We start from the raw sequence: 55,032 nt of genomic DNA, 5'->3' as shown, positions 1-55,032 counted from the left end.
GTCTGCAGCTGGACCCCGCCCCCATCTGGTGGCCGGCCGAGAGCGGCAACCGCCTGCGCGGCCTGGCCGAGGTCGGCGGCCAGGGCCGGTTCCAGCCCTATACCCGCAAGACCTCAGACAACGACGGCGAACACCCCGCCCCCCTGCCCCTGGAAGACGCCGGGTCCTTCTTCGAGGGCACGGAGCAGGCCGACATGGTCGATGCGCTGGAGTTGGTCGAGGCGGGCTACAAGCCGTTCGACCGTCAGGCGTTTCTGGAAGGCCATATGACGCCCGTGCTGTGGGGCTCGGCCCTGCGCCACTTCGGCATCGAAGAACTGTTGAAGGCCATCGGCGAATGGGCCCCGCCGCCCAAGACCATGAAGGCCCGCAAGGAAGCCCCGCCCGAAACGCGCAACGCGCCGGCGCCCGAGGACATCGCCGTCGAGCCCAGCAAGGACGAAGTCACCGGCTTCGTCTTCAAGGTCCAGGCAAATATGGACCCCAACCACCGCGACCGCATCGCCATGTTCCGCATGGCCTCGGGCAGCTTCAAGCGCGGCATGAAGCTGAAGGTGCAGAACACCGGCAAGCAGTTGTCGGTGAACGCTCCCATCATGTTCTTCGCCTCGGACCGCGAACTGGCCGAGGACGCCTTCGCCGGCGACGTCATCGGCATTCCGAACCATGGCGTCCTGCGCGTCGGCGACAGCCTGTCGGAAAGCGGCCTGGTGCGTTTCGCCGGCCTGCCCAACTTCGCCCCGGAAATCCTGCAGCGCGTCCGCGTCAAGGACCCGCTGAAGGCCAAGCACCTGAAGAAGGCGCTGGAAGGTCTGGCCGAGGAAGGCGTAACCCAACTGTTCCGCCCCGAACTGGGCGCGGACTTCATCGTCGGCGCCGTCGGCCAGTTGCAGTTCGAGGTCATGGCCGACCGCCTGGGCGAGGAATACGGCCTGGACGTGATCTTCGAGCCGTCGCCCTACGCCGAGGCGCGCTGGGTCGCGGGCGAGAAGGCCGATCTGGAGGACTTCGCCGGCAAGTACCGGCCCCAGATGGCGGTCGACATCGACCAGAACCCGGTCTTCCTGGCCAAATCGAGCTGGGAGACAGGCTATGTCTCCGAACGCTTCCCCAAGATCGCCTTCACCAAGACCAAAGAACGGGGCTGACCCTCAAGTCTTGCTGATCGACACCCCGCCGTCGACCAGCATGGCCGTGCCGGTCATGAAGCTGGACGCGTCCGACGCCAGGAACAGGGCGGCGCGGGCGATCTCGTCCGGCGTCGCCATCCGCTTCAGGGCGTGCATCCCCTCGACGAAGGCGATGATTTCGGGCGTGTGGGCGAACTCGCGCCCGGCCTCGGTGTCCGTGCCTCCCGGCAGCAGGCAGTTGCTTCGCAGCCCCTGCGCCCCGAACTCGGCGGCGATGACCCGCGACAGGCCGACCAGACCCGCCTGGGCCGCGCCATAGGCCGCCATGCCCGGCATGCCGATGGCGTGACCGACAAAGGTCGAGGTGAAGATCAGCGAGCCGCCGCCGCGCGCCAGCATGGCCGGAATCTGATGCTTGGCGCCCAGGAACGCGGCCGTAAGGTTGACGTCTAGCGTATCGCGCCAGCGATCCAGCGCGATCTGATGCGTCGGCTCATTGGCGCCGATGGCCCCGGCATTGTTCAGGGCGATGTCCAATCCGCCGAACCGCTCGACCGCCGTGTTCACCAGCCGCTCGGCCAGAGCCCCGTCGCGGATGTCGCCCGGCACGGCGACAGCGCGACAGCCCTCGGCCTCGATCGCCGCGACCAGGGCCAGAAGCTCGGCCTCGCGCCGGGCGGTGACGACCACCGCCGCGCCTTCGCGGGCGAACAAGCGGGCGGCGGCGGCCCCGATGCCGGAGCTGGCTCCGGTGACGATGGCGACCTTGTCGGACAGTGCGGGCATGACGACCTCGTGCGTAAAAGAGGCTGTCTTCCTTTCATGCCTTCATGGCGTGGTCTGGCGAGGTTCGGACCCCGCGTTCAGGTCGAGGGCACCGCTCGCCGCTCGCCCCGCCCCAGCGCCTGGAACCACGGCAGGAAGAACTGGATCAGCGGCCCAATGCCCACGGCGAAGACCACCGTGCCCAGGCCGACCGAACCGCCCAGCAACCAGCCTCCGGCCAGGACGCTGACCTCGATCAGCATCCGCGACACGCGGATAGACCAGCCCAGCCGCTGGTTCAGGCCGATCATCAGGCCGTCACGCGGCCCCGTGCCCATCCCCGCGCCGATATAGGCCGCCCCGCCCATGGCGGTCAGCAGCACGCCCATCGTCATGAAGCCCAGCCGCAGGGGCAGGCCCGTGATCTCGGGCAGAACGGCCAGGGCCGCGTCCATCGACAAGCCGATGACGAAGATGTTGAACAGCGTGCCCAACCCCGGCTTCTGACGCAGCGGGATCCAGGTCAGCATCACCAGGACGCCCATCAGGATGGAGGCGGTCCCCAGGCTCATGCCCGTCTTCAGAGACAGGCCCTGGTGAAAGACGTTCCACGGGTCCAGCCCGAGGTTGGAGCGCACCATCAGGGCGGCGGCCACGCCATACAGGCACAGGCCCAGTTGAAGCTGGATGAAACGACGCATGAACATGTGAGCCATAAGCCATCAAATCGGCCTTGCTTTATAGGGCCAATTTCGAAACGGTGGCCTTATGCGCGACACTCTGGTCAACGCCGCCTCCCTGTCGCGTCAGTTGAACGGCTGGCGCGGGCCGGACGGCGAGCCCGCCTATCGCCGCCTGGCCGAGGCGTTGAAGCTGATCATCCTGGACGGGCGGCTGTCTCTGAACGCGCGCCTGCCCGGAGAGCGACGGCTGGCCGAGACCCTGGGCGTCAGCCGCATCACCGTCAGCGCCGCGCTGGACCGGCTGAGGGCCGACGGCTTCATCGTCAGCCGGACCGGGTCAGGCAGCTTCACCGCCCTGCCCGCCAGTCCGGCGTCGCCGCCCGTGACCTATCTGGACGGGCCGATGCAGAGGGTCGATGCGCCCGGCGTCATCGACATGGCCTCGGCCGCCATGGCCGCCGACGAACAGGTACACGCCGCCTACGCCCGCGCGCTGGAGGCCCTGCCCGCCCATCTGCCGGGACCGGGCTATGAGCCGGTCGGGATCGAAGCCTTGCGCCGCGTCGTCGCCGACCGCTACGCCGCCGAGGGCATGGCGACCACGGCGCAGCAGGTGGTGGTCACGGCGGGCGCTCTGGGCGGGCTGGCCTTGCTGCTGCGGGCGGCGACACGGCCCGGCGACAGGGTAGTGGTCGAACACCCCGGCTATCCCCACGCGCTGGACGCCCTGACCCAGGCCGGGCTGGCGCTCAGCCCCGTCGCCATGACGCCCCAGGGCTGGGACATGGACGGGATGCTGGCCGCCGTCGCCCGCGTACGGCCGCGACTGATCTATCTGATCGGCGCGCACCACAATCCGACGGGCCATGTCCTGTCGGCCGAAGACGAGGCGGCCGTCGCCGCCGCCGCCGCCCGCGTCGGAGCGATGCTGGTGCTGGACGACAGCCTGCGCGAGCTGTGGTTCGACCGCCCGGCGCCGGCGCCCGTCGATCACGGCCCCCATGTCGTGCGGCTGGGCTCGACCAGCAAACCCTATTGGGGCGGATTGCGCGTCGGCTGGCTGCGCGCCCATGTCGAGGTCGTCGACGCGGTGGTGCGTCACAGGCCGTCGCTGGATCTGGGCGTGCCCATAATGGAGCAGCTGGCGGCCGCCATGCTGCTGACCGGCGACCCGGCGCCGCTGCACGCGCGGCGTCGGCTTCTGGCGCGCCGCGAAGCCCATCTGCGGATGCGGCTGGCCGAGCATCTGCCGGAATGGCGGACGCGCCGGCCCGACGGCGGCCTGTCTTTGTGGGTCGAACTGCCCCGGCCGGACGGCGTGCGCCTGGCGATCGCCGCGCCCGATCAGGGTGTGCGGATCGCACCCGGCATGCGGTTCGGGATCAACGGCGCCTTCGACCGCTTCATCCGCCTGCCCTTCAGCCGCGATGAGGCGGAGCTGGACCTGGCGGTGGTCAGGCTAGCGTCGGCCTGGGGCGGGCTGGACCGCAACGCGCCGCGTCGTCCGACGCCCGACCCGCTGCTCCGCGCCGTGCTTTAGGGCGCGCGCGGACAAATACAACGGCAGAACGCCCGAAGCCACGGCCAGCCGGCCGTTGCCCGCGCCCTGCCCCGGCGCCGGCGAGATGTCGCAAGACCGTCGCCTGTTCCTGCGCTGGCTGACCGATCAGGGACGCGCCATGCCGGACGCCTCCGCGGATCGCTCGGATTCAACCTGAAGCTTAGCTGAACACGGCTTTCATCCATCGCGTGGACGTGGTTCTCTAAGAGGACGCAAATCGGCCGCGCCGCGCCGTCATGATCCGGGCCGCCGCAGTTCGCGGCCCCTGTGGAGTTCAGATGCTGCTCGTCGCCTTCACCGCCGTCCTGGCGCTGGTTCAGGGTCAGGCTCAAGCCCAAACCCCTGCTCCGGCCCCTCGGCTCGTCTCCTATGACGAGGCGGTGCGGTGCGCCGGTCTGACCCAGGCCGCGTCCGAACTGGAAGGCGGCGAAAGCCGTTACGGCCGCGAGCTTTACGACGCCGCCCTCTATTGGTCGCTGGCGGCCATGCAGGCGGCGACGACCGCCGGGCGCAATCCGACGGCGGCCGAGAACGACCAGACCCGCGCTCGGCTTCAGTCCGTGCGTCGTCTGTCGGCCGGCGACGCCGAGTCGCGCACCGCCCTGCAACGCTGCCGCAAGGCCGCGCCCCGCCTGGGCTAGCGGCGAAAAACAGCGAACCGCCGTTTTCTCATTATATGGTTAAGCCGAACCCTTCGAACGGCGCTGCGTTTGCTTGGACGACCCCCGGATCACCTTCGTGATCCCGAAGCGGGACGGCGGAGCGCGATGTTCGAATTCGGCAGAGATCTGAGACGGCTGTTCGAGAAGGCGCGCGATAGCGACGATCTCGGCTGGCTGGAGCTGATCGGCGCAGGTCTGGTCGAGATCGAAGCCCGCCAGCAGGCCACGGACGCCGGCCGCGTCTCCTGCGCCCGCCCCTTCGACGCCGCCCTGCGCGCCGCCGCCCTGTGGCGCGAGCACGCCCGTCGGTGCGGCGCCGCCGCCAGCATCGACCGCGCCGAAGCCGCCGGACACGACGCCGCCAAGGTCGCCGCCAATGACGACCAGGCCGTGCGCGCCGCCCTGGACCTGGCCCAAACCGGGATGCTGGCGTTCGACCTGCGCGGCGGCCCCGAACGACTGGCGGCGGCGCTGGACCTGCTGGCCGACCTGCCCGCCGCGCGGCGCGCCGACACCGCCGCCGCCATGGCCGCCCTGCACGCCCGCCTGCGCGCGCGCCAGGCCCTGCTGTCCAGCCGCCTGTCCGAACTGACCGAGGCCACGGCCCTTCTCGACGCCGCCCTGACACGACTGAAAACCGGGCGCGCGGCCGAGGACGAACTGCGCATGGACCGCGCCGTGGTGACGCTGGAGGCCGGGCTGATCGCCCGCGACCCGCGCCTGCTGGACCAGGCGGGCCGCGACCTGCGCACCCTGGTCGAGGCCGCCTCGCCGGAACAGCGTCCGCTGAGCCGCGCCCGCGCCCTGGCCCTGTGCGGCGCGGGCATGGCCGCCCTGGCCGCTGTGGCCGAGGACGCCGCCGCCCGCGATCAGGCCCACGCCCTGTTCGACGCCGCCGCCCAACTCTTCACCCCCGACCACAGCCCGCTGGACTGGGCCGCCATCCAGGTGATGCGCGCCGAGCGCGAGACCCTGCCGCCGCTGGTGCTGGTCCAGGCCGAGACCCTGACCGAGGGCGGGGGCCTGATCCTGGGCGCCCTGGCCCATGAACAGCGGGTGGCCCAGGAGGCCGCGCGCGCGGGCGCCGTCGGCGATCTGACGGCCCTGCTGGAGATCGAGGGCGCCCTGCGGCGGCGCCTGGTGCGGCCTTCGGTCTCGGCCACGCCGCTGGACTGGGCGGCCGAGCAGATCGGCCTGGCGCGCATCGCCCTGGCCCGCGCCCGCTGGACCGGCGAAACGCCCCGCGCCGTCGGCCTGATGCTGGCCGAGGCGGCCCAGACCGCGCGCGAGCACGGCGCCTCCAGCCTGGCCGAACGCGCCGAACGCCTGACGCCGCGCCCGCAAACCGTCTGAGCGCGCCGGGGCGAGCGCACGCGCGGCCTTGACCCGGCCCCATTGGGCGCCTAGCTCACGGGCTTCGCAGAAGGGTTCCGACACAGTGACCGAACAAACCGCCGCCGATCCCGTCCACGCCTTCATCGCCCAGACGGTGGCCGAGCATGACGTGGTGCTCTTCATGAAGGGCACGCCGGATTCGCCGCGCTGCGGCTTCTCCTCGGTCACGGTTCAGATTCTCGACCACGTGGGCGCGGCCTTTGTCGGCGTCGACGTGCTTCAGGACGAAGCCCTGCGCGAAGGCATCAAGGCCTTCACCGACTGGCCGACCATCCCCCAGCTCTATGTGAAGGGCGAGTTCGTCGGCGGCTCGGACATCGTGCGCGAGATGTTCCAGTCGGGCGAACTGGCCGCCCTGATGGCCGAAAAAGGCGTAGCCTTGGGCGAAGCCTAACCCGATGGCCCGGCCGCAGCTGCAACCGCGTGAGGACCGCGAGGTCTTCGTCGTCCCGCTGGACGTGCGGCCGGAACACATCGACGAGAACAACCACGTCAACAACGTCGTCTACGTCGGCTGGCTGCAGGACGTGGGCACGGTCCACTGGAACGCGCGCTTCGACGACGAGACGCGCGCCCGCTGGTCGTGGATCGCCCTGAGACACGAGATCGACTACCTGCGCGCCATCGAGCCGGGCGCGACCGGCGTCGTCGCCCGCACATGGGTCGGCGATCCGCAGGGGCCGCGCTTTAGCCGCTATGTCCGCATCGAGGACGCCGAAGGCCGCCTGTGCGCGCAAGGCCTGTCCGAATGGTGCCTGGTCGACGCCCAGACCCTGCGCCCCGTTCGTATTCCCGCCGAGATGCTGGGACCGTTCACGGCGTAATCCTCCCTTCTCCCCTTGTGGGAGAAGGTGGCCCGTCAGGGCCGGATGAGGGGTCTTGCGACGGTGAATGAGGTTGCGAGGCGAATGTCCCGCAACCCCTCATCCGTCAGGCTCCGCCTGCCACCTTCTCCCACAAGGGGAGAAGGACGATGGATCAACCCGCGATCTGGCCGAAGTCGGCGACGCGGTTCATGACGCCGCGCACCTGAACCAGCAGCTTCAGGCGGTTTTCACGTTCTGCGGCCACGTCGGAGTTGACCATGACGGCGGTGAAGAAGGCGTCCACCGGGCCACGCAGGGCGGCCAGGGCCGTCATGGCGGCGGCGAAGTCCTCGGCCTCCAGAGCGGCGTCCACGGCCGAGGCGGCGGCGGCGGCGGCGAAGGCCAGGGCAGTCTCTTCCTCCGGCTGGTTCGGCAGGCCGGTGGCGACGGCGCCCTCAGGCAGCGGCCCCTTCTTCTCCTCGGCCTTGAGCAGTTGCGCGGCGCGCTTGTAGCCCGCCAGCAGGTTCGCCCCGTCGTCTGTCGCCAGGAAGGCGGCCAGCGCCTCCACCCGACGCACGATCCGCACCAGATCGTCGTCGCCCAGCGCAAAGACGGCGGCCACAAGGTCGTGACGCTGGCCCTTGTCGCGCAGAAGGACGGTCAGGCGATCGGCGAAGAAGGCGAGAAGATCCCTGGCATTGATTTCAGCGGCAACATCCCAAGCTTTTGCTTGAGAAACCAAATCTGCTCGGTCGAGCGGTAGTTCGACTTCATCAAGCGGCACTGCTGCAAGTCCAAGGTTCCCTCGAATATCAACCAACTGGTGCGCAGCACGATTTACCGCACGCTCCAACGATTCCGAATGAACAAAAAATGCGTGGTGCTGAAAATCGGGTAGGAGGCTCAACCGTACCCCGTTCTCCAGCACCAGCCGGATCACGCCCAGCGCCGCACGACGAAGCGCATAGGGATCCTTCGACCCCGTGGGCTTCTCATCGATGGCGAAGAAGCCGACCAGGGTGTCCAGCTTTTCGGCCATGGCGACGGCGATCGTGACCGGGGCGGTCGGGACGGTGTCGCCCGGTCCCTGCGGCTTGTAGTGGTCGCGGATGGCGTCGGCCACGGCGTCAGGCTGACCGGCCAGACGGGCGTAGTAACCGCCCATGATCCCCTGCAGTTCCGGGAACTCGCCCACCATGCCCGAGGCCAGGTCGGCCTTGGACAGGCGCGCGGCCTGTTCGGCCTGAGCCGGATCGGCGCCGACCAGCGGGGCGATCTCGCGCGCCAACGCCGCGATGCGGTCCACCCGCTCGGACAGCGTGCCCAGCTTGGCGTGGAAGGTGACGTCCTTCAGCTTGGCGTTCCAGGCGTCGAAGCCGACCTTCTGGTCCTCGGTCCAGAAGAACTCCGCGTCGCTCAGGCGGGCCGACAGCACCTTGGCGTTGCCGGCGGCCAGGGCCGCGCCGCCGTCGGTCGCCTCGACGTTGGCGACGACGACGAAGTGGGGGGCCAAGCCTTCCTTGCCCGGCTCGCGCACGGCGAAATACTTCTGGTGCACCTTCATCGACAGCTGGACCACTTCCGGCGGCAGGGCCAGGAACTGCGGGTCCATGTCGCCCAGGATCGGCGTCGGCCATTCGGCCAGACCCGACACCTCGTCCAGCAGGCCGTCGTCATCGACCAGGGCCAGCCCCTTGGCCGCGCACACGGCCTTGGCGCCCTCGAGGATGCGCAGCTTGCGGTCGGCGGCGTCCAGCAAGACGAAGTTGCGCTCCAGCTTGGCGCGGTAGTGGGCGAAGTCCTTGACCGCGAACGGCTGGCCCGCGCCCATGAAACGGTGGCCCTCGGTCACGTCGCCCGAGGGTATGCCGTCGACTTCAAACGGGATCACCGCCCCATCGTACAGGGCCAGGATGCGCTTGATCGGTCGCACCCAACGCAGGGTTCCCGTGCCCCAGCGCATCGACTTGGGCCAGGGGAAGTGGCGGATGATGTCGTCGACGCTCTCGGCCACGACCTCGGTGGTCGCGCGGCCCTTGCTGCTGATCTCGGCGAACCAGACGCCGTCGCGCTCGACCAGTTGGTCCTGCGTCAGGCCGGTCTTGCGCAGGAAGCCTTCCAGCGCCTGCGCCGGAGCCGAAGTCTTCGGCCCCTTCAGCTCTTCATTGCGGTCGGGCGTAGCGGCGGGCAAGCCATCGATCACCAGCGTCAGGCGGCGCGGCCCGGCATAGGTCGTCAGCGCGTCCCAGGTCAGGCCTGCGGCCTTCAAGCGGTCGGACGCCATGCGCTCCAGATCGCGCGCGGCGCCGGGCTGCATACGGGCGGGGATTTCTTCAGAGAAGATTTCGAGGAGAAGCTGGGACATCAGGCGGTCGCCCGTTCGTGTTCGACTTGAGCCCATTCTGTCTGGGCGACGGCGCAGGCTTTGCACAGGTCGCGGATGCGGCCGATGTAGCTCTGGCGTTCGGCGACGGCGATGGCGCCGCGGGCGTCCATCAGGTTGAACAGGTGCGAGGCCTTCAGCACCTGATCATAGGCAGGCAAGACCAGCGGCTGGCCTTGCGGACCCTTCATGGTCAGGAAGTGGGCGGCCTCGCGCTCCATGTCCTCGAAGCGGCGCTTCAACGCGGCGACGTCATAGCCGTGGAAGTTGGCTTCCGACTGCTGGCGCTCGTTCTCGAGGAAGACCTCGCCGTAGGTGAGACCCTCCTTGTTGAACTTCAGATCATAGACGTTGTCGACGCCCTGAACATACATGGCCAGACGCTCCAGCCCGTAGGTTAGCTCGCCCGAGACGACGTCGACCTCGATGCCGCCGACGCCCTGGAAATAGGTGAACTGCGTCACCTCCATGCCGTCGCACCAGACTTCCCAGCCCAGACCCCAGGCGCCGACGGTGGGGTTCTCCCAGTCGTCCTCGACGAAGCGGATGTCGTGCAGGCTGGGGTCGATGCCGATGGCGGCCAGCGAGCCGAGATACAGCTCCTGCAGGTTGTCGGGGTTCGGCTTCAGGATGACCTGATACTGGTAATAGTGCTGCAACCGGTTGGGGTTCTCGCCGTAGCGACCGTCGCCGGGGCGGCGCGAGGGCTGGACGTAGGCGGCCTTCCACGGCTTGGGACCGAGGGCGCGCAAGACGGTCGCGGGGTGCAAGGTGCCGGCGCCGACCTCGATGTCATACGGCTGCAAAATGGCGCAGCCCTGATCGCTCCAATAGTGGTGCAGGGTCAGGATCAGGTCCTGAAACGAGAGAGGTTCAGCAGCGGCCACGGTCGACATTTCGGTCCGATTTCGGGAGGCGCGGACCATAGGGCCGCTACGCTTCGCCAGCAAGGCGAGGCGGCCGAAACCTTCACCCTTCTGCAAGCGCAGATGCGCTAGAAGGCGGCCATGATGCAGCAACGGATCGATCAAATGCGCCGCCGAGCGGCGCGCTACCTGGGCGTGCGGCCGGTGACGGTCGCGCCCGCCCGCGGGATTCTCAGCCTCAGCTTCGACGACTTCCCGGCCAGCGCCTGGACCGAGGCCGGGCCGATCCTGGCCGAGCATGGGATCAGGGCGACCTATTACGTCGCGGGCGGTCTGTGCGGCGGCGAGAACATCGGCAAGGCCCAGTTCGAGGTCGAGCATCTTCAGTCCGCGCATGAGGTCGGGCATGAAGTCGGCTGCCACACCTTCGACCACGTCAGCGCCCTGCGCCTGAGCCCCGCCGAGCTGACGGACCAACTGGCGCGCAACGCCGCTTGGGTGGGCGAGCGGCTGGACGGCCACGTCATGACCACCTTCGCCTGGCCTTTCGGCGACGTGGCTTTGGGCGCCAAGACGGTGATCGACGAGCGGTTCCTGCTGGGACGCGGCGTGCGCGACGGGGTCAACGCCGGACGCGCCGACCGGGCCAATCTGCAGGCCATCGGCCTGGAGTCCCGCCGCCTGCCCCACTACGACCTGGAGGCGCTGGTCGCCCGCGCGGCGGAGGCGCCCGGCTGGCTGATCGCCTATGGCCACGACGTCGAGAGCGACCCCACCCCCTACGGCTGCACGCCCGAAGACCTGGACCGCCTGATCCGCCTGGCCAAGGCGGCAGGGCTGGAGATCCTGCCGGTCGGCGAAGCATGGGAGCGGTTGGGCGGCGACCTCTAAATTCCACTCATCCCCGCGAAGGCCAGGATGAGCGGTTTTCGGATCAACAAAAACGCCGCCGCCCGCTGAGGGCGACGGCGTCTGTCCGTCAGGATCGCCGGGACCGAAGCCCCGGCGCCCGCCTTATCAGAACCGGAAGCTGACGCGGCCGGTCAGGCGGTGGTCCTTGTAGTCGTCGTTGAAGACGCCCGAGTAGCCGACCTCGATGTTGGTCGACTTGCTTGCTTCGATGTTGAAGCCCAGGCCCGCCTGAAGCGCGCCCGAGTTCAGGTCGGCGCCTTCGACGCGGAACACCGGACCGTCCGAGAAGGCCGCGTTGAACACGGGGCCGTCGCCGCTCAGGTCTTCGGTCCAGGCCAGGTGGCCGATCGCCGACAGCGCCGGGCGGCCGTTCCCGCCCGCCAGATGCGTCTCCGAACGCAGACCCGCCGTCAGCAGGTCCGAAGTCTGGGAGACGTCGCCCGACAGGGCCGCGTCGCCGCCGCGCTCGACCACGTCCGCATCATATTCGACGCGGGTGTAGTTCAGGTATGGCTCCAGCACGGTCGAGCCCATCACCGGCTTGCGCCACGACACTTCGCCGTAGGCCTGCCAGGCTTCGCCGTCGTAACGGCCGGTCAATTGCTCATTGAAGCGGTTCAGCGAGGCCGAACGGTCCGTGCGGGTGCGCGAGTCCATCCAGGCGCCGCCCAGACGGAAGTCGAAGCCGGCCAGCGTCGCGGCGCCGTAGACGCCGATGTGCTGGGTCTTGACCTCGCCCGTCGAGTGCAGACGGTTGGCGCGGATTTCCGACTGGCTTTCACCGACGGCGACGCCGATGTGGGCGCGGCCGTTGAGCGTCTTCTCGACGCCGGCCAGATAGCCGGTGGCCTCGCTGCGGAAGCCGGCCAGTTCGCCGTTGTCCTGACGCCCGCTGCCGAAGACGCCCGAGGCCCAGACGGCGACGCCACGACCGTCGGTCGCCTCGGTCGTGCCGTTGCGACCGCGCGTCAGCATGGCGTCACGGATGAAGCGCGAGTCGCCCGAAGCGACGCCCGCCAGGGTGGCGTGAACTTCGCCCGTCAGGCTGTTCAGAGCGCCACGGACGTTAGCGACGCTGCCGTCCAGGATGGCGTCTTCCAGAGCCGTGTTACGGCTTGCCGGCGGGTTGGTCATGGCCGAAGCGGTCATGACATCCAGCGCCGCGCCGACCGACGTCTGGTTCGGCGTGACGCCGACCGAGGCGATGGTCACGTCATTGCGCGCCAGCGTCAGCTGTACGGCCTTGTCGCTGTAAGTCAGGATCGGCTTCAGGAAGGCCAGATCGCTTTCGGCGCCTGCGAAGACGCCGGTGACGCCGCCCTCGGACTGCAGGATATTCATCTGCGTGCGCAGGTTCCACTCGCCCTGGTCGGCTTTCAGGATGACCTTGCCGCCCTCCAGCGTCGTCGCGCCTTCAACAGCCACGCGCGAGTGCTGGGCGCCGTTCACGCTGGAGCGGATCCACAGGTAGGAGCCGTCCTTGAACACCAGGTTGTCGGCGATGGTCAGCGTGCCGAACGGGTTGGCCTTGTCGCCCGGCGACAGGACGCCGCCCTTGTCGACCACCACGTCAGCCAGACGGCCCACGCCGCCCAACATGCCCAGATCGGCCACGGTCGAGGTCGAGTTGATCAGGCTGCCGTTGACGGTCAGCAGGCCGCCCTCGACGCGGGTCGCGCCGGTGTAGTCGTTGGCGCCGGTCAGGATCAGCTCGCCGCCGCCCTTCTTGACGATGCCGCCGATGTCGTCGGGGTATTCGGCCAGAACCTCGGCCGAGTAGCGGTCGCGTGCATCGCCGATGTCATTGCTCCACACGTCGACCGTGCCGACGCGAACGTTGACGTCGCGCACGTCACGCAGGGCCGTCGGGCCTTTCAGCGCAACCTCCATCTGCGGCGCGCCCCACCCGGACTTCAGGTCCACGCCCGGCGTGTCCAGATCCAGCGAGCTGGACACCAGGATGTCGCCGATCAGCGCCGTGTCGTACTCGGCGAAATGCTCCATCAGCAGGGCGGCGAAGCCCGAGATGTTCGGCGCCGCCATCGAGGTGCCCGTGTAAGCGGCGTAATCCGGTCCGGTGAAGGTGAGGATCGTCTCCAGCTTCTCCGCCAAGATGCCGTTGGCTAAGGTCAACACTTCGGACGAGAACTCCGGCGTCAGGACCGCCATATTGCCGGCCGAGGTCAACAGACCCGCCAGATCAGAAGTGAACCCGTCAGGATCGCCAAAGAGCGCGCCTGAGATCACCGTAAACGCCACCGCTTGTTCGGCGATGTAGCGGCGAGCCGCCGCCTCGTCGAAGGGCTGACCGGCAAGTTCAGCGGCTTCCTTGGCGCCCAGATAACCGTTAAGAACATCCAGGAAGCCGTAGATCGCCGCGTTTTGCAGCTGTCCGACCGTCGTCGCGGTATACAGAGGCAGATAGTCCTGCGGCGCATAGGCCGCCACCAGAGCGTCATAGTCGTACTCGAACCCCGGCACGGCTGAAACGATCTGGTGCCCCGGTCCGGCGACGCACCAGGTGGCGCTCTGGCCGCAGAAGCTGGTCGAAGCGCTGGGCGTCAGATCCCCCGTGTAGTTGGCGACCGACAGCCAGTTGGAGCGCAGGCGCGGGTCCGACATGGGCGCGAGCGCATCAATGCTGGCGTGGACGCCGTAGCCGTTGCCCGCTGAGAAGACGACCAAGACGTCGTTGTCCAGAACAGGCTTGTAGAAGTCGCCGAGATCCTCGCCGAGGAGGTTCTTCACGATGTCAGCCGGCGCGTCATAGGGAATATTGTTCCCCGAACCCCAGCTGTTGTTGATGATCCGGACTTCGCCCGTATTGGCTAGGTCGATGATGTTCTCCAACGGCGTGCTGACGGTGTCGCCGTTGATGTAGATATCGCGGAACCACAGGAAGTCGCCGGCGGCGAAGTTGGTCGTGGCCGAATAGATGTTGGCGCCGAAGGCGTTGCCGAACATGGCCTCGCCTTCGATGCGGGCGCCGCCGATGGTGCCGGCGACGTGGGTGCCGTGGCCTTCCCAGCCGCGACGCGGGTTGATGCGGCCGTCGTTGCCGTAGTCGCCCGAGACGACCGTGTTCAGACCCTTGATCTTGCCTTCCCCGCCGAACAGCGGGTGATCCATGTAGACGCCCGCGTCATTGACGCCGACCGTCAGGCCCTTGCCCGACAGGCCCAGGGCGTAGGCGTGCTCCAGACCCAGATGGGCCTTGGAATAGTCCACCGTGAACTGGGCGTCTTCACGCCAGGACGTCAGCGCCGCGTCGTAGTCCGCAGTGCGCGACCCGTCCGCCATGTAGAACCCGCCCGGCGGCGGCGTGACACTCGTCTGGGCGGAAACATCACTCGCCCAAACCAGGGCGGAACCAGCGGCTGCAACCAAGAGGCCAGCCTTGAACGCGTTAATCATAGATCCCCACAAAAGCGACATAGCTATTCGAAGAGGGGTCGCCTCCGTCTCGGCAGCCCTATGACCGCCGCTCCACGCACCCCTCTCTAAAGCATTTGAGACGGAAACCTCCGCCTACTGTCAATCATGGAACGAAGATCATTCGCTCACGCGCGCCTGGACCAAAACGGTCACGCTTGAGTGTCCCGAAATTGGAATTTCCCTCCAACCCCCGCGCGTCATGACTCACAAGGGCCCGACCGCCGCCTCAATCAGTCTTTTCTTCGCCCGAATTGAACCATAGCCGCGTCATTCTGTCGCGGTTCTCGCCTTAGGGTTGAAGCAGTCCTCGAGCCTGGGCCCAGCGAATCAACGGCTTGCGAGGCCAGCACAACAGCCAGGAGCAGGCGTTGTATTCACCCGTCTCGATCATGGCGCGGCGCGTGGGCGAGGAGGCGGAGGCGCGCTCATCGTGGATCTCGCCGCCGCCCTGATGGATCATGAAGGCGCCGTGGCTCGTCGGCGTGGTCCGCAGATAGGTCAGGCGCGGGCTGATGGTCTCCAGCGGCGGATCGAAGAACCAGCTGGAGCCGATGACGCCCGCCAGCTCTGGCCGCGTCTGCAGCAGGGCCGCCGCGGCGGCCCAGTTGCGTTCCCAACCCGCCTCGTTGAAGTCCGACAAATCGCGCGCCTCGGTGTGGGTCTCCAGCCAGGGTCGCCAGCCGCCCGCCTGAACCCAGGCGATCAGCGGACCGGGACCGCGCCCGCCCAGCATGTGCCGCACGACCAAGCCCGGCCCGACGGGCGAGGACAGGTCCAGCATCTGCGTCTTGCTGCCCGGCACGCTGAGCGCCAGGGCCACCCGCACGTCCTTGGCCCAGAAGTCGGGGTCATAGGGATCCGCCCCGCTATCCAGATAGACGGCCAGCCGGTCGATATAGGTCGGATAGCCCGCCAGCACGGCCTGCGGCAGGCGCTCGGCGGCGATACGGCCGGGCAGCTCCAGCGCCCAGGCGGCGATCAGGCCGCGCCTCTGGTCGTCGTTCGCCTCCGCGCCCAGCAAGCCGTCCACGGTGCGGGCGGCCAGCTCGAAATCCCAGTGGGGCGCGACCTCGGCGGCGGCGCGGGCGGCGGCGTCCTTGAGCTCGTCCACGCGGGCGCGGTCGGCGGGCGACAGACGCGACAGGGCGCGTTCAAAGGCGGCGGTCTGTTCGGGCGTGAGCTGGGTCATGACCGCCAGCTTGGCCGCAGGGGCTGTAAATCCGGTTAAATAACCGCACGCGGTTCGATATCGGGCGCACCCAGCACCACAGGCCGCGACCACCAGCCCGGCCGATCCAGGGCGAAGGCCCCCTCGATCGCCGCCGCCCGGTCATCGAACAGGCCGAAGACCGTCGCCCCCGATCCCGACATCCGCGTCAGCCGACAGCCCGGCGCGGCGCGCATGGCGGCCAGCGCCTCTTCGATGCCCGGCGTGACGGTCAGGGCGGGCGCCTCCAGGTCGTTCCGTTGAGCCGACAGCCAGTCGATGACGGAGGAGACGGACCAGTCGGCTGGCCCCGACGGCCGATCCGAAGCCCCGGCGGGCGCAGCGTCATAGGCGCGATAGACCGCCCCCGTCGGCGACGGCAGGCCGGGATTCAGCAGCACGCCGTGCAGCGTAGGCAGGCGCGGTTCGTCCTCCAGCACCTCGCCGACGCCCGACGCCCAGGCCGGGCGCGCGCGCAGGCACATGGGTCCGTCCGCCCCCGCGGCCAGGGCCAGGCGCTCCAGCTCGCCCTCCGTCAGATCAAGGCCGAGAAGACGCGCCGTCAGCCTCAGCGCCGTCCCCGCATCCGCCGAACCGCCGCCCAGACCGGCGGCGATGGGCAGGCGCTTGTCCAGGGTCACGGCCACGGGCGGATCGCCGATCCCGGCCGCCCCGCCCAGGGCGCGCAGGGCCTTGAGGATCAGATTGTCGCCCTCCCCGTCCAGACCGGCCGAGAACGGTCCCTCGACTGTCAGCGACAGGGCCTCGGCGCAGCGCACCGTCACCCGGTCGCCGACGTCGGCGAAGGCGGCCAGGCTGACCAAGGGGTGATAGCCGTCGACCTGCACCGGCTCGACATGCAGCAGCAGGTTGATCTTGGCCGGCGCCAGGCCGCTCAGAGCATCGGAAACAGACATGGCGGCGTCAGTCGGCCGCGCCGCCCGCAGACCCCAGTCCCTTGTCCCCGGTCGGATCCTGGCCCAGGCGATCGCGCAACTTGCCCTCGACCTCGCTGCGGCGCTTGTCGTCGACCTCCAGCGTCAGGACGCGGTTCCACTGGAAGCCCGCCTCGCGCTGGCGGCCCACGGCCCAATAGGCGTCGCCCAGGTGGTCGTTGATCTCGGCGTTGGCGGGCTCCTTGTCGACGGCGCCCTCCAGATTGACCACCGCCGCCTCATACTGCCCCTGACGGAACTGGGCCCAGCCGAGCGAGTCCTGGATGTTGCCGTCCTTGGGCTCGGCGGCGTGGGCGCGGGCGATCATGGCGGCGCCTTCCTGCACCCGCGTCCCGGTGTCGACCCACAGGTAGCCGAGATAGTTCAACAGGGTCGGATTGTCGGGCTGCATCTGCAGGGCGGCCCACAGCTCGGCCTCCGCCTCGGCGTCCCGGTCCAGGGATTCATAGGCGGCGCCGCGCAGGAAATGGACCTCGAAGCCCTGATCCGCCGTGTTCAGCAGCGGCCCGTTCAACAGCTCCAGCGCAGCTTCGTGCCGCTCCATCTGCATCAGCTGGCCGGCCAGCATATAGGCCACGCCCGCCTCGTCGGGACGCACGGCGGCGGCGCGGCGCAGTTCGACCAGGGCCTCTTCATCCCGCCCCGCCTTGCCCAGGCTGATGGCCGTCTGGATGCGGGCGGCGGCGTAAAGGGCGGGCGAAGCCTCGCTGACCTCCGCCAGGGCGGCGCGGCCTGCCGGCTCGATTCCGCCCTGGATCAGGGTCTGGCCGACCAGAAGCTGGGTGTTGTCGCTGGGCGACAGATTCTGAGCCAGGCGCAGGTAGACGACGCCGAACTCATGGGCGCGCTGGGCGATCATCTGGTCAGCGGCGGTGCGCAGCGCCTGAGCGGCGCCCTCGCGGAAGTTCGGCAAGGCGGGCGGACGTCCCTTGGCCAGCACCCGCTCACGCCCCTGGATCACGCGCCGGTCGGCCGTTCCGGCGGTGATGGCGGCGTCATACTGGACCAGGGCGTCCTCTCGGCGGCCGCGTCGCTCCAGGAACTCCCCATACGGTTGACGGAACAAGGCCCCGGCGATGGCGTGGCTGGTCAGGTCGCGCCATTCGGCGTCGGCCTCGTCATAGCGACGGCGCTGTTCCAGCAGGCGGGCGCGATTGGCGCGCGCCACCATGGCGCTGACAGGATCAAAATCGGCGGGCGGCATGGCCAGGGCGCGGTCCCAGTCCTTGGCGGCGGCGGCGATCCAGCCCTGAACGTAAAAGCCCGCCCGGTCATGCGGCTCGCCGACCGGGGCGTTGGTCAGCAAGGCGTCGGCGCGGCGGGCGTCGCCGCCGACGTAGATCTGAACCGCCTGCACCAGGCGTCCCGCCTGGACGATGACAGGCGAAACCTCGGGATCGGTCGGGGCGATGCGGCCCGCTTCATCCAGATCACCGGCCAGAAGCGCGGCGGTGAAGGCCTGTTCGCGCACGCGCGGCTGTTCCGGCGTCAGGGCGTAGACGCGGCTGAGATAGTCGGCCCCGATCGCGCTCTCGCCGCTGGTCAGGGCGTTGCGGCCCGCCAGATAGAGGCCGAAGGCGCTGTTCTTATGGGCGTCGAGCGGGATCGGCGCCCATTCGGCGGGAATGGGCGCGACCTTGGGTTCTTCAGGCGTTTCCGGCTCGTCCGCGATGATGATGTGCGGAACGGGGTCGCCGTTCGGCTCGGCGTCCTGCTCCGCCGGAGCTTCGGCCGGCGCTTCCGGGGCGGGCTCGGGAGCCTCCTGCGCCAGGGACGGCGCGGCCAGCGACAGCGCAAGGGCGGAAACCGCCAGGAACAGGACAGGGCGAGAAGAGACGAAACGCATGGCCGGACCCTTCACGCTTTCCCTTTCGCCCGCAAGATCATGTGGAGGAAAAGCAGCGCAACGCTTCTCCCTCCCCTTCATGGGGAGGGTGGTCGGAGCGAAGCGACGAGCGGTGGGGAGGGCCAGGTGATCCTGGGCGCCGCGCTTGATTTGCCTTGCCGCCCCCACCCGGCTTGGCTGCTCCGCGCCGCCCTTCGGGTCGGCCTGACGGCCTCAGCCACCCTCCCCATGAAGGGAAGGGTGAAGCCGCGCGCGTGTCTTACATGTTCGGATAGTTCGGACCGCCGCCGCCTTCCGGCGTGGTCCAGACGATGTTCTGCGACGGGTCCTTGATGTCGCAGGTTTTGCAGTGGACGCAGTTCTGGGCGTTGATGACGAAGCGCGGATCGGCGCGGTTCGCCTCGTCCGCATAGACGACTTCATACACGCCGGCCGGGCAGTACAGCCGCGCCGGCTCGCCGTACTTCGGCAGGTTGACGGTGATCGGCACGGACGGGTCCAGCAGCTTCAGGTGCGCGGGCTGGTCCTCGGCGTGGTTGGTGTTGGAGATGAAGACGCTCGACAGCTTGTCGAACGACAGCTTCCCGTCCGGCTTGGGATAGGCGATCGGCTTGTGCTGCGAGGCGGGCTCGGTCGAGGCCGCGTCGGTCTTGCCGTGGCGCATGGTGCCGAAGAAGGAGAAGCCGCCCGTCAGGTGGTTGACCCACAGGTCGAACATGCCGACCGCCCCGCCCATCATGGTGCCCAGCTTGGACAGCAGGGGCTTGGCGTTGCGGACGACCTTCAGCTCCTTATAGACCCACGAGCGCAGGTATGCCGCCTGATAGGCGCTCAGCACGTCGCCCTCGCGGCCTTCCATGACGGCGTCATAGGCGGCGTCGGCGGCCAGCATGCCGGTCTTCATGGCGTTGTGGCTGCCCTTGATACGCGGCACGTTCACGAAGCCCGCCGAACAGCCGATCAGGGCGCCGCCGGGGAAGGCCAGTTTCGGCACCGACTGGAAGCCGCCCTCGGTGATGGCGCGGGCGCCGTAGGAGACGCGCGTGCCGCCTTCCAGATGCTCGGCGATGGCCGGGTGGTGCTTGAACTGCTGGAACTCGTCGAACGGCGACAGGAAGGGGTTCTTGTAGTTCAGGTGGACGACGAAGCCGACGGACACATAGCGGTCGCCGAAGTGGTACAGGAACGAGCCGCCGCCCGTCTTGTCGTCCAGCGGCCAGCCGGTCGTGTGCTGGACCAGGCCGGACTGGTGCTTCTCGGCCGGGATCTGCCACAGCTCCTTCAGGCCGATGCCGAACTTCTGCGGATCGGCGGCGTCGCACAGGTTGTGGCGGGCCATGATGGTCTTGGCCAGCGAGCCGCGCACGCCCTCGGCGATGAAGACGTATTTGCCGTGCAGTTCGAGGCCCGGCTGGAACTCGCCGGTCGGCTTGCCCTCGCGGTCGATGCCGAAGACGCCCGCGACGACGCCCTTCACCCGGCCCGTCTCTTCCTCCCAGACCACATGGCTGGCGGCCATGCCGGGATAGACTTCGACGCCCAGCGCCTCGGCCTGTTCAGCCAGCCAGCGCGCGACATTGCCCAGCGAGGCGATGTAGCAGCCGTCGTTGTGCATGAAGGGCGGCAGGGCGAACATCGGCAGGGACGCCTGCCCCTGCGGGCCCAGGACCAGGAACTTGTCCTTGGTCACCGGCGTCTCCAGCGGGGCGCCGCGTTCCTTCCAGTCAGGGAACAGCTCGTTCAGCGCCTTGGGGTCGATGACGGCGCCCGACAGGACATGGCCACCGATCTCGGCCGACTTCTCCAGCACGGCGACGGAAATCTCTTTCCCGTCCTTCTCGGCCCGCTGTTTCAGGCGGATGGCGGCGGACAGACCGGCGGGGCCGCCGCCGACGATGACGACGTCATATTCCATGACCTCACGCTCGACGCCCGACAGGGCCTCCAGCGGCGGCAGGTTGTCGATGACGGCTTCCTGCCATGCGTTCTTGGCGCCGCCTTCGATCATTTCCTCGGCCATGTCCCCTGAATCCTCGTTGTCGTCGTGGTTATCCGCCTTATCGGGAGGTGACGCGGGGGCGGTCAAGGCCTATTGCCTATAGCTTCATGAACGCCCCTTCCCTCGACATGGCTGCCGCAGAGGCCCTGTTCACCTTCTGGCGCGACGCAGGCGTGGACGCCTGTTTCGAGGCGGAGCCGGTCGACCGCACCGTCTTCGTCGCCCCCGTCGCGGCCAAGGGGCCGGCCACGATCACGCCCCTGCGCGCCCCCGGCGCCGCGCCCGCGCCCGGCGAAGCGGCGGCCGAGGCCCGTCGCCTAGCGGCGGCGGCGACCACGCTGGACGAACTGGCCGAGGCCATCGCCGCCTTCGCAGGCTGCCCCCTGCGCGCCATGGGCGCCCGCCAGTCCGTCTTCGCGCGCGGCAATCCGCAAGGATCGCTGATGATCGTCGGCGAAGGCCCCGGCGCCGAAGAGGACGTGCGCGGCCAGCCCTTCGTCGGCCAGGCCGGGCAGTTGCTGGACCGCATCCTGACGGCTGCGGACCTGCTGGACGAAGCCTTCATCACCAACACCGTCTTCTGGAAGACGCCCGGCAACCGCACCCCGACGCCGCAGGAACAGGCGGTCTGCGCCCCCTTCGTCGAGCGCGCCCTGGCTCTGCTGAAGCCCAAGGCCGTGCTGCTGGTCGGCGCGGCCGCCGCCAAGGCCGTGCTGAAGACCGACGACGGCATCATGCGCACGCGCGGCCAGTGGCGCGAATGGCGATTGTCCGAAGGCGGAATCGCCGCGCCCGTCATGGCCACCCTCCACCCCGCCTTCCTGCTGCGTCAGCCGCAGGCCAAGGGCTTGGTTTGGAAGGACATTCTAGATTTGTCCGCTCGACTGCGCGGCGAAGTGGTTGAGCCGGGCGCCTGATTCAGGCATCCTGAACCCTTGGAGACCAGTCCGCAGAGCGTCGTAGAATCCCGAATCGAGACGGGGCCGACGCCGACGAAGGGGGCCGCCGCGTCATGTATTCTATCCGTCGGGCGCGTCATGCGTCCCTGTTCGCCTTCGCGCTTTGCGCCATGGCTGCGCCCCTCGCCCAGGCTGAAGATGTCGACACCTCCCGACCCTATGCCGACGCCGGCGCGGACTCCTCGCCTTCGCCTACGGCGCTGAGCAGCGAAGACCGGCTCAGCTACACCACGGCCTTCGACGCCCTGCGGCGCGGCGACCTGGAGCTGGCCCGCGCCTCGGCGCGCCAGGCCAAGGATCGCGTCCTGCTGGGTCAGGTCGAGTTCGAGCGCCTATTCCACCCCAGCCACGTCGCCAGCTATGACGAACTGGCGGCCTGGCTCGAGACCTACTCCGACCTGCCGATGGCCGAACGGGTCTACACCCTGGCGATGCGGCGCCTGCCCGACGGCGCGCCCGAGCCCAAGCGCCCCGGCGGTCTTCTGACCCGCACCTGGGCCAGCCTGACCGGCCCCGGCGACGGCGGCGTCAACGACCCGGCCAAGGCCGCGCGCGTGGCCCTGAACAACGACGACCTGGCCGGCGCCTACGCCACGGGCCAGCAGATCGGCGACTGGTGGACCGCAGGCCTGGCCGCCTGGCGCATGGAGCAGCACGCCGACGCCTTCCAGGCCTTCGAGCACGTCGCCCAGGACCCGACCGAGGATCCCTGGGTCCGCTCGGGCGGCGCCTTCTGGGCGGCGCGAGCCGCGGGCCAGTCAGGCCGCCAGGACCGCGCCGCCGAATATCTGCGCCAGGCCGCGCGCTGGCCGGCCACCTTCTACGGCCAGATCGCCCTGCGTCAGCTGGGCGAGGAGCCGGTGATCGAGAACCAGGGGCCGCGCCCCTATGAGGCGACGCTGCAACGCGCCTCATTCACGCCCGAGCCGATCGGCGTCGATGCGCGCGAACTCAACGCCTTCATCCGCTCAGACGAAGACGCCCGCCGCACCGTGGCCCTGTACGAGGTCGGCCGCCGCAACGACGCCGAACAGGCGGCCCGCAACGGCCTGCGCGCCGCCAGCGGCGACAGCGCCGCGCGCCAGATGTGGGTCGGCCTGTATCGCCTGGTCGCGCCCGGCCGCGCGGCCCAGTCCGAGGCCAGCCGCATCGACGCCGTCCGCTATCCGATGCCGGACCTGCAGCCGATGGGCGGCTTCACCATCGAGAGGGCGCTCGTCTACGCCATCGCGCGCAAGGAGACGGACTTCAACGCCAACGCCCGTTCCGGCGCCGGCGCCTATGGCTTGATGCAGGTGATGCCGACCACGGCCGCGCACATGACCGGCGACCAGGGCTATGTCCGCACGCCCCAGCGCCTGCTGGACCCGGCCGTGAACATGAAGCTGGGCCAGGACTATGTGAACCGCCTGTTCCAGATCGAGTCCTTCCAGGGCGACCTGCTCAAGGCTGTGGCCTCCTACAACGCCGGGCCGGGGCCGATGCTGGCGGCGATCCGCAAGCTGGGCGCCGACGCCGATCCGCTGCTGCTGATCGAGACCATCGACGTGCCCCAGGCCCGCGAATACGTCGAGAAGGTCGTCGCGGCCTACTGGATCTATCAGCGCATGATGGGCGGGCCGGTGAAAACGCTGGACGCCGTGGCCTCGGGCGCGCGCGCCGTGCCGATCCGCCTGGATTACGTCGCGCCGCCCCCCGCGCCCTTGCAGGTGGCCGAGGCCGTGCTGGGCGGCGGCTCGCGCTGAGGCGCGATTAAGACGCCTCAGACCATCAGGGTCAGAAGCGACGTCCACACCAGGGCCATGACCACCGCCGCCAGGGCGTAGGCTCTGGCCGTGCGGCCCCAGTCGGTGTTCCTGCTGATCGTACGCATGGCTCCGCCCCTCCGAGAACAAGCTGAACTATAGGGACGCACTCTTAAACCGGCGTTCTCAGGATCGGTTAATCAACGTTAGATGACAGCGCCGCCGCCTCCCACTCGCGGAAATGCGGCTGGTCCAGCAGGGCGGCGACATAGGCGGCGGCCGTCCCGTCGTCGCCGTGCGCCGACAGGTCGATCTGGAAATGGCGCACCCGCGCCGCCACGGGCGTGAAGAAGGCGTCGGCGACCGACCAGTCGCCGAACAGCCACGGCCCGCCCGCGCCGAAGCGTTCGCGCATCTGCGTCCACAGCACGACCAGACGCGCCAGGTCGCGGTCCAGCCCCGGATCGGACGGCGCCTCGGCTCGCGCCTCTCCGGCCATCGGATGATCCGGCCCCATGCCGCACAGGTCGCGCAGGGCGTGGAAGCCGGAGTGCATCTCCGCCGTCGCCGAACGCGCCAGGGCGCGCGCGGTCGGATCGACCGGCCACAGCTTCGCCTCGGGATAGCGTTCAGCCGCCCATTCGCTGATGGCCAGGGTGTCCCAGATCGTTTCGCCCTCGACCTTCAGCAGCGGCACGAAGCCCGAGGGCGACAGACGGCGCAGTTCAGCCTTTTCAGCCTCGGAGCGATACCAGACCTCGCGCGTCTCGAAGACGGCGCCTGCGCGCCTCAACACCAGCCACGGCCGCAAGGACCAGGTGGAGAAGAGGCGCGGTCCGACGATCAATTCCATGGCGAAGCTCCGAGGCTGTCGCCGCGATTAATGGCTGGAGGCGAGCTTCAGCACAACCAGGCCGCTGACGATCAGCACGGCGCCGAACACGCGCATCGGCGTGACCGGCTCGCCCAGCACGGCGATGCCGACCAGGAAGGCTCCGACGGCGCCGATGCCGGTCCAGATCACATAGGCGGTGCCCAGCGGCAACGTCTTCATCGAGATCGACAGCAGGCCGAAACTGATGATCATGAAGCCGATGGTGCCGATGGTCGGCCAGGGTTTGCTGAAGCCATCGGACGCCTTCATCAGGAAGGCCCAGACGATCTCGAACAGACCGGCGAGAAGAAGGAAAATCCAGGCCATGACTTGCTCCCTTGCATGGCAAGCCGGGTCGTCCCAGCGTCATGCCCAATGATGGGAGAGGTCGTCCTCTGAGCCCGCCTATCTGGGACAGGGGGTGCTGAAGTCAAGCCTTGCGCCCGCCTTCTTTTCTCGCAAGCGCAATATGCGGTCAAGTGGAAGCAAAATTGCCTCAGTGGGCGGGAGCAGGCGACGGTTCGCCCGCTCCCCTAGCCATTCCTTCCGGCCTTAGCGCATGACCCGCAGGGTCACGCCCACCGTGCGCGGCGCCCCCAGGAAGGCGCCCAGCGTGCCCGTCTGGAACGGGGCGCCGAAGGCCACCTGACGATAGTCCTGATCGAACAGGTTGCGGCCCCACAGCTCGACGCTCCAGGCGTCGTCCCGCGCCAGGGCGACGCGGCCGTCGACCAGCCAGAAGCCCGGCTGGCTCTTGGCCGGGTCCAGGTCCGAGCCGGTGTTGTATTCCGACGAATATTTGGCCGCCAGGGTGACGCGGCCCGTCAGCCCTGCCGCCACCGGCCGCTCATAGGTTCCGGCCAGGGATCCGCTCCACAGGGGGGCGAAGTTCATCCGCTTGCCCGCCAGCAACGGCAGGCCCGGCACGGCGTCGTGGCCGTATTCCGTCTGGGCGTAGGTCAGGCCGCCCTGCAGCGACAGGCCCTCGAACGGCAGGAACATGAAGTCCGCCTCGACGCCCTTGGCCCGCACCTCGGGGATGGAGCGGACCAAGAAGGTCGTGCCCAGGAAGGTGTTCAGCTGGAAGTCGTCATAGGTCTGGCGGAAGGCGGCGGCCGAGACCAGCAGGCGCCGATCCAGCATCACGCTCTTCACCCCCGCCTCGAAGGCGTCGGCGCTTTCCGCCGGGAAGGCGCGCGAGGCGTCGGGGACCAGATTGGTCTGCCCCCGGTCCAGGTTGAAGCCGCCGTTCTTGCGCCCCCGCGACCAGGAGGCGTAGAGGCGCACGCCCTCGACCCCCTTGAACTCGGCGCGGGCCATGCCGGTCCACGCCTCGTCCTTGACCGTCTCCGACTGGCTCAGGCCGTTGAAGGCCGGGTTCGACCACGGCAGGCACAGGATGGCGTTGCGGACGCCGTTGGCCAGAGCGGCGGCGCAGGCGCGGCCGCCGTCGGTGTTGTGATAGGCGGCCGTCATCTCCTTCTTCTCATGGGTGCGGCGCAGGCCCCCGGTTAGGGTCAGGCGGTCGGTCACGGCGTAGGAGAGCTGGCCGAACAGGGCGGCGCTGCGGGCCGTCTGCCAATAGCGGTCCAGCTGGCCCTCGCCCTCGACGAAGCTCGCGCCGACGGGCAGGCCGGTCAGTCCCGATACGAAGGTCGGATCACCCAGCGGGTTGGACGCCGAGCGCGACAGCAGGCGGCTAACGTAGCCTTCGTAGTCGGCGCCGTAGAACAGGCTGTCGCGGCGAGTCAGCTTCTCATCGGCGAAGAAGGCGCCGGCCGACCAATCCAGCTTTCCGCGCTGGCCCGACAGACGGAACTCCTGCGTCAGGGTGCGGAAGCGGTTCGACCAGCTGCCGTCGTCGGGACGATAGGCCAGATCCGCCGAGGTGAAGTCCCAGTCCTGACTGATGACGCCGCGCCAGTCGCGCACCGCCGAGGTGCTGTCCAGCCTTGCCCAGCCCAGGTCGGCGCTCAGGTGCAGGGCCAGGCCCTTGTCGCGGATGCGGGTGTTGGTGTCGCGGTTCGAGTAGGCCACGCGATCCCACGGCTTCGGCGTCGTCGCCACGCCGCCATCGGGCGCAAAGGTCGCCAGCAGAGGCCCGGTGGCGCCCGTGACCAGTTGCACGCCGACGCAGCAACGCTCGTCCCGCTCGGTCCAGTCGGCGGTCAAACGGGCGGTCAGGTTCGGCGTGGCGCGCCACAGCAACTGACCGCGCACGGTGTCATAGTTTTCGGTCTGATCATCGGTCGAGGTGCGCGGGCCGTCTCCCGTCTTGATGTCATAGAAGCCGTCGCGGCGGCGCGCGGCGACATACAGCCGCCCGGCCAGAACCTCATCCACGATCGGGCCGGTCAGCGACACCGAACCGCCATGCGTTCCATAGTCGCCGAAGGTCGCCTCGCCCGCCATGCGCGCGTCGAACGACGGTGCGGCGGTGACGACGTTGATGACGCCCGCGGAGGTGTTCTTGCCGAACAGGGTCGCCTGCGGCCCCTTCAGCACCTCGATGCGCTCGACCTCGCCCAGATCGCCCAGGGCGGCGCCGTTGCGGGGACGATAGACGCCGTCGATCATGACGCCGACCGAGCTTTCCACACCCGGATTGTCGCCCACCGTGCCGACGCCGCGGATGCGGGCGGTGGTGAAGGTCTGGTTCGAGGTCGAGGCCACGATCAAGCCCGGCGCCAGGATCTGCAGATCCTTGATGTCGCGCACGCCGACGCCGTCCAGCAGGGGCTGGCTCGCCACCGTCAGCGACAGCGGCGTCGCCGCCAGGGGCGCCTCGCGCCGCTCGGCCGTCACCACGATCTCGGACACCTGGGTCGGCCCGGCGTCGACGGGCGCCTCGGCCAAAACAGGCGCGGCGAAAGCGAGCACGGACAAGGAGGCGGACGCGAGAGACGCGACGCGAACAGCAGAAATCATGGGAGGAAAAACCGCTTGGCGGAGCGACGGCGCAAGGCTTCGTCGCGGACTGTCAGCGAATGTAACAGCCCCGTCGGCGAGGCGGAACCCCGACCGACGATCATCAAACGATGACTTTCAGGCCCGCCCGGCCAGCGGTCCCGAGGCGCGCGGAGCGAAGCTGTGCTCCACTCGACTGCGGTGCGGCGTCACGTCGTTGCGAACCGCGCCGCCGACGCGGCAAAGCTGCTCCAGACCCCGGCCGCCGCCCGCCTCGTGCGAAACGATAAGGTCCAGCAGCCGCTCGGCTTCAGCCAAGCTGTCGGGCCGCTGGTCCAGCAGCCAGGCCTCGACCGCATTCAGGTCGGCCGTCAGGCCGCCGGCGCGCACGGACGCCTCGACCGCGCGGTTATTCCACTGTCGCAGCAGCGCCTGCGCCGCCTCCATCGACCATTTTTGAGCCATGACGCCCCTCCAGGGCGTAGCGCCGGTCGGCCTCGACCTCCCAGACGCCAAAAAATGCCGTCAGGCTGATGAGCGCCCAAACCGCCCACATCAGCGTGAAGTAAGCCCAGGCCAGGCGCTCATGCGCGAGGAAGGGCGCGAAATGTCCCAGCAGCCCGATCAACTGAAAGCTGGCGACCGACACGATCCACCAGCGCCCGGCGCGCTCAGCCAGCATCCACAAGCTGACGAAGAAGAGGACATCCACCACGAAGATGCCCACATAAACGCCGTTCCAGTTCAGATCGAAAGCAAGCTGCGACAACAACGGAGCCACAATCATGGCCAATGTCGCCAGCCGATCCGCCGCACGCCCCCGCCACAGCAGAAGCGGAAAGGCGATGGCGTTGGCCGTCAGCAGTATGATCTGAACAGGATGCATCAGACGATCTCCAGCCGTTCGCTCTGCAGAGCGTTCGACCCGCTACTCACACGACGAAATTCTAAGCTTGATGGATCATGCACAGCTCCAGCGACGATAACGTCACGCCAGGCTGTGAATCATCTCCAGAACGGGATTGATCAGGCTGGCTCCAACCACGGCGATCATGAGCCAGGCCAAGGCCCAGAGCAGGATCAGCCACAATACGGAGCCGCCCATTTTACGCGGGCGACGCCACTCGTTCAGCGCAATGTAGCGCCGATAGAGCGCGCCCCCCGGCGCCTTCCCGTCCTCGAGAAGTCCGACAGGAGCCTCGCTGACGCCCCTATCTGCCTTGATCGGAAGAGGCGGCGACATTGCGATCGATTCCCCTGAGTAATGATCACTCAGGAGCCGCGCCGCCTGGATGCGGTTGGATACGCCCAGCTTTTCATAGGCTCGGTGCAGATGGTTCTGAACCGTACGGGGCGAGAGATTCAGCTCCTGCGCGATCTCCTTGTCGCCCAGACGGCTGGCGGCGAAGCGCAGAATTTCAAGCTCGCGCGGCGTCAGACTGTCGATGGGCGAAGGGCTGTTCACAATTGGTGACTATCTACCGGACCCGCCTGACGTCCAGTCCTCCCGCCCTTGGCGGCGCCGATCCGTCGCAAGTGTCGCAGCCAAACGACACAACTGACGCGCGATCGGCATTTTGATTGCGTCCGCCCAGGCTCACGACGCAATAGGGAGATCGTTTGAGACCGGGGGACTGAATAGATGATGCTGGCGCTTCTGATGGGCGGGCTGGGGCTGATCGTCGGCAGCTTCCTGGGCCTGGTCAGCCTGCGCCTGCCGCGCGGGGAGGACATCGTGGTCAGCCGGTCGCAGTGCGGCGGCTGCGGGCGGCCGCTCAAGCCCTGGCGGATGATCCCGCTAGTCAGTTGGGCGCTGTCGCGCGGCAAGTGCAGCGACTGCGGCGCCGTCATTCCCCTGCGCTATCCCTTGATCGAACTGGCGTCCGGCGCGGTCGGCGTCTGGGCGGCCTTGTGCTTTCCCGATCCGGCCTGGGCGCTGGCCGGGGCCGTGCTGGGCTGGCAGCTTCTGTTGATCGCCGTGATCGACGCCGAGCATTTCTGGCTGCCCGACGCCCTGACCCTGCCCCTGTTCCTCAGCGGCCTGTTCGCCGCCGTGGCCCTGGACCCGGCGAACGTCCAGAGCGGGCTGAAGTGGTCGCTGATCGGGCCTCTGAAGACGCCCCTGATCGGGGCGGCGGCGGGCTTCGGCGGGCTGTGGCTGCTGGCCTTCCTCTACAAGCGCCTGCGCGGACGCGACGGCCTGGGCGGGGGCGACCCCTTCCTGCTGGGCGCGATCGGCGCCTGGGTCGGATGGATGGGCCTGCCCAGCGTGCTGCTGTGGGCGTCCCTGACCGGCCTCAGCCTGGTGGCGGCCAAGCTCGTGCTGCGTCGCCCCGTGACCGCCACCGACCGCCTGCCGTTCGGCGTCTTCCTGGCCATCGGGGCCTGGCTGACCTGGCTCTATGGTCCGTTGGGGCTGGGCTTCGGCGCCTAGAGCGACAGCAGGTCCGACCAGCGCCAGCGCCCGCCGCCCAGCGCCACGCGCGGCGCGCCCGGCTGGTCGCTGAGCGTCAGCAGCACATAGCCGTTCACCGTCTCGGCCTTACAGGCGCGCGACGAGAAGCCGACCGTCACGGCGATGGCCTGGCGCACCCCGGCCAGCCCCTTGCCCTCTTCGCCGGGGCTTTGCAGCCAGTCGCCGTTCCACATCAGGATGGCGCGGCCCGAGGCGCCGGAAGTGCGATAGGCTTGGCCGATGGCGGCGTTGATGCGCGCGTCGTTGCGCAGGGCGTCCTGGATGCGCTTGACCATGTCGCAGCCCTGCCCCGAGCCGCCGCCCACGCCCGAACCGGACCCGCCGCCGCTGCCGCCGCCGACGCCCGCCCCTGCGCCCCCGCCGCCGCCCGCGCCTTGACCGGCCGTCAGGGCGCCGCTCAGAGCCCCCTCGCCTAGCAGGACGAAGGAGACGCTGGGCTCCGGCGCGGAGATGGGCAGAGGCTCGACCGGCGTCGGACGCGGCGTCGGGCGGCTGGGCCGCGGCGTCGGCGGCGTAGGCGCGGTGCGTCGCGCCTTTTCGGGCGTCTGAGCGGGGACCGGCGCGGGCGCGGCTGGCGCAGGTTCCGGCTTCGGCGCAGGCGCAGCCTCCGAACCGCCCGCAGGCGCGTCGCCCGGCGCAGGTTCTGAAGGCGGCGGCGGCGGCGGAGGCTCCGGCGGGTCGACCAGCATCACCTCGACTGCCGGCGGAACCGGAGCCTCCGGCGGCCGTTCAACCGGCGCAGCAATAATCAGCGCCAGGACCAAACCGTGCGCGATCAGGCTGGCGACGATCGGGCCGGCCTTGTCCCGATGGCGACGAGGCCCCGCCTTCACCCCAAGGCTCCCCAAGCCTTGCCGTCATGGGCCTTGCAGTTGTTGACGGCCCCAAACACCAAAGCTTTCAATAGATTCTCCTCACCCTTTGATATTCGATAATGGTCATCCCAGCACGTCAGGAAAATGGCGCCAACAAGCCAGACCATAAATCGGCTCAAAACAGCAAGAACGTCGATTATTGAAATTTTTTTACAGTCAAGCTGAACCTTTTCACTTCTTCGAGCGTCTTTGCTCCGCCGTTTTGCAACCGACACCGGTGCGGCGCGTAAACATCCCCCGGGGTTGGGCCGGGCATGAAGGAGACTGAATTTGATCAAATTGGCATCTAGGACCGCTGTCATCGGCGCCGTCGCCGTTCTTGGCGTCGCCGTCAGCGGCTGCGCCAGCCACCGGTTCGTCCGCGACAACGTCCAGGTCGTGAACGAGCGCGTCGACGGCGTCGACGCCCACGTCACCCAGGTGGAAGGCACGGCGGGCGAAGCCCTGGCCCGCGCCAACGCCGCGCACAAACTGGCCCAGGGCAAGTTCCTGTATGAGGTCGTGCTGTCGGACGACTCGGTGAAGTTCCCGGTCAACCACACCGAACTGTCGCCGGAAGCCGAGCAGCGTCTGGCCGAGCTGGTTCAGCGCCTGCGCGCCGAGAACGCCAACGTCTATCTGGAAATCCAGGGCCACACCGACTCGACCGGCAACGACCAGATCAACGAGCGTCTGGGCCAGGAGCGCGCCGAAGCGGTGCGTCGTTTCCTGAGCGATCAGGGCATCGCGCTGAACCGCATGGCGACCATTTCCTACGGCGCCGCCAAGCCGGTCGCGCCGAACAACACCCGTGAAGGCCGCGCCCAGAACCGCCGCGTCGCCATCATGGTTCTGGCCTAACGGCTGAAGGCTTTCGCTCCGGCCTCCTGCCCCGGCCGGAACGAGAAACGGCGGCGTCCCGCAAGGGGCGCCGCCGTCGTCGTCTTCAGTTCAAGACCGTCGTCAGGCAGGATCGGCGCCGACGAAGGTCATGAAGCGCGCCGGCGCGCCCGCGCCGAAGCTCATGACCTCATAGCGTTCGGGCGCATATCCGGGCGCCTCCATGCCAGGCGAGCCGGTCGGCATGCCGCCCACGCCGATGCCGCGCGCTTGGCCGGGGTTTTTCAGGAAGGCCTTCACGCCCGCCGCCGGAACGTGGCCCTCGATGACCTTGCCGTCGATCACCGCCGTATGGCAGCTCCACAGCGACTGCGGCACGTTCAGGCGCTGCTTCACCGGGACCAGTTCGTCGGTCGCGATCACATTCACCTCGAAGCCCGAGCGCCGGATATGATCGACCCAGCCGCCGCAGCAGCCGCAGGAGTCGCTCTTGTAGACGGTCATCTCGGCCGCTTCGGCGGGCCGGGCGAAGCCCTCGGCCAGGAACACGCCGCCGCCGACGGCCAACGCCCCGACCGCGATCGCCGCCAGCTTAACAGGCATCTTCATCTTCAGTTCTCCTGAACGGGATAGCCGGCCGCCGCCAGGGCGTCGGACAGGGATTGCGCGGTCGCCGTCGTCTCGACCTCGACCCGGCGCGCCGGGACGTCGGCCGTGATCCTGGCCGCCGGATCGACGGACAGGACGGCTTTTTCCACCGAGGCGACGCAGCCGCCGCAACGGATCTTCGGGATGTTGAGCGAGATCATGACGATGCTCCTTTTCTTGGTACGCGACAGTTCATTGGACCCCTTGCCATCATAGGAAGGTCAAGCGGCCGCACCGGCTGCATCCTGCGACGGATCGCCCGCCAGGTCGGACAGGATCGGGCAGTCCGGCCGCTCGTCCCCGGCGCAGCAACTGGCCAGATGGCGCAGGGTGTCCGCCATCTCGCGCATCTCGAGGATACGCGCGTCCAGGTCGATCAGGTGCTTCTCGGCCATGGCCTTGACCTCGCGACTGGGCCGGGCGTTGTCGCGCCACAGGGACAGCAGGCGGCTGATCTCCTCGATCGAAAAACCCAGCCCCCGCGCCCGGCGGATGAAGCGCAGATCGTTCAGATCGCGCTCGGAAAAGTCGCGATAGTTGCCGTCCGTCCGGTCCGCCGGACGGATCAACCCCTGCGCCTCATAATAACGGATCATCTTGGCCGTGACGCCGGTCGCCTGGGCGGCCTTACCGATGTTCATCACGCGGCTCCCTTCACGCTGTTCGAACCGATATGGGGCTTGAAGGCGCGCAGTCGCAGGGCGTTCAGCACCACGCTGACGCTGGACAGGGCCATGGCCCCCGCCGCCAGCATGGGCGACAGCATCAGGCCGAAGACCGGATAGAGAACCCCCGCCGCCACCGGGATCAGCAGGACGTTGTAACCAAACGCCCAAGCCAGGTTCTGGCGGATATTGTTCATCGTCGCCCGCGACAGACCGATGGCGCTGACCGCACCGCGCAGGTCGCCGCCCGTCAGGACCACGTCCGCGCTCTCGATCGCCACGTCCGAGCCGCCGCCGACCGCCAGACCCACGTCCGCCGCCGCCAGGGCCGGGGCGTCGTTCACCCCGTCGCCGACGAAGGCGACCTTGCGCCCGCCCGCTTTCAGTTCTTCGATCACGGCCACCTTGCCGTCCGGCATGACCTCGGCGTGGACTTCATCGATGCCCAGACGGCGCGCCACGGCGGCTGCGGTGCGACGGTTGTCGCCGCTGATGACCGCCACCTTCAGCCCCAGGTCGTGCAGGGCGGCGATGGCCTCGGCCGTCGTCGCCTTGACCGGATCGGCCACGGCGATGATGGCGGCCAGTCGACCGTCCACGGCGGCGTAGAGCGGCGTCTTGCCCTCATCGCCCAGACGGGCCGCCGCCTCGGCGAACACGGCCACGTCGCAGCCCAGCTCGGCCATGTAGCGGTCGGCGCCGACGGCGACGCGCGCCCCGTCGACCAGACCCGTCACCCCCTTGCCCGGAATGGAGGCGAAGTCCTGCGGCTCGACCACCGTCACGCCGCGCGCCTCGGCCGCCGCGACCAGGGCGCGGGCCACCGGATGCTCGGAGCGTATCTCCAGCGCCGCCACCTGGGCCAGCACGGTCGCCTCGTCAAAGCCCTCGGCTGTGACCAGATCGGTCAGCGTCGGCTTGCCTTCGGTCAGGGTGCCGGTCTTGTCGAAGGCGACGACCTCGACGCCCTGCAGGGCCTGAAGCGCCTCGCCCTTTCGGAACAGAACGCCCAGCTCCGCCGCCCGGCCCACGCCCACCATGATGGAGGTCGGCGTCGCCAGACCCATGGCGCACGGGCAGGCGATGATCAGCACGGCCACGGTCGCGACCAGGGCCATGCCCAGCGCCGGGTCGGGTCCGAACAGGAACCACACGGCGAAGGTCAGGGCGGCGATGGCCATGACCACCGGCACGAACCAGCCCGTCACCTTGTCCACCAGCGCCTGGATCGGCAGCTTGGCCCCTTGCGCCGCCTCGACCATCTTGACGATCTGGGCCAGCACGGTCTGCGAGCCGACCTGGCGCGCCTCGAAGCGGAAGGCGCCCGTGGTGTTCAGCGTGCCGCCCGTGACCTCAGCGCCGGCGGTCTTCTCGACCGGGATCGGCTCGCCCGTCAGCATGGATTCATCGACGAATGAGGCGCCGTCGGTGACCACGCCGTCGACCGGCACCCGCTCGCCGGGGCGCACCACGACCACGTCGCCGACCTTGACCGCGTCGACGGCCACGTCCTGCTCGACGCCGTCACGCACCACGCGGGCGGTCTTGGCCTGCAGCGACATCAGGCGACGGATCGCTTGCCCCGTGCGCCCCTTGGCGCGCGCCTCGATCCAGCGCCCGACCAGGATCAAGGTGACGATCACCGCCGCCGCCTCGAAATAAATGTTGGCCGTGCCCGCAGGCAGCCACTGCGGCGCAAACGTCGCCACGGTCGAGAAAGCCCACGCCGCCGTCGCGCCCAGCACGACGAGGGAGTTCATGTCCGGCGCCCAGCGCAGCAGGGCGGGCACGCCCTTGCGGTAGAAGATGATCCCCGGCACGAACAGGACGAAGGTCGCCAGCACGAAACTGATGACCTTCCAGTTGAAGGCGCCGATGGTCTCATTGACCCAGTGGTGCATCCCCGGCACGAAGTGCGAGCCCATCTCCAGCACGAACAGCGGCAGGGTAGCCGCGCCCGCGATCAGCACGGCGCGGGCCAGCTTCTTGATCTCGGCGTCGCGGGCGGCCTGTTCGCGGTCGCTGGCGTCTGGCCCGGCGTCCTCGGGCGCCTCCAGCACATAGCCGGCCTGTTCGACGGCGGCGGCCAGATCCTGGAACGTCGTCGCCCCCGACAGGAAGCGCACCGTCGCCCGTTCGGTCGCCAGATTGACGCTGGCCGACAGCACGCCCGGCACGGCGGCCAGCGCCTTTTCGACCCGGCCGACACAGGAGGCGCAGGTCATCTCCCGCACGGGATAGACGACCTCCTCCTCCATCGGTTCATAGCCCGCGCTCTTGATAGCGGCGGCGACGGCGGCGGCGGAACCGTCAGGCGACAGCGACACCTGCGCCCGCTCGGCGGCCAGATTGACCTGCGCTTCGGTCACGCCCGGCACGGCGCGGATGGCCTTTTCGACCCGGCCCACGCAGCTGGCGCAGGTCATGCCCAGGACGGGCAGATCCAGTATTTTCAAGCCTTCGGCGGCCATGACGTCGTCCTCGTAAACCTTTGACGACGACACCCCTAAACCTTCCCATCAAGGGAAGGTCAAGCGCGCTAAATCAGGCGTCCTGGGGTAGGCGCGCGATGAAATGCCCCTTCATCCCCTCGGGCCAGTCGCGATAGGGCACGGCGCCGTCGGGACTGGCGGCGTAACGGCGCGCGAAATCGACGATGGCCTCGGCGGCCTCGGCGGTCGGCGTGAAGGTTCCCGCCAGGTAGCCGGGCTTTCCGCCCTGCGCCAGATAGACGGTGCAGTGGCTGCGGCAGGCCCACAGGCAGGCCTGCTCCTCGATCCGCAGTTCGGGCGCGCGTTCCGCCGCCGCCGCCACGGCCTGAAGCAGCCGCACCCCGCCGGAGACGCCGTCCGCATCGACCGGCTCGTCCGGCGACAGGCGGCAGGTGGTGCAGACCACCAGTCGCGCCGCAGGCCGGCTCATCAGAACTCCACCCCGGCCTGAGCCTTCACCCCGCCGCGGAACGGGTGTTTGACCATCTGCATGTCCGTGACGAGATCGGCCGCCTCGATCAGGGCGTCCGGAGCGTTGCGGCCGGTGATGACGACGTGGGTGTCAGCCGGGCGGGCGGCCAGAACCTCCAGCACCTCTTCGACGGGCAGATAGTCGTAGCGCAGGGCGATGTTCAGTTCGTCGCAAACGACCATCTTCCATTCCGGGTCCATGATGCGGGCCTTTGCGGCCTCCCACGCGCGGCGGACGTTGGCGATGTCGGCGGCGCGGTCCTGGGTGTCCCAGGTGAAGCCCTCGCCCATCGGCCGCATCTCGACCAGATCGGGAAAGCTGTCGAACAGGGTCTGTTCGCCCGTCTCCATCGCCCCCTTGATGAACTGGATGATGGAGGTCTTCATGCCGTGGCCGATCATGCGACAGACCATGCCCATGGCCGCCGTCGACTTGCCCTTGCCCGTCCCGGTGTGGACGATGACCAGGCCGCGCTCGACCGTCTTGGACTGCATCATCCGGGCGCGGGCGGCCTGGACGCGCTTCATCTTCTCGGCGTGGCGGGCGTTCAGTTCGGCGTCGTGCGGATCGCTCATCGGCGGTCGTCTCCTTCAGCGGTCAGGTCCAGTTCAAAGGGGGCGCCCCAGTCGGTCTCGGCGCCCCGGCCGATGGCCTCGACAGCGCGGATCATGGCGCCGTCGCGGTCCAGCAGGCGGTCGGCGTGGGCGACAATCAGGGCGTTGGGCGTGGCGGTCGGCGCGGCGTCTCGCAGACGCGCGGCCCACGCCTCCTCGCGCCCCGGCGCGGTGTGGGCGCAGGCGATGACATAGGCCGCCGCCGTCGAGCGGCTGACCCCCGCCCAGCAATGGATCAGCAGGGGCCTCGCCCCGGTCCAGTCTTCCGCAAAGGTCAGCAGGGCCTCGACGTGTTCGCAGGACGGCGCGACCAGCCCTGCGCGCGGGACGGCGATGTCGTTGAAGCGCAGGTCCAACCGATGCTCGGCCTCAAAGGCCGCGTCAGCCCCCGGCGAGGCCAGCGTCACCAGATGCGACGGTCGATGCTCGACCAACAGCCGCTCGACCTGCGGCAGGGGCGAGACGATCAACCTCATGACGCCAGCAACGCCGCGACGCCTAGCAGGAAGCCGACCTCGAACATCTGCTCGACCGCGCCCAGCACGTCGCCGGTGCGCCCGCCGATCAGCCGCTGCGCCTGCCAGGCCGGAACCGCGCCGACCACCAGCCCCGCCGCCACGCCGACCGCGCCCGCCATGACCGGCAGCAGAGCCAGCGGCCACAGGGCGACCAGAACGGCGACCGCCAGCCCCGTCATCGAGGCGCGGTCCGGCTTGCCCTCCTTGGCCATGCCGGGGTCGCCGCCATAGGGCATCAGCGCCATCGCTCCGACCGCCGCCGCCCGCCCCAGGCCATGCGAGGCGACCAGCGCCATAGCCGCCAGCCACGGCGATAGGCCGACCAGCATCGCCAACGCCGCCACCCGCAACGCCAGCGTCAGCCCCAGCGTCAGCGCGCCATAGGAGCCAAGGCGGCTGTCCTTCATGATCTCCAGCCGCCGCGCCCGCGTCTGGCCGCCGCCCAGACCGTCGGCGGTGTCGGCCAGCCCGTCCTCGTGGAAGCCGCCGGTCATCGCCACGCCCGCCGCCACGGCCAGCAGGGCCGCGATCCACGGGCTCCAGACCTGGGCCGCGCCATACAGGATCGCCGCAGCGATCAGGCCCACCACCTGCCCGACCAGCGGGAACCAGCGCGCGCTCTGCTGGATCCATTCGGGCTGGAAGTCGCGCAGCGGCGGCGTCGGCAGGCGCGTCAGGAACTGCAGGGCGCAGACGAACAGCCGCGCCTCGCGCCCGATCATCGCGCGGCCTCCAATATGTCCTTCAGCTCGGCCACGTCGGACAGCAGGGCGCAGGCCGCCTTCAACAGAGGCACGGCCAGCAGCGCCCCCGTCCCCTCGCCCAGCCGCATGTCGAGGCCCAGCAACGATTGCGCCTCGACCGCCTCCAGCATCCGGCGATGCCCCGCCTCGGCCGAGGCGTGGGCGAAGATGCAGTAGTCGCGCGCGTTCGGCGCCAGCCGGATCGCCAGCAAGGCCGCCGCCGAGCCGATGAAGCCGTCGACGATGACCGGAGCACCGGCTTTCGCCGCGCCCAGCAGCGCCCCGGCCATCATGGCGATCTCGAATCCTCCGAACTGGATCAGCACCTCCAGCGGCGCCGTCGCGTCCGAGCGGGCGGCGGCCTGGGCCAACACGACCTGCTTGCGCGCCAGCCCCTCGGGCGAATGCCCCGCCCCCTGCCCCACGCAGTCGAGCAGAGGCGCGGGCGCCAGCCGATGCATCAGCAGGGCGGCCGAGGCGCTGTTGCCGATGCCCATTTCGCCGAGCGCGATCACATCGGCCCCGTCGTCGATGGCGGCCCGCGCCATGGCGGCGCCTTCCAGCAGGGCGGCCTCGGCCTGATCGGGCGTCATGGCCGGTTCGACCGAGGCGTCTTTCGTGCCCGGCGCGACCTTGGCGTGGATCAGGCCCGCGCGGTCCGACAGATCAGCGGCGACGCCCGCGTCGATCACCTGCACCTGCGCGCCGACGACCTTGGCGAAGGCGTTGGCGCTGGCCCGCCCCGTCAGCAGGGTGTCGACCATGGCCACGGTCACGCCCGCCGGATAGGCCGCCACGCCCGAGCGCGTCAGGCCATGATCCCCGGCGAAGACCAGCAGCACCGGCTGGCTCACGGCCGGGCGAAGCGCCCCCTGAATCAGACCCAGCGTCAGGGCCAGATCCTCGATCCGGCCCAGGGCGCCGACCGGCTTGGCCTTGCCGTCCAACGCCTGACGCAGCGGCGCGCGCAGCCCCTGATCCAGCAGCGGCACGGAAAGAAGGTCGGTCAGTTCGGTCATGTCAGTCCTGCGATCCGGGCCAGCGCCGGAATGTCGAAATGGGTTTCCAGAACGGCAGCGATGCGGTCCAGCGCCTGATCCACGCGCGCGCCCTGATCCACACCGTCGGATGCGGCGCCGACCTCCGCCAGCAGGGCCGCCCGCGCCTCGGACCGATCGAACAGGCCGTGGACATAGAGGCCCGCGATCCGCCCATCATCAGAGCGCGCGCCATGCGCCGCCCCGTCGATGATGGCGACCGGGCGGGCCGTGTCCGGGCCGTCGGTGCGGCCGATGTGGATCTCATAGCCCGCGACCGCCGCGCTCGAAGGCGTCAGCCGTCCCTCGACCCAGCGCAGGGTCTTAGCCCCCGCCAGCACCGTCTCGACGTCCAGCAGGCCCAGCCCCGGCGCCGATCCCGCCACGCCCTCGACACCGTCAGGATCGCTGATCGTGCGGCCCAGCATCTGATAGCCGCCGCACACGCCCAGCACCCGTCCGCCGCGCCGCACATGGGCGGCGATGTCCACATCCCAACCCTGCGCCCGCAGGAGGGCCAGATCGGCCAGCGTCGCCTTGGTCCCCGGCAGGATGATCAGGTCGGCATCGCCCGGCAGGGCCTGCCCCGGCGGCACGAAGCCGAAATCCACGCCCGGCTCATGCCTCAGCGGATCAAAGTCGTCGAAATTGGCGATGCGCGACAGCATGGGCACGGCGATCCGCACCTTTCCGCCACGCTCGCCGCCCGACCGCTCCAGCACCACGGCGTCCTCAGCCGGAAGCGCCCGCGCATCTGCCAGCCACGGCGCCATGCCCAGATCCGCCCAGCCCGTGCGCCGCGTGATCTCGGCCCGGCCCTGATCGAACAGGGCCGGATCGCCGCGAAACTTGTTGATGATGAAGCCCCGGATCATGGCCCGGTCCTCGTCGTCCAGCACCGCATGGGCGCCGACCAGCGAGGCGATCACATGGCCCCGGTCGATGTCGCCGACCAGCACCACCGGCACGTCCGCCGCGCGGGCGAAGCCCATGTTGGCGATATCCCCGGCGCGCAGATTCGTCTCGGCCGGACTGCCCGCGCCCTCGACGATCACCAGATCGGCCTCGGCCTGAAGACGGCGGAAGCTGTCCAGCACCACGTCCAGCAGGGCGGCCTTGCGGTCCTGATAGCCCTTCGCCTGCCACACGCCCTCGACCTGACCGCGCACGACCAGCTGGGCGCCGGTGTCGCTCTGCGGCTTGAGCAGGACGGGGTTCATGTCGACGGTCGCCGGCGTGCGGCAGGCCAGGGCCTGAAGCGCCTGCGCCCGGCCGATCTCGCCCGCGCGGCCTGCTTGGTCAGGCGCGGTGACGGCGGCGTTGTTGGACATGTTCTGCGGCTTGAACGGCCGCACCCTCAGGCCGCGATTGGCGAAGACGCGGCACAACCCGGCGACCAGCACCGACTTGCCCACGTCCGAGCCGCAACCCTGAATCATCAGCGCGGCCATGCGAAACCCCCGGCGATCAACAGCATCAGCAACAGGGCGCAGGCGACGCCGTAAACCTTCAGCCCTCGTTTCAGGTCGTGGGCGGACGGCGGCGCCCAGTCGCCGAAGACAGGTCGATCAGTCACGGCGCCGTCATAGCGGACCAGCCCGCCCAGTCGAACCCGCAGGGCGCCCGCCATGGCCGCCTCGGTCCATCCGGCGTTGGGCGAGGCGTGCTTGCCCGCGTCGCGCCACATGATGCGCCAGCCCTGCCCGCCGCCCAGGGCGATCAAGGCGCCCGCGATCCGCGCGGGTATCCAGTTCATCACATCGTCGGTGCGCGCCGCCGCCCAGCCGAAAGCCCGCCAGCGCGGCTCCATATGGCCGATCATGCTGTCAGCGGTGTTGATCGCCTTATAGACGAACAGCCCCGGCAGGCCGCCGATCACGAACCAGAAGACCGGTGCGACCACGCCGTCGCAGAAGCTTTCGGCCAGGCTTTCCAAAGCGGCGGTCGCGACCTCGCCCTCGTCCATCGCCTCGACGTCCCGGCCGACGATCATGCCGACCGCCAGACGCGCGGCGGGCAGGTCGCCCGCCTTCAGCGGCCGGGCCACGGCGCGGACGTGATCGAACAGGCTGCGCGCCGCCAGCCCCGTCGCGCCGCAGACCAGCAGAAGCGCCACCCCCGGCCACAACGGCGAGACGGCGGCCAGCGCCTGCACGCCCCAGCCCGCGCCGCCCGCAACGGCGATCAGGATCAGCACCGTGACGACGCCCAGGATGCGGCGCGCCCGTTCCGGCCCCTCCGCCCTGTTCCAGCGCCGTTCCAGCACCGCGATCAGGGCGCCGATCCACGCCACCGGATGCGACAGGCGCCGGGGCCAGCCGACGACGCCTTCGATCAGCAAAGCGCCGGCGACGATCCAGGGCGTGGGCAGGCTGCTAACGGGCACGGCTGACCATTTCCAGCACCGGGCCGCGCACGCCGTCGAGGGTGCGCGCCTCGACGCCGTACGCCGCCTTCAGCACCGCGGGCGACAGGGCCTCGGCCGGGGCGGCGTCGGCCAGCACCCGCCCCTCGGCCAGCACGATCACCCGATCCGCCACGCGCAGGGCGGCGTCGAGGTCGTGCAGGGTCAGGACCACGCCCCGCCCCTCTTCATCCGCCAACCGTCGAAACAGGTCGCAGGCGTCCAGCACATGGCCGGGGTCGAGGCCCGCCAGCGGCTCGTCCGCCAGAAGCCATTGCGGCTCTCCGGCCAGGGCGCGGGCGATCAGCACACGCGCCCGCTCGCCGCCCGACAGGGTCGAGACGACGCGGTCGGCGAACGCCTCCACCCCCGTCACAGCCATGGCGCGGGCCACGGCGGCGCGGTCGTCCGCCCTCAAACCCCAGGCGCCGACGTAGGGCGTGCGGCCCAGACCGACGAAGGTGCGCCCCTCGACCGCCCAGGCGATCTCGGCGTTCTGGGGCAGGTAGGCGATGCGACGCGCCCGCGCGCGCGGCGCCAGGTCGTGCAGCGGCCGCCCGTCCAGCGTCACTCGGCCCGCGTCGGGCGTACGAAGCGCCGCCAGACAGTCCAGCAGCGTCGACTTGCCCGCCCCGTTCGGTCCGACGATCGCCGTCACCAGCCCCGGCGCGAAGGCCGCGCCGACGCCGTTCAGCACCGCCTTGTCGCCCAGGCGGCCGGACAGGGTCTCCGCGCGCAGGATGCTCATGTCAGCCTCCGTCTCATGCTGATCAGCAGGGCCAGGAAGAAGGGGCCGCCCAGGGCCGCCATGGCCACGCCCAGCTTGATCTCGGTCGAGGCGGGCGTCAGCCGCACCAGAATGTCCGCCGCCAGAGTCAGGGCCGCGCCGCCCAGGGCCGAGGGCAGCAGCAGGCCGCTGGGCCGCGCGCCGATCAGGGGCCGCAGCAGATGCGGCACGATCAGACCGACGAAGCCGATCGAGCCCGTCACCGCCACCGCCGAGCCGACCGCCAGGGCCGCCCCCAGCGCCAGCATCATGCGCCCGGCATCCAGCCGCACGCCCAGCGACCGCGCCCCCGCCTCGCCCAGCGTCAGGGCGTCCAGCGTCCTTCCTTGGGTCAACAGCAGCAGGCAGCCCAAGATCATGCCCGGCGCCGCCAGCCTCAGCTCGACCACGCTGCGATCGGCCAGTGACCCCATCAGCCAGTTGACGATCTCGTTCACCGCCCAGGGGTTGGGTGCCAGGTTCAGCGCCAGGGCGACGCCCGCCCCCGCCATGCTCTGGATCACCACCCCGGCCAGGATGAAGGTGACGACGCTGCTGGTCGCGCCCGCCAGGGCCAGCAACAGCAAGACGCCGATCCCCGCCCCGACCATGGCCGCGACGGGCAAGACCCACGGCGCGCTGGCCGCCGCCCCCAGATAGAAGGTCAGCACCGCCCCCAGCGCCGCCATGGTCGAGACGCCCAGGATGGCCGGATCGGCCAGAGGATTGCGGGTGTAACCCTGCAACGCCGCCCCGGTCAGGCCCAGCACCGCCCCGACCATCAGGGCCAGCACCGTGCGCGGCAGGCGCAGCTCGAACAGGATGGCCCAGGCGGGATCGCCGCGCTGGCTCGCCCAGTCGCTCCACGGAATCCAGACGCGGCCCGCGCTCATGCTGGCCACGGACAGGGCGGCGATCAGGAGCAGCAGCCCGATCATCACCAGGGGACGCGGCAGGGTCATGTCAGGGCCTCCAGCGCCGTACGGCGCGCGCGAGCCAGGGCGGCGGCGGTCTGGATCAGCACCGGCCCGCCGCAATAGAGCAGCTTCTCTTCCAGTTGCGCCTGCACCATCCGGCCGGACAGGGACTTCAGCGCCGGATGGCGCATCACCCGGTCGGCCCAGGTCCGCGAGCCGCGCACCGGAACGCCGCTGAGCAGCACTTGGGGCGGGTCGGCCAGCAGGCGCTCGACCGGCACGTTTCCCCATTTGCCCAGACCGTAGCGGCCGGCGACGTTCTCGAACCCGGCGCGGGTCATCATCTCGTCCATCAGGGTGCCGCGCCCGGCGGAAAAGCCGTTGGGCTGATAGATCAGGGCCGTCAGCGGCGGCGCCCCCGGCGACGGGGCCGAGGCGGCGATGGCGGCCTCGATGCGCGCGATCAGGACCTGGCCCCGCGCCGGGCGGCCGACCAGGCGGGCGACCTCGCGCACCTGGTCCAGACTGGTCGCCACGCTGTCGGGCACAGAGAACAGCTCTGTCTGAATGTTCATGCGGCCCAGGGCGTTGCGGGTGGCCAGGGCGCTATGGCGGCTGGTCAGCACCAGGTCGGGGCGCAGGGCGATGACCTCCTCCGCCGTCTCCCAGGTGAAGGGCAAGGTCTTGGCCACCTCGGAAATGGTCGAGCCGACCGGCTCGCGCGCATAGTGGCTGAGGGCCGCGATCTGCCCCCGGTCGGCGACGTGGACCAGGATGGCGTCGAGGCAGGCGTTCAGCGACACCACGCGACGCGGGGCGGCGCCGGCCGCAGCCGGCGCGGCGACCAGCATCGCCCCCGCGCCCGCCAACGCCTGTCGCCGGGTCGCCCTCATGCGAAGGCCTCCAACGCACGTTGAAGACGAGGGAAATCGCGCTCGGCCGGGACGCCGAAGCGCAGGGCGTCGGGCGTGTGATCGAACGGCCGGGTCAGGATTCCCGCCCGGCACAGGTGCTGGAACCAGCGCGCGGCGTGGGGCGTGCGCGTCATGCGGAACAGGCTGGTCCCGCCGATGATCTGGAACCCCGCCCGCGCCAGCAGGTCGTCCAGCCGGTCAGCCCGCTCGGCCAGGGCCGCCTCGGTCCGGCGCCGCCAGGCCTCGTCGGCGTAGGCGCCGCGCCCCAGCGCCAGGGCGTCCGCGCCGACCGGCCAGTCGCCCTGAAACGCGCGCAAACGCCGGATCAGCTCGGGTGCCGCCAGCATGAAGCCCAGCCGCACCCCGGCCAGACCATAGAACTTGCCGAAGGAGCGCAGGACGATCAGCCCCGGCTCGGTCAGGTCCGACACGCTGTCGCCGGGCGCGCATTCGATGAAGGACTCGTCCGCCACCAGCCAGCGCCCCGCCTTGGAGCGCGCCCGCGCCATGGCGATCAGATCGGCCCGCCGGGTCAGGCGGCCGTCGGGGTTGTTCGGATTGACGATGACCAGCACGCCCGCCTGCGAAGCCGCCGCCTGATCGGGCGCGATCAGGCGCGTCGCCACGCCCGCCGCGCGCCAGGCCTCGGCGTGGGCGCCGTAGGTCGGGCCGACGACTTCGACCGCCCGCACGCCCAGCAGCAGGGGCAGAAGACGGATCGCCGCCTCGGCCCCCGCGACCGCCGCCGTCCGCTCGGGCGAAGCGCCGAAGGCGGCCGCAGAGACGGCCTCCAGCGCCGCCAGGGCGGCTGGATCGGGCAGGCGGTTCAGCGCCTCCTCCGACGCGCGCGGTCCCCGCCACGGTTCAGGATTGATCCCCGTGGACAGGTCCAGCCAGGGCTGCGGCGCGTCGGGATAGGCGGCGGCGGCCGTCATCAGGCCGCCGCCGTGCCGGGTCGCCGTCGTCAGGAACGCGGCGTCCTTCATCACATCAGAACCGGACGCGAACGCCGCCGAACACGCCGCGGCCCGGCGCGCCGTAGTTCAGGACCGTCTGATAGTCCTCGTCGAAAGCGTTCTCGATCCGACCATAGACTTCGAGGGTGTCGTTGATCGGATAGGAGGCGCGCAGGTCAACCAGGGTGTAGGAATCGACCTTCACCGTGTTGGCGTCGTTGTTGAACGTCTCGCCGACGTAACGCACCGCCACGCCCGTCTTCAGACCGAAGGCGAAGGCGTAGTCGGCGGCGAAGTTCGCCATGTGCTCGGGACGACGCGTCAGGCGCTTGCCGTCCGTGGCGCCCGAGGCGCTCTTGGCGTCGGTCCAGGTGTAGTTGGCGCTGACGTTCAGGCGCTCCGTCACGTCCACGCGGCCGACCAGTTCGACGCCTTGCGCCTCGGTCTTCTGGACGTTGCGGTAATAGCCCCAGCGGCCCACGCCGTTGACGGTGCACAGCGGGTCCGTCGAGGGCGTCGAGCAGCCGTTGTAGCGGATCTCATTGTCCGCCTGGCGGTTGAAGTAGGTCGCCGAGACGACAGCGCGGTCGAACAGGCGCTGCTCGACGCCGATCTCCCAGCTGTCGAACTCTTCCGGCTGCAGGTTCAGATTGCCGTACTCGCTGTACAGCTCATACAGGCCCGGCGCGCGGAAGCCCTGGCCCCAGCTGGCGCGCACCACCGTATCGCCCTCGTTCAGGGCCCAGGCCGCCGCGACCTGGCCCAGCAGGTTGTCGCCATACTGGGCGTGGTCGTCGTAGCGCAGGCCGCCGGTCAGGGTCAGGCCGTCCAGCACCGTCCACTGAACCTGGCCATAGGCGCTGTTGAGCTCGGCCTCGCCGCGACCGAAGGTCGGGTTCGGGTTCCAGTCGCCGGGCGAGCGGGTCTTCATCTCCGACTTCTCGTGCTCCAGGCCGAAGGTCGCGTTCAGCGCCTCGGTGACGGCGAAGGCGCCCTGATACTCCCAGCGACGGTTCTGGCCCTCGGCGTCGAAGGTCAGGGTCTGGACCTTGTTGTCCGGGTTGAAGTTGCGGCGATCCGTGTCGGTGTGGGCGTAGCCGATGCGGTTGCGGAAACGGCCGTCCAGCAGGTCGAAGTTCAGGCCGGCGTAGGCGACCAGCTCCTGGGTCTTGCCGTATTCGCGGCTGTCGCCGTTGAAGGCGTCGAAATCGTTGCGACCGCTGGACCAGACCGAACGCAGATCCAGGGAGACCGCGTCCGTCACCTTGACGTTCAGGCGGCCCGACAGGCCGGTGTTGGTATAGCCGTCGTCCTCGGTTCCCTTGGCGAAGGCCGAGAAGCCGTCGGTGTCATAGCGGCTGGCCGCCAGGCGCCAGCTCAGACGTTCATTGGCGCCGCCGATCCCGCCGCGGAAATAGGTCGTGCCGCGCGCGCCGGCCTCGGCGTCGAGGCTGCCTTGCAGGGCTTCAGTCGGTTCGGCCGTGACGATGTTGACCACGCCGCCGATGGCCTGGCTGCCCCACAGGGTCGACTGGGCGCCGCGCAGCACCTCGATGCGCGCCGTGTCGCCGACCAGCAGATTGCCGAAGTTGAAGCCGCCCTGCGTCGAGGACGGGTCGTTCAGCTTGACCCCGTCGATCAGGACGACGGTGTGCTGGCTCTCGGCGCCGCGGATGTTGACGCCCGTGGACGTGCCGACGCCGCCGTTGCGGGTAAAGCTGACGCCCGGCGTCTGGGCCAGAAGTTCGACCACGGCCGGGGTCTGGCGCGCCTCGATGGCGGCCTGGGTCAGGACGGTGACCGATGCGCCGACGCGCTCGATCGGCTGGGCCGAACGGTTGGCGGTGACGACCACGTCCTCGACGGCGGTGGCGCCGGCGCGGCCCGCCACATCGGGAGCGGCGGCTTGCTGGTCGAGGACTTCAGCGGCGAAGGCGGGGGCGGCGGCCAGAAGGCTGGCGGCGGCCAGGGTAGCGAATGCGGTCCGGTTCATTCCGGGTCTCCATATGACGACGCCGCGCCGGACCGCCCGTCGCCCGGATGAGCGAAAGCGGCCGCTGACGCGGCTGGTTTACGACTGTCGTCACACGAGTTGCCTCGACCGCCCGGCACATCCCGACCGCACGGAGAACGACGGCGACAGGCAGGTCTCCTGGCTCGCGGATCAAGGCCGGTGCGCGTCGCCTTCCCAGAAGTCGTTCAGGCCGTGGCCTTCCGGACCGCCAGTGGCGTATGACGCGCGGGCTAGCCGCTTACAGTTGCGGGAACAGCCGGAGTTTCACACTCCGTTCCCTTTCAATCCCCTTTCGGGGAACCTGACGCGACCGTGGCAGTAGGACCGCGTGCGGTTCAGGTCAACCGGAGAGACCACGCATGGCCCTCACCCTGGTTCTCGGCGGCGCCCGTTCCGGCAAGAGCGGCTACGCCCAGCGACAGGCCGAACAGGCCGCCGAGGCGGCGGGCCGCCCGCCCGTCTTCATCGCCACCGCCGAGGCCTTCGACGACGAAATGCGCGACCGCATCGCCCGCCATCAGGCCGAGCGCGGCGATGTCTGGCGCCGGGTCGAGGCTCCGCTGGACCTGGCCGAGGCCGTGCGCGCCCTGTCGGCCGAGGACGTGGCGGTGGTCGACTGCCTGACGCTGTGGCTCAGCAATCAGATGCTGGCCGAACGCGACCTGGCCGCCGCCGTCGACGACCTGGCACAGGCCCTGGCCGCCTGCCCCGCCGCGTTGTGGGTCGTCAGCAATGAGGTCGGCTGGTCCCTGGTGCCCGACAATCCGTTGGGCCGCCGCTTCCGCGACGAAGCGGGCCGCCTGAACCAGCGCATCGCCGCCGTCGCCGATACCGCCTGCCTGATCGTCGCGGGGATGCGCCTGCCGCTAGAGCGGATCTGAGGCGCTCATTCCTTCAGGTCGAGCCGAGGCTGCGCCTTCACCGTGCGGCAGCGTATCTCGCCGACGCCGTCGAAACGGCAGACCGCTTCATCGCCGACCCCCACGCGATGAACCCCCGTAACGGCGCCGGTCGAGATCAGGGCGCCCGCCGTCAGCGGCCGCCCGCGTCGCGCACCGTGCTCCAGCAGGAACCGCACCGATTCCAGCGCGCCGCCGGCCAGGGAAGCCGAGCCGCCCTGCCCCACACGCTCTGCATTGATGACGGTCTCCACCTCGACCGTTTCGAGCCGGGCGCGCCAGTCCGTCAGCTCGGGACCGATCAACAGACCGCCGTTGTTGCCGAAGTCTGAGGCCGCCACCGTCGGCCCCAGGTCGTTGATGGTCGGCAGGGGGCTGCCCGCCAATTCCACCCCGATGAAGACGACGTCGATCTGATCGGCGGCGGCCTCAAGGCTCCAGTCCAGGCGCACCGGGTCGACATCCGCGCCGATGCGGGCGATGAACTCGGCCTCGATCGCCGCGAAACCGCCTTCGATCACCGGAAGCGCCGTCGCCTGCGGTCCCGCAGTCCAGACATTGGCGGCGAAGACGGGTCCCGCCACGCGATGCGCGCCCAGCACGCCTTGCAGCGCCGGAGGCACCCCGCCGACCTTCCAGCCGACGACCTGGTTGGGGTACAGGGCGATCGCCTGATCCTGGATCGCATAGGAACGGCTCAGCGTCTCGGGCGTCGCCCCCGGATAGTCGCGCAAGGCTCGCGCCGAAAGGCGATGCTCCACAAAGGTCCGCGCAACCGCCAGATCGTCGGCTTCCGAAGAAAGATGCTGCTGGTTCACGCACAACGCCCCCGATTGAAAGGGGCGGATAATGTGTCGCTGCGGAAAGCCTCGTCAATCGTCGGCCCGACGCCTTGTCCGCGCCGCCGCCGTTGGGCAATCCAGCCTGGCAACCGAGGATGATCCCCATGACCGACACGCTCGAGCTTTCGCACTGGATCGGCGGCGAGAAGATCGCCGGGGCGCGGACGGGCGAGAGCCTGAACCCCTCGGACACGCGCGAGGTCGTGGCCCGCACGCCCCAGGGCGGGGCGGCCGAAGTCGACCAGGCGGTCCAGGCGGCGCGCGCGGCCTTCGGTCCCTGGGCCGACGCCTCGCCGGAGGTGCGCTCGGACATCCTCGACCGGGCCGGGACGCTGCTGATGGAGCGACGCGAAACCGTCGGCCGCCTGCTGTCGCGTGAAGAGGGCAAGACCCTGGCCGAGGGCGTCGGCGAGACCGCCCGCGCCGCCCGCATCCTGAAGTTCTTCGCCGGCGAGGCCCTGCGCCTGCACGGCCAGAACCTGGCCTCGACCCGGCCCGGCGTCGAAATCCAGACCTATCGTCAGCCGGTCGGGGTGTTCGGCCTGATCACGCCGTGGAACTTCCCCATCGCCATTCCGGCCTGGAAGATCGCCCCGGCCATCGCCTTCGGCAACACCGTCGTCATCAAGCCCGCCGGCCCGACCCCGGCCACGGCCGAGGCCCTAATCGCCGTCCTGCATGAGGCGGGCCTGCCCGGCGGCGTGGTCAACATGGTCATCGGCGACGGCGACGTCGGCCGCGCCATCGTCGCCCACCCGGACGTGGACGGGATCAGCTTCACCGGCTCGCAGAAGGTCGGCGCCGGGGTGGCCGAGGGGGCGATGAAACGCCAGGCCCGCGTGCAACTGGAGATGGGCGGCAAGAACCCGCTGATCGTGATGGACGACGCCGATCTGGAGCACGCCGTGGCCATCGCGCTGGACGGCAGCTTCTTCGCCACGGGCCAGCGTTGCACGGCCTCCAGCCGCCTGATCGTGCAGGACGGAATCCACGACCGCTTCGTCGTCGCCCTGGCCGAGAAGGTGAAGGTTTTGCGCATCGGCGACGCCCTCGACCCGACGACCCAAATGGGCCCCGCCGTGACCGAAGCTCAACGTCAGGTCTCCTACGACTACATCGCCATCGCCCGCGACGGCGGCGGCCGCGTGCTCGCCGGCGGCGAGAGCCTCAGCCTCGACAAGCCTGGCTGGTACGTCCAGCCGACCTTGATCGTCGACACCCAAGCCGACGCCCGCATCAACACCGAGGAAGTGTTCGGCCCCGTCGCCTCGACCATCCGCGTCGCCTCCTATGAAGAGGCCCTGGCGGTCGCCAACGGCGTCGAGTTCGGCCTGTCAGCGGGTATCGTCACCCAGTCGCTGAAGCACGCGCGCGACTTCCAGCGCCGCGCAAAGGCGGGCATGACCATGGTCAACCTGGCCACTGCGGGCGTGGACTACCACGTCCCCTTCGGCGGCATGAAGAAGTCCAGCTACGGCCCGCGCGAGCAGGGCTTCGCGGCGGCCGATTTCTACACCCAGACCAAGACGAGTTACTCGGCCAGTTGAGACGGGCGGCGCGCTACGGCTCCAGCTCGATGTCCCAATAGAGATAGTCCAGCCAGCTCTGGTGCAGGAAGTGGGGCGGGAAGCGCCGTCCCGCCTGCTGAAGCTGCCAGGCGCTGGGCTGGTGAGCGGTGCGGCGCAGGGGCATGTGGGCCTGGCCGGGCGTGCGGCCGCCCTTGCGCAGGTTGCAGGGACCGCAAGCCGCGACAATGTTCTGCCACGTCGTGCGCCCGCCGCGCGAGCGGGGGATCACGTGGTCGAAGGTCAGATCCTGGGCCGTGCCCGGCGCGCCGCAATACTGGCAGGCGAAACCGTCGCGCAGGAAGACGTTGAACCGGGTGAAGGCCGGCTTGCGGTCTTGGTCCACATAGGACTTCAGACAGACCACGCTCGGCAGCTGCATCTCCAGCGAGGGGCTGCGGACGACCTTGTCATAGGTGGCGACCACGTCGACGCGGTCCTGCCACACGGCCTTGACCACCTCTTCCCACGGCCACAGCGACAGAGGAAAATAGGACAAGGGCCTGAAATCGGCGTTCAGCACCAAGGCTGGAAAGCCGGACGGCGGGCGGGACAGGACCTGCATCAGGCCCTCCCGCTCATACGGGGGGTTATCGACGCGACAGGACTGAAGACACGTCTCCTTCCTTGGTCTGATGGCGAAACCCTACGCCTGATTCTCCCGCATCGCCATGACAGATACGGCGCGTTTTCGTGACGCGCCCTTAGAAGACCTCGACCAGTTCAAAGCGCTCGCAGACCACCTTCATGCCCGGCGCCCAGGTTCCTTCGCGGCGGTAGTAGGCCTCATGGGCGTCGCGCCACCATTCATAGGTCAAGTCGCCCTCTCCCTCGGCGCGCGCGAAGTCCTCGCTGACCTGCTCGAAGGGCATGATCTCGACCTCGGTCGTGCGGATCGCGCAGCGAGGGGCTCCAGCGCCGTCCAGAATGACGCTGACCTCGCCCACGGTCGGCATGATGTCAGCCTCGCATGACGCCAGCGACGAACAGGTCGCGCGCTTGCCGCCCGCCAGCACCAGGGCCAGCAGTTCATCAGCCAGTTCGGGGCTGTCGCCAAAGGGCCAACGGGGCGCATCCGCATAGGCGGCGGGAAGGTCGCTCATCTTCATCCTCAATAACTGGTCTTAATAACGCGAAGCGGCGGTCGGGAAGGCGGGCAGGCTCCAGCCCCACTTCAGGGCGCCGGCGCGCACGCCGAACCCGGCCACGACGGCGACCGCCACGGCGGGCCATGTGGGCAGGCTCACCGCCTTCAGGCCGACGAACAGGGCCGCAGACACCAGGGCGGCGGTGATGTTCAGTTCGCGCCGCAACAGGATGGAGGGCTGGTGCGCCAGCACGTCGCGCACGATGCCGCCGAAGCAGGCCGTCAGCACGCCCATGACAATGCAGATCAGCGGCGTCACGCCGTAAGAGGCCGCCTTGGCCGCCCCCATGACGCCATAGGCCGCCAGGCCCACCGCATCGAGCCACAGCAGGGCGCGGAAACGCCACGACCGCGAACCCAGCATCCAGAAGCCGACCGCCGCCACCATACAGACAGCGACATAGCGCCAGTCCTGCACCCAGAAGACGGGCGCCCCGATCAGCAGATCGCGCAGGGTGCCGCCGCCCATGCCGGTCACGGCGGCGAAGAAGGCGAAGGTCAGGACGTCATGCTTCTCGCGCGCGGCGGCCAGGGCGCCGGTGGCGGCGAAGACGGCCACCCCCGCAAAATCCAGCAACGGCAGCACCGCAGCCGGACGAACCAGGTCTGCGCCCGCGATCGGCTCCAACATCGTCATCATCCCCAAGGCGCCGCGCGGCGCCGTCTTCGGGGTCGCCCCCAGCCTTCATGAATGCCGAAGGCTAGACGCCCTCGTCCAGCGCGATCTCGCCGCGCCGAACGCCACCATACCATCCCCAGAGCAAATGCGCCGCCACCGCGCGATGCGGCCGCCAGATCTCGGCGCGGGCATAGGCCTGTTTCTCGTTCGGGCGGTCCTCGGCGCGGTCGGCCCAACGCATGGCCTCCTGCAAAGCCACGTCGCCGCCGGGAAAGACATCCGCCCGCCCTTCGCAGAACATCAGGAAGGTCTCGGCCGTCCACTTGCCCACCCCCTTGATGGCGACCAGGGCGGCGATGGCCTGAGTGTCGTCCAGCCGTTCCAGATGGTCGAAGTCGATGTGGCCGTCCGCATGGGCGCGGGCGATCTCATGACCGTATTTCGCCTTCTGACCCGACAGGCCGAAGGTGCGCAGCGTCTCGACATCCCGCGCCAGCACGGCGTCGGGCGTCACCTGCCCGTCCAGCCCCTCGACCACCCGTTTCCAGATGGCGGCGGCGGCGGCCACTGACACCTGCTGCTCGACGATCATGCGGAACAGGCCCTCATAGCCGCCGGGCCGCAGCCGCCACTCGAACACGGGCGTCGAGGCGTGGGCGCGCGCCAGCGCCGGATCGGCGGCGGCCAGAGCCTCGCGAGCGGCAGCGACGGAGGCGGGTGACGGAGCAAGGGCCATGACGCCATGCTAAGCCTGCGCCCCATCCCTCGAAAAGAGCCGTTCGCCGCCCGGTTCTGACCACGGCCGGAAACCGCTAGTCTGTCGCCATGTTCGCCACCCGCTTCGCCCCCTCGCCCACCGGCCGCCTGCACAAGGGGCACGCCTTTTCGGCCATGACCGCGTATCGGGCGGCGAAGGCGGCGGGCGGGCGCTTCGTGCTGCGGATCGAGGACATCGACCCGACGCGCTGCAGGCCCGAGTTCGAGGCGGCGATCTACGAAGACCTCGCCTGGCTGGGGCTGGATTGGGAGACGCCCGTGCGGCGTCAGTCCGATCACCTGGCCGACTACGCCGCCGTGGTCGAAGCGCTGGACCGGCGCGGCCTGCTCTATCGCTGCTTCCGTACCCGCAAGGAGATATTGGACGCCATCGGCGACGCCCCCCACGGCCCCGCCGAAGCGGCGCGCCCCGGTCCGCATCCCCCCGAGGAAGAGGCCCGTCTGCTGGCCGAGGAGCGCCCCTTCGCCTGGCGGCTGTCGCTGGATCGGGCGAAGGAGGCGCTGGGCGGCGCGGCCTGGGACGCCCTGAGTTTCGTCGAGGAAGGCTCGGGCCCCGAGGGCGAGACCGGCGTGGTCAAGGCGCGGCCCGAGACGGCGGGCGACGTGGTGCTGGCGCGCAAGGACGCCGGGACCGCCTACCACCTGGCGGTGACGCACGACGACGCCCTGCAGGCGATCAGCCACGTCATTCGGGGGCAGGACCTGTTCGAGGCGACGCATATCCAGCGGCTGATCCAGGCGCTGATGGACTGGCCCGCGCCGGTCTATCGCCACCACCGCCTGCTGGCCGGACCTGACGGCCGCCGCTACGCCAAGCGCGACCGCTCGGTTACCTTGGCTGAACTGAGAGAGGGCGGCCTGACGCCTGAAACGCTGAGGGCGGAACTGGGGTTCTGAGGGCGGGACAAGTCGCTCGGCTCACCAAGCGCGCCGTCATCCTCGGGCTTGACCCGAGGATCCAGTCACACGACGGCAGCCGCATAAAGGTCACGCCGGATCAGACGTTGCGGAGCTGGATCCTCGGGTCAAGCCCGAGGATGACGGCGGTGGGGTGTGAGGACGTGAGGATGACGGCGCATCAAGGCCCCGTCAGATCGGCATCCGCATGATTTCCTGATAGGCCGAGATCACCTGGTCGCGGACGGCCATGACCGTCTCCAGCGAGGCTTCGGCCGATGAGATGGCCGTGACGACGTCGATCAGATTGCCTTGCCCCTGGACCGATTGGGCCATCTGGGTTTCAGCCGCGCGGGTCTGCTGCGTCGTCTGCGTCATGACGTTCTGCAGCAAATCGGCGAAGCCTCCGGCCGCGTTCGGGCCGGTGCTGGCGGCCGCATTGGCCGAAGTGGTGACGCTGACGCCGCTCCCGCCCTGTGCGGCGGCGTAGGCGCGGGCGGCCATGATCGGGTTCATGCCCTAAGCCCTCTTATTTCTTGATGATGTCGAGGGTGCGGGACTCCATGTTCCGCGCCGTCTCGATGACGTTCAGATTGGCCTCATAGGCGCGCTGCGCCTCGCGCATGTCCATCGCCTCGACCAGGGTGTCGACGTTGGGCCGCTGGACATAGCCTTCCGCGTTGGCCGCCGGGTGCGAGGGGTCGTAGTCCATGCGGAAGTTGCTCTGGTCCGGCCGCACCTCGGCCAAGACCACGCCGGTCGCGCCGTCGACGTTGCGGGCCTGGAACACCGGCGTCTGGCGGCGATAAGGCTGACCGCCCGCGACGTTGGCCGTCGATTCCGCGTTGGCGATGTTCTCGGCGATGATGCGCATCCGCGACTGCTGCGCCTTCAGCGCGCTCGAGGCGACGGCCATGGCGGTGTTGCGTGGGGTGACGGGACGGCCGTTGATCGGGTCAGGCATGATTCAGTCCCCCTCAGGCGCCGGGCTTCTTGGCCGCCAGGCGGATCATCTGCATCGACTTCTGGTAGAAGCCGATGGCGGCGTCATAAGCCATGCGGCTCTCGGCCATCTTGAGCATCTGCTCCTCGACCACGACCGAATTGCCGTCCAGCGTGGTCTCGGAATCCGGGGCGTTGGTCGCCTCGAACCGCGCGGCCTGGCCGGGCGGCGAGATGTGGCGGGCGTTAGTGGCCATCATGCGCAGCCCGCCGCCCGTCCGCATCGCCTCGGCGAAGTCGGTCGGCGTCTTCAGGTCGCGCGCGACATAGCCGGGGGTGTCTGAGTTGGCGACGTTCTGGGCGATCACCCGTTGACGGTCGTCCAGCCAGCCCAGGCGGCCCTTGATCTGATTCAGCAGCGGCAGGTCGGTGACGGACACGCGAATCCCTCGGACGAACGGATCGGCAGAATTTGCCGCCTGCATGGTTAATATCTCGTATCCCTAAACGCGCCGTTAACCACGTCCGTTGAAACATGCCCTCGAAGCGCCGCGTCCGCGCGCCGCCGCCGTATGCGTCTGGGGCTGCATCCGCATGAACTTCCTCGATCTGTTCCGGGCGATCTTCGGCCTGGCCATCACCCTGGGCATTATCGGCCTGGCCGCCTGGGCGGCGCGCCGCTATGCGCCCGAATTCCTGGCTCGCTTCCAGGGACAGCAGGGCCAGGTGCGGCGGATGAAGGTCATCGAGACCCTGATGCTGGACCCCTCGCGCCGCCTGGTGCTGATCCGCGTCGATGACGAAGAACGCCTGATCCTGCTGGGCGAAGGCCGCGAACTGATCGAGCCGCGCCAGCCGGGAGGCGTGAAGTGAAGGGCCGCAAGCACGGCGCCTCTCCCTCCCCGTCCCGGGGAGGGTGGTCG

General features: G+C 69.4%; 56 protein-coding genes and 1 riboswitch (1 of these 57 cut by a window edge). Of the genes, 15 read left to right on the top strand and 41 right to left on the bottom strand.

The features are described from left to right. Positions 1-1,148, top strand: partial view of a peptide chain release factor 3 gene (locus AC3IPP_RS03600; RefSeq protein WP_489150391.1) — the 3' portion only. The gene continues 481 nt to the left of window position 1, outside the view; the window shows 1,148 of its 1,629 coding nt (coding positions 482-1,629); the start codon falls outside the window, past its left edge; the stop codon is at positions 1,146-1,148. Positions 1,149-1,151: 3 nt separating this feature from the next. Here AC3IPP_RS03600 and AC3IPP_RS03595 read toward each other — a convergent pair whose 3' ends face one another. Together AC3IPP_RS03595 and yczE are read right to left on the bottom strand one after the other, a co-directional pair. Next, positions 1,152-1,916, bottom strand: a complete 765-nt coding sequence (locus tag AC3IPP_RS03595; protein WP_489150390.1) for an SDR family oxidoreductase — start codon at positions 1,914-1,916, stop codon at positions 1,152-1,154. A 77-nt stretch (positions 1,917-1,993) separates the two neighbouring features. After that, on the bottom strand, positions 1,994-2,596 hold the full coding sequence (gene yczE / locus AC3IPP_RS03590) for a membrane protein YczE (RefSeq protein WP_489150389.1): 603 nt from the start codon (positions 2,594-2,596) through the stop codon (positions 1,994-1,996). A 67-nt stretch (positions 2,597-2,663) separates the two neighbouring features. Here yczE and yczR point away from each other — a divergent pair, with 67 nt between their 5' ends. From yczR to AC3IPP_RS03565, 5 genes are all read left to right on the top strand, one after another. Further along, a complete protein-coding gene (yczR, locus tag AC3IPP_RS03585; RefSeq protein WP_489150388.1) occupies positions 2,664-4,118 on the top strand; it encodes a MocR-like transcription factor YczR in 1,455 nt (484 codons plus the stop codon). Between the two features lie 299 nt (positions 4,119-4,417). After that, entirely contained in the window at positions 4,418-4,780 is a 363-nt protein-coding gene (locus AC3IPP_RS03580; protein ID WP_087141376.1) for a hypothetical protein, read from the top strand. 126 nt (positions 4,781-4,906) lie between these two features. After that, positions 4,907-6,154 (top strand): hypothetical protein, encoded by a 1,248-nt coding sequence (locus tag AC3IPP_RS03575; protein ID WP_489150387.1) that lies wholly within the window; start codon positions 4,907-4,909, stop codon positions 6,152-6,154. 85 nt (positions 6,155-6,239) lie between these two features. Continuing rightward, on the top strand, positions 6,240-6,590 hold the full coding sequence (gene grxD, locus AC3IPP_RS03570; protein ID WP_087141491.1) for a Grx4 family monothiol glutaredoxin: 351 nt from the start codon (positions 6,240-6,242) through the stop codon (positions 6,588-6,590). Between the two features lie 4 nt (positions 6,591-6,594). Next, positions 6,595-7,020 (top strand): thioesterase family protein, encoded by a 426-nt coding sequence (locus AC3IPP_RS03565; RefSeq protein WP_489150386.1) that lies wholly within the window; start codon positions 6,595-6,597, stop codon positions 7,018-7,020. A gap of 154 nt (positions 7,021-7,174) precedes the next feature. On the opposite strand, the gene glyS is transcribed toward AC3IPP_RS03565, so the two are convergent. Both glyS and AC3IPP_RS03555 read right to left on the bottom strand, forming a co-directional pair. Next, positions 7,175-9,367, bottom strand: coding sequence for a glycine--tRNA ligase subunit beta (glyS, locus tag AC3IPP_RS03560; RefSeq protein WP_489150385.1), 2,193 nt, complete (start codon positions 9,365-9,367; stop codon positions 7,175-7,177). Continuing rightward, on the bottom strand, positions 9,367-10,281 hold the full coding sequence (locus tag AC3IPP_RS03555; protein ID WP_087141539.1) for a glycine--tRNA ligase subunit alpha: 915 nt from the start codon (positions 10,279-10,281) through the stop codon (positions 9,367-9,369). The genes glyS and AC3IPP_RS03555 overlap by 1 nt, the downstream gene beginning before the upstream one ends. Positions 10,282-10,392: 111 nt before the next feature. On the opposite strand from AC3IPP_RS03555, the gene AC3IPP_RS03550 reads away from it, so the two are divergent. After that, complete coding sequence (locus AC3IPP_RS03550) at positions 10,393-11,142, top strand: polysaccharide deacetylase family protein (protein WP_489150384.1); 750 nt, start codon at positions 10,393-10,395, stop codon at positions 11,140-11,142. Between the two features lie 126 nt (positions 11,143-11,268). On the opposite strand, the gene AC3IPP_RS03545 is transcribed toward AC3IPP_RS03550, so the two are convergent. The 5 genes from AC3IPP_RS03545 to AC3IPP_RS03525 all read right to left on the bottom strand — a co-directional run bounded on the left by AC3IPP_RS03545 (position 11,269) and on the right by AC3IPP_RS03525 (position 20,522). Further along, on the bottom strand, positions 11,269-14,463 hold the full coding sequence (locus AC3IPP_RS03545) for an autotransporter domain-containing protein (protein ID WP_489150383.1): 3,195 nt from the start codon (positions 14,461-14,463) through the stop codon (positions 11,269-11,271). A gap of 424 nt (positions 14,464-14,887) precedes the next feature. After that, entirely contained in the window at positions 14,888-15,787 is a 900-nt protein-coding gene (locus AC3IPP_RS03540) for a hypothetical protein (protein ID WP_489150382.1), read from the bottom strand. A 35-nt stretch (positions 15,788-15,822) separates the two neighbouring features. Continuing rightward, a complete protein-coding gene (locus AC3IPP_RS03535) occupies positions 15,823-16,722 on the bottom strand; it encodes a 4-(cytidine 5'-diphospho)-2-C-methyl-D-erythritol kinase (RefSeq protein WP_489150381.1) in 900 nt (299 codons plus the stop codon). A 7-nt stretch (positions 16,723-16,729) separates the two neighbouring features. Next, on the bottom strand, positions 16,730-18,607 hold the full coding sequence (locus tag AC3IPP_RS03530; RefSeq protein ID WP_489150380.1) for a tetratricopeptide repeat protein: 1,878 nt from the start codon (positions 18,605-18,607) through the stop codon (positions 16,730-16,732). Between the two features lie 259 nt (positions 18,608-18,866). Then, a complete protein-coding gene (locus tag AC3IPP_RS03525; protein WP_489151034.1) occupies positions 18,867-20,522 on the bottom strand; it encodes an electron transfer flavoprotein-ubiquinone oxidoreductase in 1,656 nt (551 codons plus the stop codon). Positions 20,523-20,713: 191 nt separating this feature from the next. Between AC3IPP_RS03525 and AC3IPP_RS03520 the strand changes: the two genes are divergently transcribed. Beyond that, positions 20,714-21,523 (top strand): uracil-DNA glycosylase, encoded by an 810-nt coding sequence (locus tag AC3IPP_RS03520; protein WP_489150379.1) that lies wholly within the window; start codon positions 20,714-20,716, stop codon positions 21,521-21,523. A 95-nt stretch (positions 21,524-21,618) separates the two neighbouring features. Continuing rightward, positions 21,619-23,310, top strand: coding sequence for a lytic transglycosylase domain-containing protein (locus tag AC3IPP_RS03515; RefSeq protein ID WP_489150378.1), 1,692 nt, complete (start codon positions 21,619-21,621; stop codon positions 23,308-23,310). A gap of 196 nt (positions 23,311-23,506) precedes the next feature. On the opposite strand, the gene AC3IPP_RS03510 is transcribed toward AC3IPP_RS03515, so the two are convergent. The 6 genes from AC3IPP_RS03510 to AC3IPP_RS03485 form a co-directional block, all read right to left on the bottom strand. Beyond that, positions 23,507-24,163 carry a glutathione S-transferase gene (locus AC3IPP_RS03510; RefSeq protein WP_489150377.1) on the bottom strand — a complete coding sequence of 219 codons (657 nt, stop codon included), beginning with the start codon at positions 24,161-24,163 and terminating at the stop codon, positions 23,507-23,509. A 27-nt stretch (positions 24,164-24,190) separates the two neighbouring features. Then, positions 24,191-24,511, bottom strand: a complete 321-nt coding sequence (locus AC3IPP_RS03505) for a DMT family transporter (protein WP_489150376.1) — start codon at positions 24,509-24,511, stop codon at positions 24,191-24,193. A gap of 225 nt (positions 24,512-24,736) precedes the next feature. Continuing rightward, entirely contained in the window at positions 24,737-27,112 is a 2,376-nt protein-coding gene (locus AC3IPP_RS03500) for a TonB-dependent receptor (RefSeq protein ID WP_489150375.1), read from the bottom strand. 117 nt (positions 27,113-27,229) lie between these two features. After that, entirely contained in the window at positions 27,230-27,556 is a 327-nt protein-coding gene (locus AC3IPP_RS03495; RefSeq protein ID WP_256968312.1) for a hypothetical protein, read from the bottom strand. Then, positions 27,501-27,977: a hypothetical protein gene (locus tag AC3IPP_RS03490; protein WP_256968313.1), complete on the bottom strand. Its 477-nt coding sequence runs from the start codon at positions 27,975-27,977 to the stop codon at positions 27,501-27,503. Before AC3IPP_RS03490 ends, AC3IPP_RS03495 begins: the two co-directional genes overlap by 56 nt. A gap of 102 nt (positions 27,978-28,079) precedes the next feature. Beyond that, positions 28,080-28,556 (bottom strand): helix-turn-helix domain-containing protein, encoded by a 477-nt coding sequence (locus AC3IPP_RS03485; protein ID WP_256968315.1) that lies wholly within the window; start codon positions 28,554-28,556, stop codon positions 28,080-28,082. Positions 28,557-28,733: 177 nt separating this feature from the next. On the opposite strand from AC3IPP_RS03485, the gene AC3IPP_RS03480 reads away from it, so the two are divergent. Then, positions 28,734-29,525 (top strand): prepilin peptidase, encoded by a 792-nt coding sequence (locus AC3IPP_RS03480; RefSeq protein ID WP_489150374.1) that lies wholly within the window; start codon positions 28,734-28,736, stop codon positions 29,523-29,525. Here the strand turns inward: AC3IPP_RS03480 and AC3IPP_RS03475 are convergent. Both AC3IPP_RS03475 and AC3IPP_RS03470 read right to left on the bottom strand, forming a co-directional pair. Further along, entirely contained in the window at positions 29,522-30,400 is an 879-nt protein-coding gene (locus AC3IPP_RS03475) for a hypothetical protein (RefSeq protein ID WP_489150373.1), read from the bottom strand. The genes AC3IPP_RS03480 and AC3IPP_RS03475 overlap by 4 nt on opposite strands. Continuing rightward, positions 30,397-30,720 (bottom strand): hypothetical protein, encoded by a 324-nt coding sequence (locus tag AC3IPP_RS03470; RefSeq protein ID WP_143276130.1) that lies wholly within the window; start codon positions 30,718-30,720, stop codon positions 30,397-30,399. The genes AC3IPP_RS03475 and AC3IPP_RS03470 overlap by 4 nt, the downstream gene beginning before the upstream one ends. 1 nt (position 30,721) lies before the next feature. Here AC3IPP_RS03470 and AC3IPP_RS03465 point away from each other — a divergent pair, with 1 nt between their 5' ends. Further along, complete coding sequence (locus AC3IPP_RS03465) at positions 30,722-31,282, top strand: OmpA family protein (protein WP_087141544.1); 561 nt, start codon at positions 30,722-30,724, stop codon at positions 31,280-31,282. A gap of 102 nt (positions 31,283-31,384) precedes the next feature. Here the strand turns inward: AC3IPP_RS03465 and AC3IPP_RS03460 are convergent, their stop codons facing one another. From AC3IPP_RS03460 to AC3IPP_RS03385, 16 genes are all read right to left on the bottom strand, one after another. After that, positions 31,385-31,870 (bottom strand): DUF411 domain-containing protein, encoded by a 486-nt coding sequence (locus AC3IPP_RS03460; RefSeq protein WP_489150372.1) that lies wholly within the window; start codon positions 31,868-31,870, stop codon positions 31,385-31,387. 2 nt (positions 31,871-31,872) lie between these two features. Next, complete coding sequence (locus AC3IPP_RS03455; protein WP_087141508.1) at positions 31,873-32,070, bottom strand: heavy-metal-associated domain-containing protein; 198 nt, start codon at positions 32,068-32,070, stop codon at positions 31,873-31,875. 60 nt (positions 32,071-32,130) lie between these two features. Then, entirely contained in the window at positions 32,131-32,550 is a 420-nt protein-coding gene (gene cueR / locus AC3IPP_RS03450; protein WP_489150371.1) for a Cu(I)-responsive transcriptional regulator, read from the bottom strand. Next, positions 32,550-35,045: a heavy metal translocating P-type ATPase gene (locus AC3IPP_RS03445; RefSeq protein WP_489150370.1), complete on the bottom strand. Its 2,496-nt coding sequence runs from the start codon at positions 35,043-35,045 to the stop codon at positions 32,550-32,552. The genes cueR and AC3IPP_RS03445 overlap by 1 nt, the downstream gene beginning before the upstream one ends. A gap of 73 nt (positions 35,046-35,118) precedes the next feature. Beyond that, positions 35,119-35,496 (bottom strand): DUF1636 domain-containing protein, encoded by a 378-nt coding sequence (locus AC3IPP_RS03440; RefSeq protein WP_489150369.1) that lies wholly within the window; start codon positions 35,494-35,496, stop codon positions 35,119-35,121. Next, entirely contained in the window at positions 35,496-36,113 is a 618-nt protein-coding gene (cobO, locus tag AC3IPP_RS03435) for a cob(I)yrinic acid a,c-diamide adenosyltransferase (protein WP_489150368.1), read from the bottom strand. The genes AC3IPP_RS03440 and cobO overlap by 1 nt, the downstream gene beginning before the upstream one ends. Further along, positions 36,110-36,628, bottom strand: a complete 519-nt coding sequence (locus AC3IPP_RS03430; RefSeq protein WP_489150367.1) for a tyrosine phosphatase family protein — start codon at positions 36,626-36,628, stop codon at positions 36,110-36,112. Before AC3IPP_RS03430 ends, cobO begins: the two co-directional genes overlap by 4 nt. Further along, positions 36,625-37,392: an adenosylcobinamide-GDP ribazoletransferase gene (cobS, locus tag AC3IPP_RS03425; RefSeq protein WP_489150366.1), complete on the bottom strand. Its 768-nt coding sequence runs from the start codon at positions 37,390-37,392 to the stop codon at positions 36,625-36,627. Before cobS ends, AC3IPP_RS03430 begins: the two co-directional genes overlap by 4 nt. Next, entirely contained in the window at positions 37,389-38,432 is a 1,044-nt protein-coding gene (gene cobT, locus AC3IPP_RS03420) for a nicotinate-nucleotide--dimethylbenzimidazole phosphoribosyltransferase (RefSeq protein ID WP_489150365.1), read from the bottom strand. The genes cobS and cobT overlap by 4 nt, the downstream gene beginning before the upstream one ends. Continuing rightward, positions 38,429-39,901 carry a cobyric acid synthase gene (locus AC3IPP_RS03415; RefSeq protein WP_489150364.1) on the bottom strand — a complete coding sequence of 491 codons (1,473 nt, stop codon included), beginning with the start codon at positions 39,899-39,901 and terminating at the stop codon, positions 38,429-38,431. Before AC3IPP_RS03415 ends, cobT begins: the two co-directional genes overlap by 4 nt. Then, complete coding sequence (gene cbiB / locus AC3IPP_RS03410) at positions 39,889-40,836, bottom strand: adenosylcobinamide-phosphate synthase CbiB (RefSeq protein WP_489150363.1); 948 nt, start codon at positions 40,834-40,836, stop codon at positions 39,889-39,891. Before cbiB ends, AC3IPP_RS03415 begins: the two co-directional genes overlap by 13 nt. Further along, the gene (locus AC3IPP_RS03405; protein ID WP_489150362.1) at positions 40,826-41,602 is read right to left on the bottom strand and encodes an ABC transporter ATP-binding protein; all 777 of its coding nucleotides are present in this window, start codon (positions 41,600-41,602) and stop codon (positions 40,826-40,828) included. Before AC3IPP_RS03405 ends, cbiB begins: the two co-directional genes overlap by 11 nt. Further along, positions 41,599-42,582 carry a FecCD family ABC transporter permease gene (locus AC3IPP_RS03400; protein WP_489150361.1) on the bottom strand — a complete coding sequence of 328 codons (984 nt, stop codon included), beginning with the start codon at positions 42,580-42,582 and terminating at the stop codon, positions 41,599-41,601. The genes AC3IPP_RS03405 and AC3IPP_RS03400 overlap by 4 nt, the downstream gene beginning before the upstream one ends. After that, positions 42,579-43,430, bottom strand: coding sequence for an ABC transporter substrate-binding protein (locus AC3IPP_RS03395; RefSeq protein ID WP_489150360.1), 852 nt, complete (start codon positions 43,428-43,430; stop codon positions 42,579-42,581). The genes AC3IPP_RS03400 and AC3IPP_RS03395 overlap by 4 nt, the downstream gene beginning before the upstream one ends. Next, positions 43,427-44,437, bottom strand: a complete 1,011-nt coding sequence (cobD, locus tag AC3IPP_RS03390; protein ID WP_489150359.1) for a threonine-phosphate decarboxylase CobD — start codon at positions 44,435-44,437, stop codon at positions 43,427-43,429. The genes AC3IPP_RS03395 and cobD overlap by 4 nt, the downstream gene beginning before the upstream one ends. Before the next feature lie 4 nt (positions 44,438-44,441). Further along, positions 44,442-46,400 carry a TonB-dependent receptor plug domain-containing protein gene (locus tag AC3IPP_RS03385; protein ID WP_489150358.1) on the bottom strand — a complete coding sequence of 653 codons (1,959 nt, stop codon included), beginning with the start codon at positions 46,398-46,400 and terminating at the stop codon, positions 44,442-44,444. A 132-nt stretch (positions 46,401-46,532) separates the two neighbouring features. After that, positions 46,533-46,741, bottom strand: a riboswitch (cobalamin riboswitch). A 39-nt stretch (positions 46,742-46,780) separates the two neighbouring features. On the opposite strand from AC3IPP_RS03385, the gene cobU reads away from it, so the two are divergent. After that, a complete protein-coding gene (gene cobU, locus AC3IPP_RS03380) occupies positions 46,781-47,302 on the top strand; it encodes a bifunctional adenosylcobinamide kinase/adenosylcobinamide-phosphate guanylyltransferase (protein WP_489150357.1) in 522 nt (173 codons plus the stop codon). A gap of 5 nt (positions 47,303-47,307) precedes the next feature. Here the strand turns inward: cobU and AC3IPP_RS03375 are convergent, their stop codons facing one another. After that, complete coding sequence (locus AC3IPP_RS03375) at positions 47,308-48,138, bottom strand: 2-keto-4-pentenoate hydratase (RefSeq protein WP_489150356.1); 831 nt, start codon at positions 48,136-48,138, stop codon at positions 47,308-47,310. 128 nt (positions 48,139-48,266) lie between these two features. Here AC3IPP_RS03375 and AC3IPP_RS03370 point away from each other — a divergent pair, with 128 nt between their 5' ends. After that, the gene (locus AC3IPP_RS03370) at positions 48,267-49,709 is read left to right on the top strand and encodes an aldehyde dehydrogenase family protein (protein ID WP_489150355.1); all 1,443 of its coding nucleotides are present in this window, start codon (positions 48,267-48,269) and stop codon (positions 49,707-49,709) included. A gap of 13 nt (positions 49,710-49,722) precedes the next feature. On the opposite strand, the gene AC3IPP_RS03365 is transcribed toward AC3IPP_RS03370, so the two are convergent. From AC3IPP_RS03365 to AC3IPP_RS03350, 4 genes are all read right to left on the bottom strand, one after another. After that, positions 49,723-50,295, bottom strand: coding sequence for an HNH endonuclease (locus AC3IPP_RS03365; RefSeq protein ID WP_252865498.1), 573 nt, complete (start codon positions 50,293-50,295; stop codon positions 49,723-49,725). A gap of 136 nt (positions 50,296-50,431) precedes the next feature. After that, positions 50,432-50,830 (bottom strand): ASCH domain-containing protein, encoded by a 399-nt coding sequence (locus AC3IPP_RS03360; RefSeq protein ID WP_489150354.1) that lies wholly within the window; start codon positions 50,828-50,830, stop codon positions 50,432-50,434. 21 nt (positions 50,831-50,851) lie between these two features. Further along, positions 50,852-51,514 carry a trimeric intracellular cation channel family protein gene (locus tag AC3IPP_RS03355; RefSeq protein ID WP_087141527.1) on the bottom strand — a complete coding sequence of 221 codons (663 nt, stop codon included), beginning with the start codon at positions 51,512-51,514 and terminating at the stop codon, positions 50,852-50,854. A gap of 61 nt (positions 51,515-51,575) precedes the next feature. Beyond that, positions 51,576-52,229 (bottom strand): DNA-3-methyladenine glycosylase family protein, encoded by a 654-nt coding sequence (locus AC3IPP_RS03350; RefSeq protein ID WP_489150353.1) that lies wholly within the window; start codon positions 52,227-52,229, stop codon positions 51,576-51,578. 89 nt (positions 52,230-52,318) lie between these two features. Here AC3IPP_RS03350 and gluQRS point away from each other — a divergent pair, with 89 nt between their 5' ends. Next, entirely contained in the window at positions 52,319-53,167 is an 849-nt protein-coding gene (gluQRS, locus tag AC3IPP_RS03345; RefSeq protein WP_489150352.1) for a tRNA glutamyl-Q(34) synthetase GluQRS, read from the top strand. A 192-nt stretch (positions 53,168-53,359) separates the two neighbouring features. Here the strand turns inward: gluQRS and fliE are convergent, their stop codons facing one another. Genes fliE through flgB form a run of 3 tightly spaced genes read right to left on the bottom strand, consistent with a single transcriptional unit; the run spans position 53,360 to position 54,549 of the window. Beyond that, positions 53,360-53,683, bottom strand: coding sequence for a flagellar hook-basal body complex protein FliE (fliE, locus tag AC3IPP_RS03340; protein ID WP_087141530.1), 324 nt, complete (start codon positions 53,681-53,683; stop codon positions 53,360-53,362). A gap of 13 nt (positions 53,684-53,696) precedes the next feature. After that, positions 53,697-54,131, bottom strand: coding sequence for a flagellar basal body rod protein FlgC (gene flgC / locus AC3IPP_RS03335; RefSeq protein ID WP_256968325.1), 435 nt, complete (start codon positions 54,129-54,131; stop codon positions 53,697-53,699). Positions 54,132-54,144: 13 nt separating this feature from the next. Continuing rightward, a complete protein-coding gene (gene flgB, locus AC3IPP_RS03330; RefSeq protein WP_087141531.1) occupies positions 54,145-54,549 on the bottom strand; it encodes a flagellar basal body rod protein FlgB in 405 nt (134 codons plus the stop codon). 154 nt (positions 54,550-54,703) lie between these two features. Here flgB and AC3IPP_RS03325 point away from each other — a divergent pair, with 154 nt between their 5' ends. Further along, on the top strand, positions 54,704-54,982 hold the full coding sequence (locus AC3IPP_RS03325) for a FliO/MopB family protein (protein WP_087141550.1): 279 nt from the start codon (positions 54,704-54,706) through the stop codon (positions 54,980-54,982). The last annotated feature ends 50 nt before the right edge of the window (positions 54,983-55,032 follow it).

This window comes from Brevundimonas sp. KH_060, from assembly GCF_057838275.1.
The sequence above is the reverse complement of the archived record's forward strand: the minus strand, read 5'-3'. Positions and strand labels throughout refer to the sequence as shown.

Coding starts and splice junctions, on each gene's coding strand:
- cobD (WP_489150359.1), bottom strand. CDS start 44,437: ATGAAGGACGCCGCGTTCCTGACGACGGCGACCCGGCACGGCGGCGGC.
- AC3IPP_RS03455 (WP_087141508.1), bottom strand. CDS start 32,070: ATGATCTCGCTCAACATCCCGAAGATCCGTTGCGGCGGCTGCGTCGCC.
- AC3IPP_RS03495 (WP_256968312.1), bottom strand. CDS start 27,556: ATGGCTCAAAAATGGTCGATGGAGGCGGCGCAGGCGCTGCTGCGACAG.
- AC3IPP_RS03395 (WP_489150360.1), bottom strand. CDS start 43,430: ATGAGGGCGACCCGGCGACAGGCGTTGGCGGGCGCGGGGGCGATGCTG.
- AC3IPP_RS03430 (WP_489150367.1), bottom strand. CDS start 36,628: ATGAGGTTGATCGTCTCGCCCCTGCCGCAGGTCGAGCGGCTGTTGGTC.
- cobO (WP_489150368.1), bottom strand. CDS start 36,113: ATGAGCGATCCGCACGACGCCGAACTGAACGCCCGCCACGCCGAGAAG.
- yczR (WP_489150388.1), top strand. CDS start 2,664: ATGCGCGACACTCTGGTCAACGCCGCCTCCCTGTCGCGTCAGTTGAAC.
- yczE (WP_489150389.1), bottom strand. CDS start 2,596: ATGCGTCGTTTCATCCAGCTTCAACTGGGCCTGTGCCTGTATGGCGTG.
- AC3IPP_RS03580 (WP_087141376.1), top strand. CDS start 4,418: ATGCTGCTCGTCGCCTTCACCGCCGTCCTGGCGCTGGTTCAGGGTCAG.
- AC3IPP_RS03540 (WP_489150382.1), bottom strand. CDS start 15,787: ATGACCCAGCTCACGCCCGAACAGACCGCCGCCTTTGAACGCGCCCTG.
- AC3IPP_RS03510 (WP_489150377.1), bottom strand. CDS start 24,163: ATGGAATTGATCGTCGGACCGCGCCTCTTCTCCACCTGGTCCTTGCGG.
- AC3IPP_RS03535 (WP_489150381.1), bottom strand. CDS start 16,722: ATGTCTGTTTCCGATGCTCTGAGCGGCCTGGCGCCGGCCAAGATCAAC.
- cobS (WP_489150366.1), bottom strand. CDS start 37,392: ATGATCGGGCGCGAGGCGCGGCTGTTCGTCTGCGCCCTGCAGTTCCTG.
- AC3IPP_RS03595 (WP_489150390.1), bottom strand. CDS start 1,916: ATGCCCGCACTGTCCGACAAGGTCGCCATCGTCACCGGAGCCAGCTCC.
- AC3IPP_RS03565 (WP_489150386.1), top strand. CDS start 6,595: ATGGCCCGGCCGCAGCTGCAACCGCGTGAGGACCGCGAGGTCTTCGTC.
- AC3IPP_RS03355 (WP_087141527.1), bottom strand. CDS start 51,514: ATGATGACGATGTTGGAGCCGATCGCGGGCGCAGACCTGGTTCGTCCG.
- AC3IPP_RS03575 (WP_489150387.1), top strand. CDS start 4,907: ATGTTCGAATTCGGCAGAGATCTGAGACGGCTGTTCGAGAAGGCGCGC.
- AC3IPP_RS03490 (WP_256968313.1), bottom strand. CDS start 27,977: ATGCATCCTGTTCAGATCATACTGCTGACGGCCAACGCCATCGCCTTT.
- AC3IPP_RS03405 (WP_489150362.1), bottom strand. CDS start 41,602: ATGAGCATCCTGCGCGCGGAGACCCTGTCCGGCCGCCTGGGCGACAAG.
- AC3IPP_RS03530 (WP_489150380.1), bottom strand. CDS start 18,607: ATGCGTTTCGTCTCTTCTCGCCCTGTCCTGTTCCTGGCGGTTTCCGCC.
- AC3IPP_RS03480 (WP_489150374.1), top strand. CDS start 28,734: ATGATGCTGGCGCTTCTGATGGGCGGGCTGGGGCTGATCGTCGGCAGC.
- AC3IPP_RS03550 (WP_489150384.1), top strand. CDS start 10,393: ATGATGCAGCAACGGATCGATCAAATGCGCCGCCGAGCGGCGCGCTAC.
- AC3IPP_RS03545 (WP_489150383.1), bottom strand. CDS start 14,463: ATGGCGGACGGGTCGCGCACTGCGGACTACGACGCGGCGCTGACGTCC.
- glyS (WP_489150385.1), bottom strand. CDS start 9,367: ATGTCCCAGCTTCTCCTCGAAATCTTCTCTGAAGAAATCCCCGCCCGT.
- gluQRS (WP_489150352.1), top strand. CDS start 52,319: ATGTTCGCCACCCGCTTCGCCCCCTCGCCCACCGGCCGCCTGCACAAG.
- AC3IPP_RS03385 (WP_489150358.1), bottom strand. CDS start 46,400: ATGAACCGGACCGCATTCGCTACCCTGGCCGCCGCCAGCCTTCTGGCC.
- AC3IPP_RS03415 (WP_489150364.1), bottom strand. CDS start 39,901: ATGGCCGCGCTGATGATTCAGGGTTGCGGCTCGGACGTGGGCAAGTCG.
- AC3IPP_RS03440 (WP_489150369.1), bottom strand. CDS start 35,496: ATGAGCCGGCCTGCGGCGCGACTGGTGGTCTGCACCACCTGCCGCCTG.
- AC3IPP_RS03445 (WP_489150370.1), bottom strand. CDS start 35,045: ATGGCCGCCGAAGGCTTGAAAATACTGGATCTGCCCGTCCTGGGCATG.
- AC3IPP_RS03370 (WP_489150355.1), top strand. CDS start 48,267: ATGACCGACACGCTCGAGCTTTCGCACTGGATCGGCGGCGAGAAGATC.
- AC3IPP_RS03350 (WP_489150353.1), bottom strand. CDS start 52,229: ATGGCCCTTGCTCCGTCACCCGCCTCCGTCGCTGCCGCTCGCGAGGCT.
- AC3IPP_RS03520 (WP_489150379.1), top strand. CDS start 20,714: ATGAACGCCCCTTCCCTCGACATGGCTGCCGCAGAGGCCCTGTTCACC.
- AC3IPP_RS03555 (WP_087141539.1), bottom strand. CDS start 10,281: ATGTCGACCGTGGCCGCTGCTGAACCTCTCTCGTTTCAGGACCTGATC.
- AC3IPP_RS03500 (WP_489150375.1), bottom strand. CDS start 27,112: ATGATTTCTGCTGTTCGCGTCGCGTCTCTCGCGTCCGCCTCCTTGTCC.
- cobU (WP_489150357.1), top strand. CDS start 46,781: ATGGCCCTCACCCTGGTTCTCGGCGGCGCCCGTTCCGGCAAGAGCGGC.
- flgC (WP_256968325.1), bottom strand. CDS start 54,131: ATGCCTGACCCGATCAACGGCCGTCCCGTCACCCCACGCAACACCGCC.
- cobT (WP_489150365.1), bottom strand. CDS start 38,432: ATGACCGAACTGACCGACCTTCTTTCCGTGCCGCTGCTGGATCAGGGG.
- AC3IPP_RS03400 (WP_489150361.1), bottom strand. CDS start 42,582: ATGACCCTGCCGCGTCCCCTGGTGATGATCGGGCTGCTGCTCCTGATC.
- fliE (WP_087141530.1), bottom strand. CDS start 53,683: ATGAACCCGATCATGGCCGCCCGCGCCTACGCCGCCGCACAGGGCGGG.
- AC3IPP_RS03525 (WP_489151034.1), bottom strand. CDS start 20,522: ATGGAATATGACGTCGTCATCGTCGGCGGCGGCCCCGCCGGTCTGTCC.
- AC3IPP_RS03325 (WP_087141550.1), top strand. CDS start 54,704: ATGAACTTCCTCGATCTGTTCCGGGCGATCTTCGGCCTGGCCATCACC.
- AC3IPP_RS03515 (WP_489150378.1), top strand. CDS start 21,619: ATGTATTCTATCCGTCGGGCGCGTCATGCGTCCCTGTTCGCCTTCGCG.
- cueR (WP_489150371.1), bottom strand. CDS start 32,550: ATGAACATCGGTAAGGCCGCCCAGGCGACCGGCGTCACGGCCAAGATG.
- AC3IPP_RS03460 (WP_489150372.1), bottom strand. CDS start 31,870: ATGAAGATGCCTGTTAAGCTGGCGGCGATCGCGGTCGGGGCGTTGGCC.
- AC3IPP_RS03360 (WP_489150354.1), bottom strand. CDS start 50,830: ATGAGCGACCTTCCCGCCGCCTATGCGGATGCGCCCCGTTGGCCCTTT.
- AC3IPP_RS03505 (WP_489150376.1), bottom strand. CDS start 24,511: ATGGCCTGGATTTTCCTTCTTCTCGCCGGTCTGTTCGAGATCGTCTGG.